At 62.0% G+C, this 56,368-nt stretch carries 55 protein-coding genes (2 of these 55 running past the window's edge); 25 read left to right on the top strand and 30 right to left on the bottom strand.

What is annotated here, in order from left to right; translation table 11 throughout:
* A protein-coding gene (locus tag H4I92_RS07985; RefSeq protein ID WP_077530105.1) for a DMT family transporter crosses the window boundary here: on the top strand, window positions 1-30 show its 3' end. It extends 894 nt beyond the left edge of the window; 30 of the gene's 924 nt are visible here — the last part of the coding sequence; its start codon lies off the left edge, out of view; its stop codon occupies window positions 28-30.
* 93 nt (window positions 31-123) lie between these two features.
* Window positions 124-759, top strand: a complete 636-nt coding sequence (locus H4I92_RS07980) for a uracil-DNA glycosylase family protein (protein WP_077530104.1) — start codon at window positions 124-126, stop codon at window positions 757-759.
* Here the strand turns inward: H4I92_RS07980 and H4I92_RS07975 are convergent.
* Window positions 748-1,410: a HEPN domain-containing protein gene (locus H4I92_RS07975; RefSeq protein ID WP_077530103.1), complete on the bottom strand. Its 663-nt coding sequence runs from the start codon at window positions 1,408-1,410 to the stop codon at window positions 748-750. The genes H4I92_RS07980 and H4I92_RS07975 overlap by 12 nt on opposite strands.
* A gap of 137 nt (window positions 1,411-1,547) precedes the next feature.
* Here H4I92_RS07975 and H4I92_RS07970 point away from each other — a divergent pair, with 137 nt between their 5' ends.
* The 3 genes from H4I92_RS07970 to proX all read left to right on the top strand — a co-directional run bounded on the left by H4I92_RS07970 (window position 1,548) and on the right by proX (window position 4,811).
* Window positions 1,548-2,774, top strand: a complete 1,227-nt coding sequence (locus H4I92_RS07970; RefSeq protein WP_218668177.1) for a quaternary amine ABC transporter ATP-binding protein — start codon at window positions 1,548-1,550, stop codon at window positions 2,772-2,774.
* A 10-nt stretch (window positions 2,775-2,784) separates the two neighbouring features.
* Window positions 2,785-3,687: an ABC transporter permease gene (locus tag H4I92_RS07965; protein WP_218668176.1), complete on the top strand. Its 903-nt coding sequence runs from the start codon at window positions 2,785-2,787 to the stop codon at window positions 3,685-3,687.
* A 95-nt stretch (window positions 3,688-3,782) separates the two neighbouring features.
* Window positions 3,783-4,811: a glycine betaine/L-proline ABC transporter substrate-binding protein ProX gene (gene proX, locus H4I92_RS07960; RefSeq protein ID WP_179105655.1), complete on the top strand. Its 1,029-nt coding sequence runs from the start codon at window positions 3,783-3,785 to the stop codon at window positions 4,809-4,811.
* Window positions 4,812-4,880: 69 nt separating this feature from the next.
* Here proX and H4I92_RS07955 read toward each other — a convergent pair whose 3' ends face one another.
* The 3 genes from H4I92_RS07955 to H4I92_RS07945 all read right to left on the bottom strand — a co-directional run bounded on the left by H4I92_RS07955 (window position 4,881) and on the right by H4I92_RS07945 (window position 11,056).
* On the bottom strand, window positions 4,881-7,913 hold the full coding sequence (locus H4I92_RS07955; protein ID WP_338072763.1) for an efflux RND transporter permease subunit: 3,033 nt from the start codon (window positions 7,911-7,913) through the stop codon (window positions 4,881-4,883).
* Window positions 7,906-9,030: an efflux RND transporter periplasmic adaptor subunit gene (locus H4I92_RS07950; RefSeq protein ID WP_077530100.1), complete on the bottom strand. Its 1,125-nt coding sequence runs from the start codon at window positions 9,028-9,030 to the stop codon at window positions 7,906-7,908. Before H4I92_RS07950 ends, H4I92_RS07955 begins: the two co-directional genes overlap by 8 nt.
* Before the next feature lie 64 nt (window positions 9,031-9,094).
* Entirely contained in the window at window positions 9,095-11,056 is a 1,962-nt protein-coding gene (locus tag H4I92_RS07945; protein WP_077530099.1) for a methyl-accepting chemotaxis protein, read from the bottom strand.
* Window positions 11,057-11,272: 216 nt separating this feature from the next.
* Between H4I92_RS07945 and H4I92_RS07940 the strand changes: the two genes are divergently transcribed.
* The 3 genes from H4I92_RS07940 to H4I92_RS17070 all read left to right on the top strand — a co-directional run bounded on the left by H4I92_RS07940 (window position 11,273) and on the right by H4I92_RS17070 (window position 13,824).
* On the top strand, window positions 11,273-12,109 hold the full coding sequence (locus H4I92_RS07940; RefSeq protein ID WP_077530098.1) for a DUF2846 domain-containing protein: 837 nt from the start codon (window positions 11,273-11,275) through the stop codon (window positions 12,107-12,109).
* 26 nt (window positions 12,110-12,135) lie between these two features.
* Complete coding sequence (locus H4I92_RS07935; RefSeq protein ID WP_077530097.1) at window positions 12,136-12,750, top strand: gamma-glutamylcyclotransferase; 615 nt, start codon at window positions 12,136-12,138, stop codon at window positions 12,748-12,750.
* Between the two features lie 72 nt (window positions 12,751-12,822).
* Entirely contained in the window at window positions 12,823-13,824 is a 1,002-nt protein-coding gene (locus H4I92_RS17070; RefSeq protein WP_077530096.1) for a GGDEF domain-containing protein, read from the top strand.
* 2 nt (window positions 13,825-13,826) lie between these two features.
* On the opposite strand, the gene H4I92_RS07925 is transcribed toward H4I92_RS17070, so the two are convergent.
* From H4I92_RS07925 to H4I92_RS07905, 5 genes are all read right to left on the bottom strand, one after another.
* A complete protein-coding gene (locus tag H4I92_RS07925) occupies window positions 13,827-15,386 on the bottom strand; it encodes an MBL fold metallo-hydrolase (protein WP_218668175.1) in 1,560 nt (519 codons plus the stop codon).
* Window positions 15,387-16,349 carry an NAD(P)-dependent alcohol dehydrogenase gene (locus tag H4I92_RS07920; RefSeq protein WP_077530095.1) on the bottom strand — a complete coding sequence of 321 codons (963 nt, stop codon included), beginning with the start codon at window positions 16,347-16,349 and terminating at the stop codon, window positions 15,387-15,389. It abuts the gene before it with no gap.
* Window positions 16,350-16,473: 124 nt separating this feature from the next.
* Window positions 16,474-18,078: an MFS transporter gene (locus H4I92_RS07915; protein ID WP_077530094.1), complete on the bottom strand. Its 1,605-nt coding sequence runs from the start codon at window positions 18,076-18,078 to the stop codon at window positions 16,474-16,476.
* A gap of 65 nt (window positions 18,079-18,143) precedes the next feature.
* Window positions 18,144-19,484 carry an MFS transporter gene (locus H4I92_RS07910; RefSeq protein ID WP_077531701.1) on the bottom strand — a complete coding sequence of 447 codons (1,341 nt, stop codon included), beginning with the start codon at window positions 19,482-19,484 and terminating at the stop codon, window positions 18,144-18,146.
* Window positions 19,485-19,633: 149 nt separating this feature from the next.
* On the bottom strand, window positions 19,634-20,005 hold the full coding sequence (locus tag H4I92_RS07905; protein ID WP_077530093.1) for a SirB2 family protein: 372 nt from the start codon (window positions 20,003-20,005) through the stop codon (window positions 19,634-19,636).
* A gap of 63 nt (window positions 20,006-20,068) precedes the next feature.
* Between H4I92_RS07905 and H4I92_RS07900 the strand changes: the two genes are divergently transcribed.
* Genes H4I92_RS07900 through H4I92_RS07890 form a run of 3 tightly spaced genes read left to right on the top strand, consistent with a single transcriptional unit; the run spans window position 20,069 to window position 22,114 of the window.
* Entirely contained in the window at window positions 20,069-20,464 is a 396-nt protein-coding gene (locus H4I92_RS07900; protein WP_245800864.1) for a YbaN family protein, read from the top strand.
* Window positions 20,457-21,635, top strand: a complete 1,179-nt coding sequence (locus tag H4I92_RS07895; protein WP_077530092.1) for an NnrS family protein — start codon at window positions 20,457-20,459, stop codon at window positions 21,633-21,635. The genes H4I92_RS07900 and H4I92_RS07895 overlap by 8 nt, the downstream gene beginning before the upstream one ends.
* Window positions 21,635-22,114, top strand: a complete 480-nt coding sequence (locus tag H4I92_RS07890; RefSeq protein WP_077530091.1) for an RrF2 family transcriptional regulator — start codon at window positions 21,635-21,637, stop codon at window positions 22,112-22,114. Before H4I92_RS07895 ends, H4I92_RS07890 begins: the two co-directional genes overlap by 1 nt.
* Before the next feature lie 12 nt (window positions 22,115-22,126).
* On the opposite strand, the gene H4I92_RS07885 is transcribed toward H4I92_RS07890, so the two are convergent.
* The gene (locus tag H4I92_RS07885) at window positions 22,127-22,861 is read right to left on the bottom strand and encodes a Crp/Fnr family transcriptional regulator (protein WP_077530090.1); all 735 of its coding nucleotides are present in this window, start codon (window positions 22,859-22,861) and stop codon (window positions 22,127-22,129) included.
* 38 nt (window positions 22,862-22,899) lie between these two features.
* Window positions 22,900-23,706, bottom strand: coding sequence for a Crp/Fnr family transcriptional regulator (locus tag H4I92_RS07880; protein ID WP_077530089.1), 807 nt, complete (start codon window positions 23,704-23,706; stop codon window positions 22,900-22,902).
* Window positions 23,707-23,979: 273 nt separating this feature from the next.
* On the opposite strand from H4I92_RS07880, the gene H4I92_RS07875 reads away from it, so the two are divergent.
* Genes H4I92_RS07875 through H4I92_RS07855 form a run of 5 tightly spaced genes read left to right on the top strand, consistent with a single transcriptional unit; the run spans window position 23,980 to window position 29,059 of the window.
* Window positions 23,980-24,432, top strand: coding sequence for a c-type cytochrome (locus H4I92_RS07875; RefSeq protein WP_077530088.1), 453 nt, complete (start codon window positions 23,980-23,982; stop codon window positions 24,430-24,432).
* A 45-nt stretch (window positions 24,433-24,477) separates the two neighbouring features.
* Window positions 24,478-25,833 (top strand): cbb3-type cytochrome c oxidase subunit I, encoded by a 1,356-nt coding sequence (locus H4I92_RS07870; protein WP_077530087.1) that lies wholly within the window; start codon window positions 24,478-24,480, stop codon window positions 25,831-25,833.
* Window positions 25,830-26,618, top strand: a complete 789-nt coding sequence (locus H4I92_RS07865; protein ID WP_077530086.1) for a CbbQ/NirQ/NorQ/GpvN family protein — start codon at window positions 25,830-25,832, stop codon at window positions 26,616-26,618. The genes H4I92_RS07870 and H4I92_RS07865 overlap by 4 nt, the downstream gene beginning before the upstream one ends.
* 12 nt (window positions 26,619-26,630) lie before the next feature.
* Window positions 26,631-28,568, top strand: a complete 1,938-nt coding sequence (locus H4I92_RS07860; RefSeq protein ID WP_077530085.1) for a nitric oxide reductase activation protein NorD — start codon at window positions 26,631-26,633, stop codon at window positions 28,566-28,568.
* 2 nt (window positions 28,569-28,570) lie between these two features.
* Window positions 28,571-29,059: a nitrous oxide reductase accessory protein NosL gene (locus H4I92_RS07855; protein WP_077530084.1), complete on the top strand. Its 489-nt coding sequence runs from the start codon at window positions 28,571-28,573 to the stop codon at window positions 29,057-29,059.
* Between the two features lie 2 nt (window positions 29,060-29,061).
* On the opposite strand, the gene metE is transcribed toward H4I92_RS07855, so the two are convergent.
* The 3 genes from metE to H4I92_RS07840 all read right to left on the bottom strand — a co-directional run bounded on the left by metE (window position 29,062) and on the right by H4I92_RS07840 (window position 31,983).
* Complete coding sequence (gene metE / locus H4I92_RS07850) at window positions 29,062-31,338, bottom strand: 5-methyltetrahydropteroyltriglutamate--homocysteine S-methyltransferase (protein ID WP_077530083.1); 2,277 nt, start codon at window positions 31,336-31,338, stop codon at window positions 29,062-29,064.
* 96 nt (window positions 31,339-31,434) lie between these two features.
* On the bottom strand, window positions 31,435-31,629 hold the full coding sequence (locus tag H4I92_RS07845; protein ID WP_077530082.1) for an SRPBCC family protein: 195 nt from the start codon (window positions 31,627-31,629) through the stop codon (window positions 31,435-31,437).
* A gap of 135 nt (window positions 31,630-31,764) precedes the next feature.
* Window positions 31,765-31,983, bottom strand: a complete 219-nt coding sequence (locus H4I92_RS07840) for a hypothetical protein (RefSeq protein WP_143512634.1) — start codon at window positions 31,981-31,983, stop codon at window positions 31,765-31,767.
* Between the two features lie 225 nt (window positions 31,984-32,208).
* Here H4I92_RS07840 and H4I92_RS07835 point away from each other — a divergent pair, with 225 nt between their 5' ends.
* Window positions 32,209-32,988, top strand: a complete 780-nt coding sequence (locus tag H4I92_RS07835) for a substrate-binding periplasmic protein (RefSeq protein ID WP_077530081.1) — start codon at window positions 32,209-32,211, stop codon at window positions 32,986-32,988.
* Here the strand turns inward: H4I92_RS07835 and trhP are convergent.
* Complete coding sequence (trhP, locus tag H4I92_RS07830) at window positions 32,977-34,323, bottom strand: prephenate-dependent tRNA uridine(34) hydroxylase TrhP (RefSeq protein ID WP_245800863.1); 1,347 nt, start codon at window positions 34,321-34,323, stop codon at window positions 32,977-32,979. The two genes, H4I92_RS07835 and trhP, sit on opposite strands and share 12 nt — an antisense overlap.
* Before the next feature lie 48 nt (window positions 34,324-34,371).
* Here trhP and H4I92_RS07825 point away from each other — a divergent pair, with 48 nt between their 5' ends.
* Entirely contained in the window at window positions 34,372-34,776 is a 405-nt protein-coding gene (locus H4I92_RS07825) for an HIT family protein (RefSeq protein WP_077530080.1), read from the top strand.
* Window positions 34,777-34,780: 4 nt separating this feature from the next.
* Here the strand turns inward: H4I92_RS07825 and H4I92_RS07820 are convergent, their stop codons facing one another.
* From H4I92_RS07820 to H4I92_RS07810, 3 genes are all read right to left on the bottom strand, one after another.
* Window positions 34,781-35,152 (bottom strand): gamma-glutamylcyclotransferase family protein, encoded by a 372-nt coding sequence (locus tag H4I92_RS07820; protein WP_077530079.1) that lies wholly within the window; start codon window positions 35,150-35,152, stop codon window positions 34,781-34,783.
* Window positions 35,149-36,738 carry a BCCT family transporter gene (locus tag H4I92_RS07815; RefSeq protein ID WP_077530078.1) on the bottom strand — a complete coding sequence of 530 codons (1,590 nt, stop codon included), beginning with the start codon at window positions 36,736-36,738 and terminating at the stop codon, window positions 35,149-35,151. The genes H4I92_RS07820 and H4I92_RS07815 overlap by 4 nt, the downstream gene beginning before the upstream one ends.
* Before the next feature lie 79 nt (window positions 36,739-36,817).
* Window positions 36,818-38,743: a sigma 54-interacting transcriptional regulator gene (locus H4I92_RS07810; RefSeq protein WP_077530077.1), complete on the bottom strand. Its 1,926-nt coding sequence runs from the start codon at window positions 38,741-38,743 to the stop codon at window positions 36,818-36,820.
* 302 nt (window positions 38,744-39,045) lie between these two features.
* Between H4I92_RS07810 and cynS the strand changes: the two genes are divergently transcribed.
* The 5 genes from cynS to H4I92_RS07785 all read left to right on the top strand — a co-directional run bounded on the left by cynS (window position 39,046) and on the right by H4I92_RS07785 (window position 43,242).
* Window positions 39,046-39,486 carry a cyanase gene (gene cynS, locus H4I92_RS07805; RefSeq protein ID WP_218668260.1) on the top strand — a complete coding sequence of 147 codons (441 nt, stop codon included), beginning with the start codon at window positions 39,046-39,048 and terminating at the stop codon, window positions 39,484-39,486.
* Between the two features lie 57 nt (window positions 39,487-39,543).
* Window positions 39,544-40,773 carry an alginate export family protein gene (locus tag H4I92_RS07800; protein ID WP_218668174.1) on the top strand — a complete coding sequence of 410 codons (1,230 nt, stop codon included), beginning with the start codon at window positions 39,544-39,546 and terminating at the stop codon, window positions 40,771-40,773.
* A gap of 34 nt (window positions 40,774-40,807) precedes the next feature.
* Window positions 40,808-41,620 carry a formate/nitrite transporter family protein gene (locus H4I92_RS07795; RefSeq protein ID WP_077530074.1) on the top strand — a complete coding sequence of 271 codons (813 nt, stop codon included), beginning with the start codon at window positions 40,808-40,810 and terminating at the stop codon, window positions 41,618-41,620.
* 123 nt (window positions 41,621-41,743) lie between these two features.
* Window positions 41,744-42,163, top strand: a complete 420-nt coding sequence (locus H4I92_RS07790; RefSeq protein WP_143512633.1) for a DUF4399 domain-containing protein — start codon at window positions 41,744-41,746, stop codon at window positions 42,161-42,163.
* A gap of 44 nt (window positions 42,164-42,207) precedes the next feature.
* A complete protein-coding gene (locus tag H4I92_RS07785) occupies window positions 42,208-43,242 on the top strand; it encodes a DUF5924 family protein (RefSeq protein WP_077530073.1) in 1,035 nt (344 codons plus the stop codon).
* A 20-nt stretch (window positions 43,243-43,262) separates the two neighbouring features.
* Here H4I92_RS07785 and H4I92_RS07780 read toward each other — a convergent pair whose 3' ends face one another.
* Window positions 43,263-43,406, bottom strand: a complete 144-nt coding sequence (locus tag H4I92_RS07780) for a DUF3096 domain-containing protein (protein ID WP_077530072.1) — start codon at window positions 43,404-43,406, stop codon at window positions 43,263-43,265.
* Window positions 43,407-43,504: 98 nt separating this feature from the next.
* On the opposite strand from H4I92_RS07780, the gene H4I92_RS07775 reads away from it, so the two are divergent.
* Both H4I92_RS07775 and H4I92_RS07770 read left to right on the top strand, forming a co-directional pair.
* Window positions 43,505-44,515, top strand: coding sequence for a lipid A deacylase LpxR family protein (locus H4I92_RS07775; protein ID WP_077530071.1), 1,011 nt, complete (start codon window positions 43,505-43,507; stop codon window positions 44,513-44,515).
* A 51-nt stretch (window positions 44,516-44,566) separates the two neighbouring features.
* Complete coding sequence (locus H4I92_RS07770) at window positions 44,567-46,210, top strand: FMN-binding glutamate synthase family protein (protein ID WP_077530070.1); 1,644 nt, start codon at window positions 44,567-44,569, stop codon at window positions 46,208-46,210.
* A gap of 304 nt (window positions 46,211-46,514) precedes the next feature.
* On the opposite strand, the gene H4I92_RS07765 is transcribed toward H4I92_RS07770, so the two are convergent.
* The 11 genes from H4I92_RS07765 to cpaB all read right to left on the bottom strand — a co-directional run.
* Window positions 46,515-46,928, bottom strand: a complete 414-nt coding sequence (locus H4I92_RS07765) for a hypothetical protein (RefSeq protein WP_077530069.1) — start codon at window positions 46,926-46,928, stop codon at window positions 46,515-46,517.
* A 117-nt stretch (window positions 46,929-47,045) separates the two neighbouring features.
* On the bottom strand, window positions 47,046-47,966 hold the full coding sequence (locus H4I92_RS07760; protein WP_179105654.1) for an OmpA family protein: 921 nt from the start codon (window positions 47,964-47,966) through the stop codon (window positions 47,046-47,048).
* Between the two features lie 172 nt (window positions 47,967-48,138).
* Window positions 48,139-49,089, bottom strand: coding sequence for an IS5 family transposase (locus H4I92_RS07755; RefSeq protein ID WP_077528626.1), 951 nt, complete (start codon window positions 49,087-49,089; stop codon window positions 48,139-48,141).
* A gap of 105 nt (window positions 49,090-49,194) precedes the next feature.
* Window positions 49,195-49,965 carry a TadE/TadG family type IV pilus assembly protein gene (locus tag H4I92_RS07750; protein ID WP_143512632.1) on the bottom strand — a complete coding sequence of 257 codons (771 nt, stop codon included), beginning with the start codon at window positions 49,963-49,965 and terminating at the stop codon, window positions 49,195-49,197.
* A gap of 5 nt (window positions 49,966-49,970) precedes the next feature.
* The gene (locus tag H4I92_RS07745) at window positions 49,971-50,399 is read right to left on the bottom strand and encodes a tetratricopeptide repeat protein (RefSeq protein ID WP_223073626.1); all 429 of its coding nucleotides are present in this window, start codon (window positions 50,397-50,399) and stop codon (window positions 49,971-49,973) included.
* The gene (locus H4I92_RS17130; RefSeq protein ID WP_422821985.1) at window positions 50,399-50,692 is read right to left on the bottom strand and encodes a DUF192 domain-containing protein; all 294 of its coding nucleotides are present in this window, start codon (window positions 50,690-50,692) and stop codon (window positions 50,399-50,401) included. Before H4I92_RS17130 ends, H4I92_RS07745 begins: the two co-directional genes overlap by 1 nt.
* A gap of 55 nt (window positions 50,693-50,747) precedes the next feature.
* Window positions 50,748-51,626: a type II secretion system F family protein gene (locus tag H4I92_RS07735; RefSeq protein ID WP_077530064.1), complete on the bottom strand. Its 879-nt coding sequence runs from the start codon at window positions 51,624-51,626 to the stop codon at window positions 50,748-50,750.
* A complete protein-coding gene (locus H4I92_RS17065) occupies window positions 51,619-52,464 on the bottom strand; it encodes a type II secretion system F family protein (RefSeq protein WP_077530063.1) in 846 nt (281 codons plus the stop codon). Before H4I92_RS17065 ends, H4I92_RS07735 begins: the two co-directional genes overlap by 8 nt.
* Before the next feature lies 1 nt (window position 52,465).
* Window positions 52,466-54,172, bottom strand: coding sequence for a TadA family conjugal transfer-associated ATPase (locus tag H4I92_RS07725; protein ID WP_077530062.1), 1,707 nt, complete (start codon window positions 54,170-54,172; stop codon window positions 52,466-52,468).
* A 53-nt stretch (window positions 54,173-54,225) separates the two neighbouring features.
* Entirely contained in the window at window positions 54,226-55,539 is a 1,314-nt protein-coding gene (locus H4I92_RS07720) for a type II and III secretion system protein family protein (protein WP_077530061.1), read from the bottom strand.
* A gap of 8 nt (window positions 55,540-55,547) precedes the next feature.
* Window positions 55,548-56,368 carry the 3' portion of a Flp pilus assembly protein CpaB gene (gene cpaB, locus H4I92_RS07715; RefSeq protein WP_179105653.1) on the bottom strand. The gene runs 232 nt beyond the window's last position, so the window shows 821 of its 1,053 coding nt (coding positions 233-1,053); its start codon lies off the right edge, out of view; its stop codon occupies window positions 55,548-55,550.

The raw sequence follows: 56,368 nt of genomic DNA, 5'->3' as shown, positions 1-56,368 counted from the left end.
GGCAAGCCCCCTCAGCACGGCACCCGGTAACCGCCGCGATTCAGGAGATGCTGTTTGTTGGCGGATGAAGGCAAGGAGGAGCTGGGCTGGTAACCTTTTTTTGAATTCCACGGGAAAAGCGCAATGAATGAACTCGACTCTCTTCTGCCCAGCATCCGCAACTGCCGCATCTGCCGCGACTGCCCCCGTCACGGCCCACCTCTGCCCCATGAGCCCCGCCCCGTGATGCAGGCTGGAAGCGGGGCACGGGTCTGCATCGCGAGCCAGGCACCGGGCAACAAGGCCCACCAGAAGGGTCTGCCGTTCTACGACCCCTCGGGCGTGCGGCTCAGGGAATGGCTGGCGGTCTCGGAGGAGCGCTTCTACGACCCGGAACAGTTCGCCATCGTGCCCATGGGGTTCTGCTTCCCCGGCTATGACAGCAAGGGCGGCGACCTCCCACCCCGGCGGGAATGCGCGGAGACCTGGCATGAGTCGGTGTTCGCGGCACTGCCCAATCTCTCGCTGATCCTGGTGATCGGCCAGTACTCGCAGCGTTACCACCTGCCCAAGCGTCACCGTGAGAAGACACTGACCGCAACCGTGGCCAACTGGCGCACCATCCTCGAGGAAGACAGCGAGCCGGCGGTGCTGCCCATGCCCCACCCCTCTTGGCGCAACAATGCCTGGATCCGGAACAACCCCTGGTTCGAGGCGGAGCTGCTGCCGGAGCTGCGCTGGCGCATCGAGGATCTGCTGGGGCCGGAATCAGGCGCCTGAGGCCACCACCGGGTAGCCCGGCTCGCCCCAGTCCGCCTCCGGGTGCGCCATCAGGATGTCGATGATCACCGGCACCAGCTGCTCGAGGATATCCGCCCCGTCCCGCACCTGCTCCCGGTTGACGGAACTGTTCCAGGTGGAGCCGCCGTGCATCATCTGGTTGCGCAGGGTATAGAGGCGCGAGAACACCAGGCCCAGTACCCGGGCGGTGTCATCCGAACCCAGGGCCCGGGAGGCGGCCACCTTGGCGCGTTCGAACAGCCCCTGCCACTCGCCCCGGGGGCGGCGGCCGTTCTGGCAGTCCCAGTAGGGCTGGAACACATACTGGTTGTTCAGCAGCATGCGGATGGCATTCGGGAAGGCCGTCCAGACGACGCCGGAGAGGCGTTTCTCCATGTCCAGCGCCACCAGACTTTCGAGGAACTCGCGCAGCACTTTCTGCTCCGGCATCGGTTCCTCCAGCCGCATCTCCTGGGCATAAGCGGCGTTGAAGGCGATCCAGAGGAAGATGAAGCGGCCGTCCTCGTCATCGCAGAGTTCGGCCCGCTGGAGCCAGCTCAGCGAGCGGTGAACCCGCAGGTCCAGAGCGTCTGGAAGCCTGTCGCGAAGCGCCCTGTGCTGCTCTTTGAGTGATTTGAAATCCCCCGACAATGATTGTCTCCCGTTTGACCTCTGATCCGAATACGTATAATTTCGTACACCATGACTGAGCGGTTACGCATCAGTAATCCTTCCGCGCACCGCTTTCTTAACGTCTCTATCTAATCAGATCACGAGGTATTATTGCAGTGATACGGGCTGAAGGCGTCACCAAAGTATTCGGACCCAACCCGGAATCCGTGAAGCCTTTGCTGGAACAAGGCAAATCGAAAGACGAGATCCAGGCTGAAACCGGGCATGTCGTCGGGGTCAACAACGCCAGCTTCGAGGTTGGCGCCGGCGAGGTCTTCTGCATCATGGGCCTTTCCGGCAGCGGCAAATCCACACTCATCCGCTGCATCAACCGCCTGATCGAACCCACTTTCGGCAAGATCATCCTCGACGACCCGGAACATGGCGAGCTGGATATCGCCACCATGGACGGCCCGACACTCAGGCGTGTGCGTTCACAGCACCTGAGCATGGTCTTCCAGCACTTCGCGCTTTTCCCGCATAAGACCGTTCTCTCGAACGTGGTCTACGGACTGGAAGTTCAGGGTCGCGATAAGGCCGAACGCGAGGAACTGGGAAAAAAGTATCTGGAGATGGTCGGCCTGGGTGGCTGGGAGAACCACTACCCGGATGAGCTCTCCGGCGGCATGCAGCAGCGCGTGGGCCTGGCCCGCGCCGTGGCTACCGAGGCCAACATCCTGCTGATGGACGAACCTTTCTCCGCTCTGGACCCTCTGATCAAGGTGCAGATGCAGGATGAGCTGATGCGCATCCAGCAGGAGCTGGGCCGCACCATCCTGTTCATCACCCACGACCTGGACGAGGCCATGCGCATCGGCGACCACATCGCCATCATGGATGCGGGCAAAATCGTGCAGGTCGGGAATCCGGAAGAAATTCTGGTCAACCCGAAAACCGAGTACGTGGCCAAGTTTGTCGAGCACGCCGACCCCACCGGCGTCATCACCGCGGAAACCGTCGCCCTACCGTTCACCGACCGCTACTTCAACCAGATACGCGAAGAGGGCGGCAACCAGGTCTGGACCCGTACCGGTTACACCGATGTGGAGTTCCACGTGGACACCAATGGCCATCTCGCGGCGATGCGCTGCGAGGGCAATGACGTGGCGCTCCATGAGCTCGAGGAGAAGGTCACCGAAACCGGCGGCGCTCCCGAACGCCATACGGACGCCGCCGTCCACTGCACCACGGACACCATACTCAAGCGGGTACTCCGCGGGCGTGCCTACTCGGAGCTTCCGGTCGTCGTCCAGGACACTGAAGGGCGCCTGAAGGGCGTCATCGACGAACCGGAGCTGATCCACGGCATTCTCGAGAAACAAGGTTACGCACAGGACGACTGAGGCTTACATCATGAATGATCTGATCCCGATGCTCGGCGGTTCCCTGGGCAACCCGTTTGAGCTGATCGACATGCCCATCGATGACTGGGTGACTTGGTTCGTCGACTGGCTGGTGGACACCTTCCGTGACTTTTTCCGGACCTGGGTAAGCCCGCCGGTCAAGACCGTTATGGAGGGGGTCCAGTGGCTGCTTACCTCCACGCCGCCACTGGCCGTACTGGCCGGGCTGTTCGTCCTCGCCTGGCGCGCCGCCTCCTGGAAAGTGGGTGTATTCGCCGTGGTCGCCTTCGCCTTCATCGGCTTCATGGGCGTCTGGGACGAGCTGATGACCACCCTCTCGCTGGTGATCACCTCGGTACTGTTCTGTCTTGTGATCGGGGTGCCCATAGGCATCCTGTGCTCGCGCAGGGACATGACCTACACCCTGGTGCGACCGATACTGGACATCATGCAGACCACCCCGCCCTTTGTTTACCTGGTGCCGGCGGTAATGCTGTTCAGTATCGGCAACGTGCCCGGGCTGATCGCCACCATCATCTTCGCCATGCCGCCGACCATCCGCCTGACCAACCTGGGCATCCGCCAGGTGCCCGGCCAGTATACGGAAGCGGCCACCGCCTTCGGCTCCACGCCGCGCCAGATCCTGTGGAAGGTGCAGGTGCCGCTGGCCATGCCGACCATCATGGCGGGGCTGAACCAGACCATCATGCTGGCGCTGTCGATGGTGGTGATCGCGGCCATCATCGGCGCCGGTGGGCTCGGCCTGCTGGTGTTCCAAGGGCTGAACCGGCTTGATATCGGCCAGGCCTTTGTTGGCGGGCTTGGAATTGTGCTGCTGGCCATGGTGCTCGACCGGATCACCCAGGGTCTGGGTGAGAAGGCCCCGGGCAGCCGGGCCAGCAGTGATGACTGACAACCATCTGTGAAGCGCGGATGCCGCCGGCATCCGTGGGACGACACAGCTCACAGCGATGTGAGTTCAATAAGAGCAATACGGAGGAACGTATTATGAAACGCCTGAAATCCATTTCGCTGAAAGCGCTGGCGCTGGCCCTGGTGGGCTCTCTGGCGCTCAGTGCCCAGGCCGACGACCACAAGTCCATGCCCGGTGAGGGCGTAAGCGTCCAGCCGGCTGTGGCTACATGGACCTCCGCCATTCCGGTGAGCTGGGTCTATGCGGAACTGCTGACCGAGCTGGGCTACGACATTCAGGATCCGATTTCTCTCCAGAACCCGGTGGCCTACCTGGCCATGAGCGAGGGCGACGTGGACTACTGGCCCAACGGCTGGTTCCCGCTGCACAACCCGCAGCTGCCCGACAACTGGGATGACAAGGGCACCATCTTTGATCCGCTGTGCAAGGGCTGTGGCATCCAGGGCTACCTGGTGAACAAGGAAGCCGTCGAGAAGTACGACATCGAAGGCATCATGGACATCGTGGAAAACAAAGAGACCCGCAACGCCTTTGACCACGACAACGACGGCAAGGTCGAGCTCTACGGTTGCCCGCCCGGCTGGGGCTGCCACGAAGGCATCAACGCCATGATCGACAAGTTCGAGCTTGGCGACCGCATCGACCATGTGGATGCCGGCTATTCCGCGAACTTCACGGAAGCCATGTCCCAGATCGAACAGGGCAACCCGACCCTGTACATGACCTGGGGCCCCAGCGCCTGGATCCTCAAGCTGGTACCGGGTGAGGACGTGATGTGGGTCAACGCGCCCGGCATCGTCGAAAGCGAGAACGAAAAAGCTTCCGGCATCAGCGGCGCTGTGACCGATCCGATCGAGATGGGCTTTGTTGCGGCTGACATCCAGGTTGCCGCCAACAACAACTTCCTCAAGGAGAACCCGGCCGCTGAGGAACTGTTCCGTCAGGCGGAAGTACCGCTGAAGTGGATCAGTCAGGTTGACGGCAAGATGAGCGAGCAGGACCTGGACGACGACGAAGTCCGGCCCCTGGCCGCTGAGTGGATCGATCAGAACCGCGACATGGTCGACAAGTGGCTGAAGGCAGCTCGCGAAGCAGCCAAGTAAGCCAGTACGATCCAACCGGATCGGAAAAGAAAGAAGGGGGCTCTGCGGAGCCCCCTTTTTTGTGCCCGGTCAGCGGGCCGGCGTGCAGGCCAGCCGGTAGGCGGCCGGCGTCACCACCAGCGCGATCACCGTCGCCAGCAGCAGGCCCACGCCAAAGGTCTGGGCAAACGGCGGCCAGAGGGTGCCGCCCGCGACCATCAGTGGCACCAGGCCACCAAAGGTGGTCATGGTGGTGGAGCCGATATGGCGGAACGTGGACCCGGTGATCACATCAACCATGGCGGCGGCATCACCTTCCCGCGCGTGCTCGTCGTCATCCAGGGCGGCAATCATGATGATGGTGGCGTTGATGGCCACGCCCACCAGCCCCATGATCCCCACGATGATGATGAAACCGAAGGCATGCCCGGTCAGCGCGAGGGCCAGCAGGCCCAGACCGAAGGCCTGGGCACCGCTGAAGAAGACGATCCCCGCGCGCCGGAAGGAATTGAACGTCAGGGCCACGGCCGCAACCATCATCAGCACCAGAATGGCCACTGAACTCAGAAGCCGGGTGACGGCCTCGTTGCGCTCCTCGGCCTCGCCGCCGGTCTCCAGCCGGTACCCCGGCGGCAGGTCCAGCTCCGTCTCCAGCCTGTCCTCAAGGCGCCGCATCACCGTGGGTGCCAGCTCCCCCACCTCGAGATAACCGCGCACCAGCTGTACCCGTTCACCCTGGCGCCGCTGGATGCGCCGCCATGACGGCGTCAGCTCCTGCTCCGCCAGGGTAGCCACCGGGATACCGCCCCGGCCCTCGCCGCCGCGGATCAGCGCGCTGCCAAGCATACTGCTCTGGCCACGCCAGGGCTCCGGGTAGCGCACCTGAACCGGCATCTGTTCCGTTTCCTCCAGCATGAAGCCGCCCTCGCGCCCACTGAGCAGCGCATTGAGCTGGCCGGCAACGTTTTCCGCATCCAGCCCCAGTGCCGCGATCTCCTCCTGGTCCGGCGTCAGCTCGATCCGGGGCTGGTCCCGGTTGACCAGGGTATGCACATGGGTGACTTCCGGCAGGTCATGCATGAAGCCGGCAATGCGCTCGCCCAGGTCCGCCAGCACCGGCAGTTCCGGGCCATAGAGACGCAGCTCCAGGGGCGCGGCTACCGGCGGGCCCTGTTCGTAACGCCGCACCAGCGTCTGGGCTTCGGGGAAGGCCTCATCAAGCCGTTTCTGCAGCGCCCGGATTGCCGGAATCGTCCGGTCTGAACCGGCGGTATCCACAATGGCCTGGATGAAGGCGGGATTGCTGTCCTCGCGCCCCACCAGGTTGTAATAGACCTTGGGCGCATTGCCGCCCGCAACCATCCAGACGTCCTGAACCCCCTCGACGTCACGGATAACGGGGGTCATGCGCTGGGCCACGTTGCGCGCGCGATCCACGGAGGCCCCGGGTTCCAGGCGGACCTGGATATGGAACTGGTCCCGATCCGCTGCCGGAAAGAAGCTGATCGGGAGCATGGGCAGGATCACGGCGCCGCTGATGGGCAACAGCAGTGTCAGGCCAATGGCAATGACCGGGCGCCGCAGCGTGATCCCGATGAAGGAACGCAGCCACCGCATGGCCGGCCCTGGGCCCGAGGCGGAGACGGCGGTCGGCCCGGTCAGAAGCAGTGGGCTCATAGCGGGAATCACCAGCAGTGCCACCAGGTAGGAGCTGATCAACGCCAGGATCACCGCAATGGCCAGCGGCCCCACGAACTCGCCCGCGCCGCCGGGCATGAGCACAATGGGCATGAAGGCGAGGATGGTGGTGAGGGTGCTGGCCAACAGCGGGCCGGCGAAGTGGCGCAGCGTCCAGCGCACGGCCTGGGTGTGGGATTCCCCCTGGCCCAGACGCTCACGCAGGGCATTGGTGACCACGATGGCGTTGTCCACGATCAGCCCAATCGCCACGATGATGCCCGTGATGCTGATCTGGTGGATGTTGACCCCAAAGACCCGGAACAGGCTCAGCACCAGCAGCATGGTTGCGGGAATGGCCAGTCCCACGGCGAGCGCACCGCGCCAGCCCAGGGTCAGGAACAGCAGCGCCACCACGATGACCAGCCCCATCAGGAGATTGCCGACCACGCCTTCCAGCCGCTCCTGTGTATACAGGCTCTGGTCGAACAGCACCCGGGCTTCGACGCCGTCCGGCAGGTCCGCCCGCATCCCATCCAGAACGTTCCGGGCCCGCTGCGACCAGCTGTCGATACGGCCGCCCCCGGCCATGCGGGCGCCCACCAGGATGGTTTCCTCGCCGTTGAGCAGGGCATGCTGTTCCGGCGGATCGGCCACGCCCCGCTCCACGTCCGCCAGGTCGCCCACTTTCAGGCGTTGGCCCTCGCCGATGCTGATGGTCACATCTCGGACCCGCTCCAGGGTGGCGAAATCGCCCCGCAGCGTGACCGCCCGGCGCGAGTCGCCGTTGTCCAGAACACCCGCCGGGCGTCGGGCATCGGAACCGGCCACGCGCCGGGCCATGTCCTCGGCGGACAGCCCGAGCTGCGCCAGTTCGGCCGGATCCGCGTGCAGGCGGATCACCTCGGCGGCGCGACCGAAGAGATTGGTATAGTCCGTACCCGGCATGGCGCGGAACCGCTCTTCCAGGCGATCCGCGTGACGACCCAGGGCGTTGTGGCTGATGCCCGGGTCCTCACGGGTCAGCGCGATCACCATGGAAAAGGCGTAGAAGCGGTCATCGATCAACCGGGGGCGGGATGCCTGGTCCGGTAGGTCCGGGCGGGCGTCCGCGAGCTTGTCCCGAACCCGGCTCCAGACGGGCTCGACCTCTGTCACCTCCTCGAGGAGCTCAATGGCGATGCTGGAGACCCCCTGGCGGGAGGCGGAGGAGAGCACCTTGACCTCCTTGAGGGTACGGATCTCGTCCTCAAGCGTCTGTGTGACCAGTGCCTCGACCTGTTTCGGGTCCGCGCCCGGGAAGGTGGTCAGGACGCGGGCGTTGCGCGCCGTGATGCGCGGGTCCTCAAGGCGCGGCAGGGTCTGGATGGCCGCCAGGCCGGAGACGATCAGCAGCCCCACGGCCATCACCAGCAGGCGGCGGTTGAACAGCAGCCGCTCAATCACCGTCGCCGCCCTCGTCCGCAATGCGCACGCGCTGGCCCGGCACCACCCGGTGGGTGCCGCCATCGATCACATCCATATCCGCCTTGAGCGGGCCCCGGACCAGAACGCGCCCATCGTGGCTGTAGAGCCACTCCACATTCACGCGCCGGATCCGGTGGGCCTCCTCGCCGTCCGGTTCTACAACCAGCACGGCCCAGAGGCCGGAGCGGGCGCGGGTCAACGCGGATTCAGGCAGGACATGGCCGCTCTGCGACACCTCGGTGGCATGGCGCAGATGGGCGATCTGCCCCGGCACCACCGGGGCGCCGGCATCCAGGGCGACGCGCAGGGTGCGTGTGCGCCGCGCTGGATCCAGTTCCGGAAGCCGCTCGACCACAGTGCCTTCAAGCGACTGGCCGCCCACTCTCAGCGGCACCCGGTCACCGCTGCTGTAGGCATCTGCCGTGCCTGCCGGCATGCCGATGCGCGCCTCCAGGCTGCCGGGGTCCAGTACCCGGAAGGCCGACGTTCCGGGTGAGACCAGATCGCCCTGGTCCACCATCCGGCGGGCCACAACGCCATCGAAAGGCGCCCTGAGGCGGGCGTCATCCAGGTTGGCCTGAACCCGGTCCCGGCGCCCCTCAAGCCCCTGGAGCTGGCCTTCCAGGCGCCGCCGTTCCGCCTCGGCCCGGTCCACGTCACGCTGGGTGCTGGCGCCATCCCGGCGCAGGTTGCGCTGGCGTTCCTCTTCCTGGCGCGCCAGGTCCAGGCTGGCACGGGTGGCGGCCATCTCGCCCTCTACTTCCTTGAGAGCGGCCCTGAGGCGGCGATCGTCCAGAACCGCGAGCACCTGGCCTTCCTCCACGGTGTCGCCTTCCCGGACCTCGATGCGGGCCACCCGCCCTTCCGGCTCAAAAGCCAGAGTACTGGCCTGTCGCGGCTCCACCAGCCCGGTATGGCGGGTCACCTGCGGGAAGCTTTCCACCGCCTCGGGGGTGCTGACGCTGACGGGCAGCAATCGCCCATCATCAGCTTCCCCAGTGGCCTGTGTGCTGGCCCAGGCACGCAGGATGATCAGGGCCAGGGCAAGGACCGCGAGTGCCACCAGCACACGCGATCGTTTCCATTGGTCTTTCATGATCGGGGTTCCGGGTTATTCGGCTGTGAACAGAAGGTAACCCGTCGCACCCTATCGATCCAGTTCAGATCCGGAAACGGCCGACCACATCACGCAACCGTTCCGCCATCGAAGCCACTTCATCACTGGCGGCACTGGTCTGGTTGGTGCCTTCGCTGCTTTCCTGCGCCGATTCCACAATGCCGTTAACGTTGCGGTTGATCTCCTCGGCTGCCTGGCTCTGTTCCTCAGCTGCCGTGGCGATCTGGGTGACCTGCTCATGGATCCGGCCAACCGAGACCTCTATTGAAGACAGCGCCTGCTGGGCCTCACCGGCGCGCTCACGGTTATGGTTGGAGCGTTCCCGCGCGCCCTTCATGCGTTCCACGGCCTGGTCGGTCTCGGTCACCAGGCCGTCAATGATGGTACGGATCTCCTCGGCGGAGGCGCTGCTGCGCTGGGCAAGGGAGCGGACCTCATCCGCCACCACGGCAAAGCCCCGCCCGGCCTCACCCGCCCGGGCGGCCTCAATCGCGGCGTTCAGCGCAAGCAGGTTGGTCTGGTCGGTCACCGAGTGGATCACGTCCAGCACCTTGCGGATCTCCTGGCTGCGCTCGGAAAGCTGGGATACCACATCCGCGAGCCCATCCAGCTCGGTGCCCAGTTCATCCATGGTTTCCGCATTCTCGCTGACCACCCGGCCGCCCTCACGGGCACGCTCATCCGCCTCCGAGGCAGCGTCCGCCACCTCACTGCCATTGCGGGAGACCTCCTGGACCGTAGCGGTCATTTCGTTGATAGCCGTGGCGATCTGGTCTGTATCGTGGCTCTGGCGCTCCACCGTCTGGCGGGTCTGGTCCGCAACCCGGTTGAGTTCCTCCGCGGAAGAGGCGAGCCCCTGGGTGGTACCGTCCACCTCCCGGATGGTGTCCTGCATGATGCGCACAAAGGCATTGAACTGGTGGGAGAGCTCGCCGATCTCATCGCCGGTCTCTTCCGGCAGGCGCTGCGTCAGGTCCCCCTCACCGGCGGCGATACCCGCCATGCGCCGCGAGACCTCGCGGATGGGTCGGGTCAGAACCCGTGCCATCACCACGGCACCACCCCCCCCCAGCAAAAGGATGACAAAACCGATACCCGCCACCTGCCATGCCAGGGCATCGGCGCCGGCCATCATCTCGGAACGGGGGATCAGGCCGATGAAGGTCCAGCCCAGCTCCGGCGATGTGAACACATTGGCCTGCATGGTCTGACCATCCAGTTCAACACTGCGGCTGCCCCGCTCCATCGACTGGAGACGGGCGAACACATCGGATTCCAGTTCATCCACATTGCGGAAGTTCTGCTCGGGGTCATCCGGGTTCACCAGCACGGTGCCACTGTCCTCGATCAGCACCAGGTAGCCGGTCTCTCCAAACTGGATCTCGCTGATGCGCTCGGTCAGCCCGGCCAGGGACACATCCATACCCTGAACGCCGATCACCTCGCCGCTGTTGTCTTCCACAGTGCGTACGGAGCTGACAATGGAGGCATCGTCGGTCTCGAAGTAATAGGCATCCGTGCGCACCACCTCGCCAGGGTCCTCCATGGCAGCCTGATAGAACGGCCGCTGGCGGGGGTCGTACTCCGGCCCGATCTCACCCTTGGGCCACTGCAGGTACCCGCCATCCTTCGTGGCCATGTAGATGTAGGCGAGCCCGGAGTGGCTGCTGGCGAACCGGTCATAGGTCTGGAAGATCGAGGCCTCGAAGCCGCCATTGTCCTCCGGCGTCATGGCGACGGTGCTCGGCACGTCGAGATAGCGGCTGAGCGACCCCCTGGCCTGCTGCACCTCAGGCTGGCTGGCCAGGAAGCGGACATTGGCCGCAACCTGGTCAAGATAGTCCGTCAGCCCTGCGTCAACCTGCTCAATCTGTTTGAGACTGGCCTCATTGAAAGCGGATTCCGCCGCATCGCGCGACTGGTAAACCGCCAGGCCGGCCAAGGTCACAATGACCAACGCAAGCATCAGGGTGAACGCCGCAACAAGTTTCTGGGCAATACTCAAAGTCAACCTCGGGATGTTTGTTGGTACTCGGCAATATTATAGCGTGTGCCGCTCCGCCAGTCCTCTGCGATCATATGGCAACCCCTTGCCTCCCAGGAGCTGGAAGCAAACACCATGCCCAAGGGATTGCTCCAAGCCATCGATCACCTCTCAGAACCATCCACCCGTGCAGTGATAACCTGATCCGCTATAATAGCGTCACTGTGAGTCAACGCCATGGGAATGAACACCCGCGCCTGCATCCTTTGTCTGCTGACCGTCCTGCTCAACCTCGGCGGCTGCGCGGTCCACCAGTCCATCGGCCATGATGCCGGCGCCTTCCTGCGGGATGTGGACGGACAGCGCTTCCGCCCCGTGCCCAAGCATGAGTGGGACAGCAGCAACCATGCCCTGCTCTATGTGTACCGCCCGCAGTCCGACTGGGGTGATGCCGAACTCATGGCGCCAAGCTTCTACCTGGATGGCCACCACTACGTAAACCTGCGCAGCGGCGGCTATACCTGGCTGGAGATCCTGCCGGGTACCCGGGAGCTGGACATGCACCGTCCCTTCTTCGGCATTGAAGGGGTCGGCTCACCATTTTCCCATATCCTGGATGCGGAACTGGAAATGGAGGCCGGGGAAATCTATTTCCTGCGCTACTCGGAAGTGAGTGAAACCAGCGCCACCGACTCCCGCCTACCCGATGATCATCCCCTGAGCCGCGGTACCGTACGCCTTGTGGCCCAGGAGGCCGCCATGGACGAACTGCGCGAGACACGCTTCATGGAAAGCGTTCTGATGGCCACCAACCATGCCGGAACCTCCATCGTTGCGGACAACCGCGAGGCGGATTACCGGCGCCGGCGCGAAGCGCTTATGGAGGAGCGAAAGAAGGAAATCGAACGCATGAAGGAGCAGGGCCATTACGAGCCCGCTCCCTGGTACTGGCCATGGGGGGGCGGCCCCACCGAACCGCTGGAAACGGACCGCCAGCTGCGGGAACTTGAACGGGAGCGTGCGCAGCGGCTGGCCGCGGCGGAGGGTGACGGCCACTGGTGGTGGCCGTTCTGAGCGCCGTACCGTAGTATGGCGGGGTTATGAGCGCCAATACGATCTCCCTCAACCGCAACACGGATCAGCTTCCGGACGACGGGCGCCCCGTATGGCTGTTCGGTTACGGATCACTGATCTACAAGGCGGGGTTTGACTACCTCGAAACCCGGCCGGCCACCATCCAGGGCTGGAAGCGCCGCTTCTGGCAGGGCTCCCACGACCACCGGGGCACTCCCGGTAACCCCGGCCGCGTGGCAACCCTGGTTGCAGACGCCCAGGCCTGCTGCACCGGTCTGGCGTACAGGGTGTCACCGGATGTGTTCGAACAGCTGGACGTGCGCGAGAAAAACGGCTATCTGCGCCTGATCCGCCCTCTCAGGCTGGACGATGGCAGCAACGTGGAAGGCCTTGTCTACATCGCGACCGAAGACAATGCCGCCTGGCTGGGGCCTGCTTCAGAGGCCGCCATTGCACGACATGTGGCCGCCTCCGAGGGGCCAAGCGGGCCCAACAGCGACTACGTGCTTGAACTCGCAAACGCCCTTCGGGCCATGGGGGTGGATGATCCGCATGTTTATGGAATTGAACTGCATCTCAGGGCTGTTCTTGATGAGGATCATAACCCCACCTATAGTAGGTTCCAGTCCCCTGAGACCTGATGAGTCAATAATGTGTCTTATAATGACAAAAAAAGACCCGTCAGGGGCCCGAACATAACCGAGCCCGCTCTCGTGGTTGCTGCAAGACGGCTGCGCACCGACTTCCAGCTCTCGATCATTACGCTGCTGGGCGCTGCCGCTCTGTTCGGCATTGTCCCCTTTGGCGTCTACCGCTTCCTGGAAACCAACTACATTGCCGGCTTTGCCGACTCTCTGATCTCCTTCGGCATCATCAGCAGCGTGATCTACGCATGGCTGTCCGGCGATACCGAGCGAACCGGTTTCGCCCTGGCGGTTTTCTGCTGTGTGGCGGGAGCGATCATCGGTTCCATCCTGCCGCATGTGGGGCATCTGTGGAGCTACCCCGTACTGGTTGCCAGCTTCTTCCTGACGCGGCCGGTCATCGCCGTCGCCCTCAACACCGCCATGGTCCTGGCCGTCATCTTCCACGGCATGTCCCTGCCCTCGGGGGAAAGCCTGTGGGCCTACTTTGCCACGGCCACGGTGGTCAGCGCCTGCGCCTTCATTTTTGCGATCCGGAACCAGCAGCAGCGCAAGGAAATGGCAGTACTGGCCCGCCGTGACCCCCTGACCGGCGTGCGCAACCGCCGCTCCATGGACGACGCCCTGCAGCTGGCCGCCTCCACCGCCAGCCGCACCGACACACCCTATGCCCTGGTCATGCTGGACCTGGACCATTTCAAGGCCATCAACGACAAGCACGGTCACGGCCTCGGTGACGAGATCCTGGTCAACCTGGCCCGGATGGTGGAGCGCAACACCCGCCAGAGCGACCAGCTGTTCCGCTTTGGTGGCGAGGAATTCGTACTGCTCATGCCGGGCGTTGACCCGGACGGCATGAAGGCGGTGGTCCAGGGGCTGCGCCAGAAGATCCGGTCGACCCTGCGAAGTCCCGACGGTCCCGTCACCGCCTCCTTCGGGGCAGCGCACCTGGGGGCGGAGGAAAACTGGGAGACGTGGCTGAAGCGCGCGGATGACGCGCTCTATCGGGCCAAGGAGAGCGGGCGGGACTGTGTCGTGATCGCCGAGGACAGTAAACAGCCCACCGACTGATCTCAGCCCAGGAGCCGGACTATCCGCCCTGAGCGTTGTACCCGCCCCTCATCCACCAGTTTCTCCAGGTGGGCCTCCAGCGACCGGGCGGCTACCGGATGGATCGCGGCCGGCACGTCATCATAGACCCGGGGCAGCAGTGCTTCCGTTGCAATGCCTTCCGTCGCCCCGGCCAGGCAGCTCAGCACCTTGTGCTCGCGGCGATGGCGGTGGGTGATCAGATAGTCGAAAACCGCCCATGGATCTGCCATCAGCTGGCCATGCCCTGGCAGAAGATGCTGCACCGGCTCATCCAGCAGACGCCGCAGCGTGGCCAGGTAGTCCCCCAGGTGCCCGTCGGGCGGATCAATGACCACCGTGGAGGACTGCATGACCAGGTCTCCTGCCAGCAGCAGCCCCTCCGGCTCCCACAGGAAGGCCAGGTGGTTGCCGGCATGCCCGGGTGTGTAGAGCACCCTCAGCCCCGGCACCAGGTAGTCACCCTCCACAGGTTCATGGTCCGGCTCAAGAGCGTAATCGTGATGCCCCAGGCCCCCGGCAGGACGCCGGAACACCAGGGAGGCGCCGGTGCGCTCACGCAGCCGATGGCTTGCCGGCGTGTGGTCCAGATGGGTGTGGGTGAGCAGGATGCGGTCGATACGGCCCCGGGTGGCGGCAAGAATGGCTTCCACGTGAGCCTCCTCATCCGGCCCCGGGTCCACTACCAAAACCTCCCCCGCCATGCGCAGGATGTAGGTGTTGGTGCCCGGCCCCGTCATGACCCCGGGATTGGGGGCCGTCAGGCGGGTGATGGCAGGCGTGATCGCCACCGCCTCGCCCGGCTCGATGCGGCCGGTCGTGTGACCGCCGGCGCCGGGGTCCATGAAACGGGCTTCGTCATAACCGGGCGCCCCTGCCACAAGGCTGCCACTACGGATCGGCCAGTCCTCTGACGGTGCCTCATAGGGGCTCAGATCCGCCAGTGAGGCAACCAGGTCGGCAACGTCCCGGAATCCCCGGAGCTGCCTCAAAGTGCCCAGGGTTGGCGGCACCAGCAGGCGTTCACCGCGGACATGCTCCTCCAGGGCCTGCTCCGGCGTCAGCCAGAAGGCCTCGATGGTTTCCGTACCATCCGGCCAGGCGGCCTGCCCCGCCGGTACCGGTGCCAGGAAGAAACGGGTATCAAAACGCCGCGGTGGTCCCGGCGGGGTGATCCAGCGCCCCAGATAGAAGAGATCGTCAGTGGCGGGCGTCAGCCCGGCGCGCCGGCAGTAATCCGCCAGCGCCTGCTCGCCGGCATCCAGCCGCCGCCGTTCATCGAGTTCCGGTACTGTATGCGTGGTGAGCTTTCCGGCCCTGTCCCGGACCACCAGCACACCGGCTTCCTCAAAACACTCCCTGAGCGCGGTGGTGCGATCCACCGGCGTCTCATCCAGCTCGCTGACCGCCCCGCCCGGGAAGACATCGAATCCGGGGAGGAAGACCACGTCGCTGGTGCGCCGCAGCAGCAGTACTTCCGGGCCATCGGCACCGTCGCGCGCCAGCACCAGCGTCGCCGCCTCACGGATCTCGGCCATGGCCATTCAGCAGGTCGCCTCCATCGCTACCTTGCCCCGGGTATGCCGGGTTTCAATGTGACGGTGGGCGTCCTCGGCATGATAGAAGGGGTAAACGCTGTCGACATGAACCCTGAGCCGGCCCTCATTCACCCACTGGCGCAGCACGTCCAGATCCGCCCGGTTCGAACGCACGATCACCAGCCTGTTGCGCTTCTGGAGACCCAGCCTGGCCAGCCCCTCTGCGGGCAGGCTGTGACCGCTGGGAATGGTATTCACATAGCGCCCACGGCGAGCCAGGGTGTCACTGAAATCACCGGCGCGGTAATTGCCAAAGACATCGAATACCACATCGAAAGGACCGGGAATGGCGGGAGCCGGTGTCTGCTGATAGTCCACGGCCTCGTTCGCGCCGAGATCACTCACGAACTTCAGGTTGCGCTCACTGCACACGGCAGTGACATGGCAGCCGAGATTGCGGGCAATCTGCACCGCGAAGTGGCCCACCCCACCGCTGGCGCCATTGATCAGAACCCGCTGCCCCGGCTGGACACCGGCGCAGTCGCGCAGTGCCTGAAGGGCGGTCAGCCCGGCCAGAGGAATGGCCGCGGCCTCGGTGAACGACAATCCCTCCGGACAGGGCGCGACCTCATCCGCCTCCAGCACCGCATACTCGGCGTGGACGCCACCGTGGAAACGGTTGCTCATACCGAATACCGGCTGCCCCACTTCCAGGCCCCGGACCCGATCCCCGATAAGGGTGATCTCACCGGCCATGTCCAGACCGCTGACGCGCGGCAGGGGTTCACGGTCAAGAAAACGCAGGAAGGAACGGAACACCCCTTTGCGCAGCAGCACATCCTTGGGGTTCAGTGCCCCGGCCTGGACATGCACCTGGACCTGGCCGGGGCCAACGCTTGGCTTCGGCCAGTCATCCACCCATTCCAGCACATTGGGTTGTCCATAGGCCCTGTAGATGATGGCTTTCATGGCGACGCTCCCTGACCAGCGGCACGGACTTTACGCCATTGTAGCCTTCAACCGGGAGGATTTCCTGTGTCATTACAGGCCCGTATCATTTCAACGGGCCTGTACGCCGGATGGCACTGCGTTGTCACGGATTGCGGTACTCTGCTTTCGGTCCCAGGTAGTACCACCAGTTCACGACCAGGCAGACCGCGTAGAAGATGGCAAAGGCATAAAGCGCGTTCTCCGGCGTTGTCGCCTTGATCTGCTCTCCGAAGACCTTCGGAATGATGAAGGCCCCGTAGGCGGCTACCGCCGAAGTCCATCCCAGAACCGGCCCAGCCTGTTCGCTGTTGAATACCTGGGCAATGGTGCGGAAGGTGGAACCGTTGCCGATGCCAGTGGCGGCGAAGAGCACCAGGAACAGTACCAGGAAGGGCACGAAGAACTCCTGGGGCGTTTCCGAGGCATAGGCCAGCTGCATGAAGTAGGCCACGCCCAGCGAGCTGGCGATCATAACCACCGCCACAATGCCGGTGACCAGTGCACCCCCCACCTTGTCCGCGATCCAGCCGCCAACCGGCCGGATCAACGCGCCGATGAAGGGGCCCATCCAGGCGTACATCAATGCGGACGGCCCGGCGGGATTGGGCGTGTCATGCGTCATCACGCCATCCACCATGATGTGCTGATAGCCGAAGATAACCTTGATGGCCAGCGCGAAGCCCGCTGAAAAACCAATAAAGCTGCCAAAGGTCATGGTGTAGATCAGGCTCATGACCCAGGTGTGCTTGTTCGAGAAGATCTTGAACTGCCGCTGGAGATTGGGCTTGATCTCACCCGGAATCAGTTTCAGAAGCATCACTGTGGTGAACAGGATGCCTGCAATGACAGGCCACTTCACCCAGTCCGGCGTCCCCAGCCCAACCGGGGCGGGAAGAATGATGTAGAGACCGACGGCGGCTGTGAAGAAGCCGATCAGCAGCATCCCCGTGATCTTGCCAAACGCGCTGAGCGGACTGCCGATGTTCGGCGATACGCCCTCGGTCCGGATATTGTCCATGCCAAACCAGCCCGCAAAGGCCAGGGGAATCAGGAACAGCAACCAGACATAACCGGCGTTGTGGATATAGGTCTCACTGCCGGCGGGAATCTTGCCGATCAGGGTGCCGGAACCGTTTTCCAGGATCATGGGAGCGCCACCGAAAACACCGATGGTCATGAACAGCGGCACCAGGATCTGCATGGTCGTAACACCGGCGTTACCCAGCCCGGCATTGAGCCCCAGTGCCAGCCCCTGCTTTTTCTTGGGGAAGAAAAAGCTGATGTTCGACATGGAGGAGGCGAAGTTGCCGCCGCCGATACCAGAGAGGAAAGCCAGGATCTGGAAGATCCAGAGCGGGGTTTCCTTGCTCTGAAGGGCCAGCCCCGTTCCGATGGCCGGAATCATGAGCAGGGCCGTGGTGAAAAAGATGGTGTTACGACCACCCGCAATGCGGATGAAAAAGCTGCTGGGAATCCGCAGCGTGGCACCGGTCAGGCCGGCGATGGCAGTCAGTGTGAAGAGCTCTTCCTTGGGGATCGGGAAGCCCAGATTGTCCATCTGGACCGTAATGATCCCCCAGTAGAGCCACACCGCAAAACCGCACAGCAGACTCGGGATGGAAATCCACAGGTTGCGGTTGGCGATCTTCTTACCCTTCGACTCCCAGAAGTCTGGGTCTTCTACATCCCACTTATTGAGTTCACCCATAACAAGGCTCCGGATCAATCTGAATGGATCGGGTTTCGCGGGAGGCCCGGCCTCCCGCGTCTTTCTCAGCTTTTGGTGGCATTGCCCTCGCGCCCGTAATCAAGCTGGATTTCCGGGAGGTAGCGGGCGCTTTCCTCTTCACCGCGCTCCGGATAGCGACGCCGCTCCATGCGTACGATGGCGCCGTGCATCCACAGCAGGGAGACCAGCACCAGGAGGAAGAGCAGCATGAAGCAGCTTGTCCACACACCCAGAAGGTCATTCAGGGCGCCAAAGATGATCGGCAGGAAGAAACCACCGAGGCCACCGATCATGCCAACCAGGCCGCCCACCGAACCCACATGGTCCGGATAGTAGACGGGGATGTGCTTGTAGACCGCGGCCTTGCCAAGCGACATGACAAAGCCAAGCGCAACGGTAATCAGCGCGAAGAGCGCAAGCGGCACACCAAAGGAGAATTCAATGGGGCCATCAATGCCCTGAATGATGTAGCGGGTCTGCGGGTAGCTCAGGACAAAGAGGCAGAGCAGGGAAACACCATAGGTCCAGTACATCACGGCACGGGCGCCAATCCTGTCGGACATCCAGCCTCCGAGGGCCCTGAATACCGAAGCCGGAAGGGCGTAGAGAGCGGCGAGCATGCCTGCCTGCTCCAGGCTCAGGTCATAGACGCTGACGTAGTAGTTGGGCAGCCATGAAGCGAGAGCCACGAAGGCGCCAAAGACAAAGAAGTAGTACAGCGAAAAGCGCCAGACCTGAAGCTTCTTGAGGGGCGCCAGCTGCTCCTTCACCGGCATGGGCTGGCTGCCCTCTTCGGTACGGCGCTTGAGGCGCGGGTCATTCTCGGTCATGAACCAGAAAACCACCGCCATGCCGGCAAGAATGGCGGCATAGACCTGGGCCGTCATCTCCCAGCCAAGCGCCACAACCAGGAAGGGCGCGCCGAAGTTGGTGACAGCGGCACCCACGTTACCGGCCCCGAAAATGCCAAGGGCCGTCCCCTGGTGCTTTTTGTCGTACCACTCCGAGGTGTAGGCAATCCCGACAATGAAGGAGCCGCCGGCCAGACCGATGCCCAGAGCGGCAACCAGGAAAAGGCCATAGGTTGTAACCGTTGAAAGGAGGAATACCGCCACGGACGTGGCCAGCATCAGGATCGTGAAGACCAGCCGCCCACCAAAGCGTTCCGTCCACATGCCAAGGAAAATCCGGCTGACGGAACCGGTCAGAACCGGTGTCGCTACAAGAAGCCCGAACTGCGTATCCGACAGTCCAAGATCCTGTTTGATCTTCACCCCGATCACGGAAAAGATTGTCCAGACCGCAAAACAGACGGTGAAGGCCAGAGTGGAGAAAGCGAGCGCCTTGTGGGCTCGCGGTGGGTCGTAATCGTGTTCACTCAGCATCGTCAGCTCCTGTTCAATCAGCGGCCACACAGCACTTGTGACCTTTCCGGCACAGAGTAACCAGAAAAGGAGCCTTTTACATACAGGTTTATTTCCAAATAATCAGGGCGTTACCCATATAGGGGTAGGTCGGGATACGTTGAGGTAGGTCAAAACGGCCTGAGGGTAGCGAGAGCGAAGATCACTGCCAGCTGAACCAGTGCCACAAGTGCCGCCACAGTCCTTACCCCAGGCGTCCGCGCCTGGTCCAGCGCCCACTTGCCGGCCAGAATGTAGCCCACCAGCAGGATCACCTTGCCGGTCAGCCAGTGGTGAACGAAGGGCATCCAGCCGGTTAGTGCCAGCAGCCCCAGGGCGGCGGCCAGCAGGACCGTATCATTCAGGTGGGGAAGCCAGCGCAGCGGGGTGCCACGCCACCCCGGTCGGCCCGCCGCATCCAGCCCAAGGCGCAGCAGCATCAGGACGGCGGTGGTATAGGCGGCCAGCATGTGCACGCCCTTGATGATGTGATAGAACTCCATGGTCGACTCCGGATACTAAGATTTATTTAAAATATATCTTAACTGGGTTACACTGACGCTGTCATGCGAACTGGCAGCAGCACAATGGCGGACTGGCTGATGCTCTTCAAAGCGTTCTGGCGCCTGCTCGCGTCTCTGGCGGTGCTACTGGGCGCCCTGGGGGTAGCCCTTCCCGGCCTGCCCACGGTGCCCTTCCTGCTGGTGGCCGCCTGGGCGGGGAGTCATGGCTGGCCGGAACTGGAACAGCGCCTGCTGGACCATCCGCGCTACGGCCCCTCCATCCGGGCCTGGCGTGAACAGCGGGCCGTGCCCAGAAGAGCGAAATGGGCCGCCTCCGTGCTGATCGCCATCAGCGTGACCATGCTGGTGGTCTCGCCGGCGCCGGAGCTGCTGCGCTGGGTGCTGCCACCGTTCCTGCTGTGCGTCACGATCTGGCTCTGGAGTCGACCCGATGGCTGAACCGCTCAACTCGCCACCCCGCCTGTCCCCTGTCACGCTGTTCAGCTACCCCTTCCGTATCTTCTTTCTGTCTCTGGCCATACAGGCCGTGGAGATTGTCCCACTCTGGGTGGGCGCCGTCACCGGGCGGCTGGACCTGCCGCTGGCCATCCCGGCACTGGCCTGGCACCAGCATGAGATGGTCTTTGCCTGGCTGCAGGCCGCCATTGCCGGCTTCCTGCTGACCGCAGTCTGTGTCTGGACGGGCACCACACGCACCCACGGCTGGCCGCTGGCGGGGCTCTGGGGCGTCTGGCTCATGGGGCGGCTGGTGATCACGCTCGGGGAGTCGCTGCCCGAGTGGCTGGTCATCGGCGTGAACCTGCTGTTCCTGCCGCTGCTGATGCTGGACGCGGGCCTGCGCGTGTGGCGGGCACGCCAGCCGCGCCAAATCCCGATACTGCTGGCTCTTCTCGGGCTCTGGCTGATGCAGGCAACCTTCCTTATCGGTGGCAGCGGCACCGCCCTCGACGGCGCCCTGCTCATGGCCATGACGCTGATGCTGATCATCGGTGGCCGCATCACCCCCAACTTCTCCATGGGCTGGCTGCGCACACGGGGGCTGTCCACCGAGGGCATCACTATCATTCCCTGGCTCGAGAAACTGGTGCTGGGCGTGATGGCACTGACCTTCCTGAGCGTGCTCGTGCTGCCTGATCCGGTTACGGGCACACTGGCATTGGTGGCGGGAGCCGTGGTGCTGGTGCGCATCCTGCTCTGGCGCGGATGGCGGGTGGCCCGTGAACCACTGCTGTGGATCCTGCACCTGTCGCTGCTGTGGATTCCAGTGGCGCTCTGGCTTCTGGCAGCCAGCCGCTTCGACACCATACCGGAGACGGTCTGGGTCCATGCCACTGGCCTGGGCGCCATGGGCGGGCTCATTCTGGGGGTAATCAGCCGGGTGGTGCTGGGCCATACAGGGCGCACACTGATTCTGCCGGGCGGCATGGTCACCGCCTTTGTCATGATCCACCTGGGCGCCCTGATCCGGGTCGCCACCGGCGCCGGCGGTATGAGCTGGCAGGCCGGCATCAGCGCCAGCGCCCTGCTGTGGATGCTCGCCTTCGGGCTCTTCCTGTTCCGCTACACGGGCATCCTGATGCGGCCACGCGTTGACGGGAGTCCGGGCTGATGCGACTGACGCGCCACACCGACTACGCCGTGCGCATGCTCATGTTCCTGACACTGCGCGATGGCCAGCTGGGCACCATCCGGGAGATTGCCAACGCCTACAACATCTCCCGCAACCACCTGATGAAGGTGGCCCATGAACTGCAGCGCAACGGCTATCTGGAAACCGTCCGCGGCAAGGGCGGCGGGCTGCGCCTGGCGCTGCCGCCGGAACGGATCATGCTGGGGAATCTGGTCCGGACCATGGAGCCCGACCTGAAGATGGCGGAATGCTTTGGGTGCGACAACCAGTGCGTGATCACCCCCAGCTGCCAGCTGAAGTTCGTCCTGGATGAGGCGCTTGGGGCGTTTCTGAAGGTTCTGGACGGTTACAGCCTGGAGGATGTCACCTCGCCACGGGCCCAGAAACTGCGTCAGCACCTGGCACTGACGCTAGAGGGCGAACCGACGCCGGCTCTCAACAGCACACCAGAAACCTGAAAACCGGCCTGTTCAGAGCGCCCCGAATCTCAGCCCGCCGTGCTGCTCGCCCACCAGCTGCTCCAGAAAATCCAGATCCCTGAGCCCAATGGGGCTGCGCTCCGGCGCCAGGATCCCCTCGCGCCGGAAGTCATTGAGCACCCGGGAAACCGTCTCCTCACGGACACCGAGCATCAGCGCAACCTGCTTCTGGCGGCACGGCAGACGGATTTCACAGCTACCCTGTTCCTCATGCAGCTGCAGCAGGAAGGCGGCCACCCGCTGTTCGGCGGAACTGGCGGTGAAGAAATCCACCTGGTTGAAGGAGCTCTGGAGGCGTTCGCTGGTCTGTTCCAGCAGGCGTGCGGCGAAAGCCCCGTTGGCCTCGGCCAGGGCACGCAGCTGGCGTACCGGGAGCCCGAAAACCCGGCTGCGCAGGGTCGCCCGGTAACTCATGATATAGCCGCTGCCGTTGAGAAAGGCGGCCGTCAGCGCCACCAGCCGCCCGGGGCCGTGGGCGCAAAAGAACTTTTCGTCCCCGTTCTCGGTGTAGCGCACCCCGGCAATCTGGCCACTGTCGACCACGCCGCAGTAACGGGCGGGCTCTCCCTCGCCGAACAGCAGTTCCCCGGCGCGGGTTTCCAGCCGGACCGTTGTTCCGATCAGGTTATCGAGTTCACGCCGGGACAGGCTCCGGAACGGGCTGTAAGCAAGCAGCCAGTCACGCAGGCGTTGCGCGTCCTCATTCTGGATCCGTGTCTCCTGCATACATCCGACTCACTCTGTTCCCGGTGAAGGCCCTCGGCCTATCCCACGAATTCCTGCAGTCCCGCCCTGTCCAGGATGGTGACCTGGCGCTGGGCAACCTGGACCAACCCCCGGTTACGCAGCTCCTTGAGCACCCGGGAAAGGGTCTCCGGCTGCATGGCCAGCTGGGAGGCCAGAAGCCCCTTGGGCAGCGGCAGCTCCACCTTAACCCCGGCGTTACGCCGGTCCGCGCCCGGCACCAGGCTCAGCAGATACTGGACCAGCCGTTCCCGGGCGTTCTGAGCCGTGAGAATGGTGCGGTCCTCCACAGTCCGGGACATGGCCGCCGCCACGTAGCGCATCACGTTCATCATGTAATCCGAACGACCGGAGACCATCTCCCGCAGCAGGGCGCCACTGAACGAACGCACACGGGTTGGCTCCAGACTCTGGGCGTACCAGGGATAGCGTCCGTCCGGCGAACAGGAGGACACCTCGGCAAGCACCTCCTCGGCGCCGACACTGCCAAGAACCCGCTCACTGCCCTGATCCGTAACCCGGAACAGCTTCACGGAGCCGGACAGCACAATAAAAAAGCGCTCGGCCCTGTCCCCTTCGCGGCACAGCATCTCCCCTGTCTCCAGGGTATGCAGGCGGCTCCGCTGGCACAGACTGGCCAGATCCTGATCGCTCAGATCCTGGAAGAATGGGTGCCGGTGAATGGCACAGTGCTCCAGGCGTGGGCACAGCAGGGGCTCCGCAAGCCTTGCATGGGTTACATCGGCCAGTTTGATCGCGTCGCAGGATGTCACGGCAGCCTCCTCGGGTTGACGGTTGTTCGCGGTGGGGGTGTTCTGCCTTGACATATTACAAACTCCTGGCCGTTGAGGCTGCGCCTCTTAGGTGGTATTCCATGCCTATCCCCTACCGCACGAGTACCACCCCAATAAAGATTTATTTATTATGAATCTTATAGCACAGAGCGATTGGCCGCAAGCCATTTGGGTACTTGGGTACGAGGGGCCTGACTTTCCATTTATTGATTTATTTCATTTACATCTTTAAAGCCGCCACGGATAATGCAGTCAGTCACGGAATCGCCGTGCAGACCCCAAAGCCATGACCGGGAGGACACGCCCATGTCCGAGGGACTGACCCGAAACGCCGCGCGCAACATCTTCTATGGGGGCTCGACGATCTTTTTCCTGATCTTCGCGGGCCTGACCATCCATACCCATATCTACATGAGCACCACCTCGACCAACAGCGAAGAGCTGGATGAGGCCGTCATCGCCGGCAAGGAGGTCTGGGAGGAGCACTCCTGCATCAACTGCCACACCATCATGGGCGAAGGGGCCTATTTCGGACCCGAGCTGTCCAACGTCTGGCACCGCTACGGTGGGCGGGAGAACCCGGAGGCTGCCAGAGCGGGCATCAAAGGCTGGATGAAGGCACAGCCCATCGAAGCGCCCGGGCGCCGCCAGATGCCGCAGTTCAACCTCAATGAACAGGAGCTGGACCACCTGGTGGATTTCTTCAAGTGGGTGGACGGTATCGACACCCACGACTGGCCACCGCACAAGTCCGGTTAACCATGCCCGCAATCCACTCCGTCCGTTCATCCAGGGAGAGAACCGATGAAGTATGAAACCCAGAAAGTGGCCCTGCCGTTCTTCGCTGTGGCCATGGCGCTGTTCGCGCTGCAGATCTGTTTCGGGCTGATGGCGGCCACCGTCTACGTCATGCCCGAATTCCTCTCGGAGGCCATGCCCTTCCATATCATGCGCATGAGCCACACCAACCTGCTGCTGGTCTGGCTGCTGATCGGCTTCTTCGGCGCCACCTATTACCTGCTGCCGGAAGAGGCCGAGACTGATCTCCACTCACCGACCATGGCCTATATCCAGCTGGCCATCTTTGCCGGTGCCGGTGCGGCGGCGCTGATCGGCTACCAGTTCGGGATCCACGGCGGCCGCCACTACCTGGAGCAGCCGGTCTACGTGAAGATCCTGCTGACCATCTCGTTCCTGATGTTCCTGTACAACAACACCCGCACGGTTATGAAGGGCCGGCGCACGTCGGTCTCCATCGTGCTCCTGCTGGGGCTCTGGCTGGCCGCCATCTTCTGGATGTTCGCCTTCTACGAGCCGGACAACCTGGCCCAGGACAAGCTCTGGTGGTGGTGGATCGTGCACGTCTGGGTTGAGGGCGTCTGGGAGCTGATCATGGCCTCCATCCTCGCCTACCTGCTGATCAAGATGACTGGCGTGGACCGCGAGATCATCGAGAAATGGCTGTACGTGATCGTGGGCCTGGTACTGTTCTCCGGGCTGCTGGGTACCGGCCACCACTACTACTGGCTGGGCACGCCGGGCTACTGGCAGCCCATCGGGAACATCTTCTCCTCCATGGAGGTCATTCCCTTCTTCGCCATGGTGATGTTCGCCTTCTACATGTTCTGGAAAGGCTCGCGGGAACACCCGAACAAGGCGGCCATGCTCTGGACCCTGGGCTGCGCCGTGGTCTCCTTCTTCGGTGCCGGCGTCTGGGGCTTCATGCACACCCTGTCCTGGATCAACTACTACACCCACGGCACCCAGATCACCGCGGCACACGGGCACCTGGCCTTCTTCGGGGCCTACGCCATGCTCAACATGGCCATCATCACCTACGCCATGCCGCAGATCCGCCGGATCCAGCCCTACAACCAGATCATGAACATGTGGTCGTTCTGGATCATGGTGGGCGGCATGTGCTTCATGACCTTCACCCTCACCTTCGCGGGCGTGGTCCAGACCCATATGCAACGGGTACTGGGTGAGGACTTCATGACCGTCCAGGGCCAGCTTGATCTGTTCTTCATCATGCGGCTTGGTTCGGGTTCTGTCGTGGCGCTGGGTGTCATCCTGTTCCTGATCGCCGTCTTCGGGCCGGCCCGTGAGCAGCTGCCTGCCCATGTGAAAGGCAGCGGCGGTAACGGGAGCAGCCAATGAGCGCGGCCGAAGCGCCCTACTACGAGCCGGTCGGCCACGAGCGGGAGCTCTTCGAGTATGCGTTCCACCGTAAGCTCCCGCTCCTGCTCAAGGGCCCGACCGGGTGTGGCAAGACGCGTTTTGTCAGCCACATGGCGGCACGCCTGGGCCTGCCCCTGCAGACGGTCGCCTGCCATGACGACCTCACGGCCTCCGACCTGACCGGGCGCTACCTGCTGCAGGGCGGTGAGACGGTCTGGACGGACGGGCCCCTGACCCGGGCCGTGCGCCACGGCGGCCTGTGCTACCTGGACGAGGTGGTGGAGGCCCGCAAGGACGTGACCGTGGTCATGCACCCGCTGACCGACGACCGGCGGGTGCTGCCACTGGACCGCACCGGCGAGACCCTGGAGGCGCCGGACGACTTCATGCTGGTGGCCTCCTACAACCCCGGTTACCAGCATGTGCTCAAGTCGCTCAAGCCCAGCACCCGCCAGCGCTTCGTGGCGCTGGAGCTGGACTTCCCGCCCCCGGAGCAGGAGCTGGCCATCGTGGTCCACGAGAGCGGTCTGCCCCGGGAGCGGGCCAGGGCCCTGGTGAACCTTGCCGTGCGCCTGCGGGAGCTCAAGGGGCAGGATCTGGAGGAGGCCGTCTCCACGCGCCTGCTGGTCTACTGCGCCCGGATGATGCAGGCCGGCATGCCGGTACTTCAGGCCTGCCGCGCAACGCTGGTAGAGCCACTGAGTGACGACGCCGATGTGCGCGAGGGGCTGATGGAAACCATAAGGGCCACTTTCGGGGGCTGAGGAGACGCCGGGTTGGCATCCTTTTTCGAGGTTGAGGAAATCGCCGGAGAACTCTGGCACCGCTGGGCATCCCGCGCGGTCAGTTACCCGCGCTACCCGGACGGCGGCGTTGCCCTGGCGGAACTCGAGGGCAGCCTGGGCGTATTCTTCCGGGCCATGGGCGGGCCCGGCGCCATCCCGGTCAGTGCCGTGGAACCCCGTGTCTCCGGCCACCGCCTGACCTTCCGCCAGAAGCTCGGCTTCGACCGGGAAAGCCTGGACATGGCATTCCTGGACGATGACCAGCTGCTGCTCCCACCGCGCATGGACTACTTTCCCAGCCGTGCACTCAACCGGGGCGCCTACCACTGGCTGACCGCCCTGCTCACCCTCCTGCCCGAACCGGCCCCGGACCAGCCCGCGCTGGCGGCGGACGTTGCCTGGCTGCGGGCGGTGCATCAGGCCGAAGGCATCCTGGAGCGGGACTTCCCCGGCCTGGCGGCCACCGGCAGGGCCTGCCGCGAGCACCTGCTCTCGGTCCGTCCACACCAGCGGTTGCCGGCCTGGGAGGACGCGGTGGACCATGGCATACGGGTGCTTCTGGGCGAGCAGCAGGATCCCGCCACCCGGGAACGGGAACAGGTTCTGGCGTGGGTTCTCGATGGTGCGGAAACCGCCCTGCCGGAGACCACGCCAACAGGCTACCGGCCACCGCTGCCGGTGCCGTTCTGGGGCCAGCGCCGCCCGGGCCTTCACGCGGGCACCCCCAAGGAGCCCGAGGATAGCGAGGATCCACGCCAGGGCGCCACGCCCGAGGCCGAAGGCGGCAAGCGCCAGGCCACGCGCCGCCGCCAGGACCAGAGCGAGCGCGACGACCCGCTGGCGCTGAACATCTTCGAGAAGATGCTGTCCTGGACGGAGATGGTCAACGTGAACCGCCCGGTCGAGGACGAGAATGAGGAGGATGCCCGCAAGGCGGCGGAACAGATCGAGGAGATCACCCTGAGTCCCCACCGGGAAAAGACCGCCTCGCGCCTGAAGGTGGAGCTGGACCTGACCCCGGAAGCACCGGAGCTCGGCGCTCTCAGCGGGCCGGTCACCTACCCGGAATGGCACTACCGCAAGAACCGCTATCTCGGTGACCAGTGTCGCGTGCACCCGGCCATCCAGTCCCAGGAAGGCGAGGACTGGGCGCCGGATGAGGGCACACGCCGGCGCATCCGCCGTGTCCAGCGCCAGTTCGAGGCCCTCCAGCCCCAGCGCCAGTGGCTGCGCGAACAGCCGGACGGCGACGAGTTCGACATGGATGCGCTCATCCGCAACCGCTGCGACATCCGGGCCACCGGCAACGGCTCGGAACGCATCCACCAGGCCCTGCTCACCCAGACCCGGGACCTGGCCGTAACCCTGCTGGTGGACACCTCGCTTTCCACCGAATCCTGGTTGGCGGACCGCCGGGTACTGGATGTGGAGAAAGAGGCACTGCTGGTGCTCTGCCATGGGCTGGCCGCCTGCGGCGATGATTTCAGCATCCATGGCTTCACCTCCCGGCGCCGCAACAACGTCGAAGTGAACACCATCAAAGGCTTCCACGAACGCGCGGACGAAACCGTGCGCCGGCGTATCCAGGCGCTCAAACCCGGCCATTACACCCGCATGGGCGCGGCCATACGCCACGTGAGCCAGGAACTGGCCGAGCGCGGCAACCGCAACCGCCTGCTGCTGGTGCTCACGGACGGCAAACCCAATGACACGGACTACTACGAAGGGCGCTACGCCCTGGAGGACACCCGCAAGGCGGTCCTGGAAGCCCGCCAGCAGGACGTGCGCACCTTCGGCATCACCATCGACCAGCAGGCGCGCCAGTACTTCCCCTGGGTCTTCGGGCGCGGGGCTTACCACATCGTACAGCGCCCGGAACAGCTGAGCGCGGCGCTGCCCGGCATCTACCAGCAGATTGCAGGAGTCTGACCATGCACCGAGTCCACCGCCCCCTCGCCCTGCTGATCCTGGGCGCCGCACTCGCCGGCTGCGGCGAAGCGCCGGTTCCCGAAGGCTGCGGTCCCGAGGCCAGTGCCGCGGAAGAAACCGCCATGAACGGCACGCCCATGCGCGAATGCGCAGGCCCCCAGGCCCAGGCCTGCCTGGCGGAGACCGGTGAGAAGCACTACTTCTGCAGCACGGCGGAACTGCTTGAATGGCAGCAGGCGCAGGACGCAAGCAAAGGCGAGATCGTCGCCTTCACCCGTGACCTGTCGGATGTGGACTGGGACCCCAGGGACACCGGCGACTGGGTCACCATGGATACCGCCTGGTTCGTGGTCGGCCATGAACGCGACAACGGGCAGGGCCAGACCCCGCCCGTGGGCTTCTCCGACCTCGGGGATGCGGAGATCTTCGCCAGCAAGCATGGCGGCCGGATCACCGGCCCCGACGGGCTCACCCCGGGCGGGCAGGACTAGGGTCAGGCCGCCTGGCGCAGGCGCCGGGCGGCATTCACCATCGCCTCCAGCGCCGGCGTCACCTCTTCCCAGTTGCGGGTCTTGAGCCCGCAGTCCGGGTTCACCCAGAGCCGGCCCGGCGGAATGCGCTTGGCGGCCTCCTCCAGGAGAGCCACCATGCGATCCTCGGACGGGATGTTGGGCGAATGGATGTCGTAGACGCCCGGCCCGATTTCATTCGGGTACTCAAAAGCGTCAAAGGCATCCAGCAGTTCCATGTCCGAGCGCGAGGTCTCGATGGTGATCACGTCCACGTCCATGCGGGCGATCGCCGGCATGATGTCGTTGAACTCCGAATAGCACATGTGGGTGTGGATCTGGGTCTCATCCGCCACCCCGTTGGCCGCGACCCGGAAGGCGCTGATCGCCCAGTCCAGGTACTGCTCCCACTCGGAGCGCCGCAGGGGCAGCCCCTCGCGCAGCGCTGCTTCGTCGATCTGGATGATGCGGATACCGGCCGCCTCCAGGTCCTGAACCTCCTTGCGCACGGCCAGCGCGAGCTGATTCGCGGTGTCCGCGCCGGACTGGTCATCGCGCACGAAGGACCAGTTGAGCAGCGTCACCGGCCCGGTAAGCATGCCCTTCACCGGTTTAGCGGTGAGCGACTGGGCGTAGCGGATCCAGTCCACGGTCATGGGCGAGGGCCTGTCCACATCCCCGTAGATGATCGGCGGCTTCACGCAGCGTGAGCCGTAGGACTGCACCCAGCCGTGGCGCGTGAAGGCGAAGCCATCCATCAGCTCGCCGAAGTACTCCACCATGTCGTTGCGCTCGGCCTCGCCGTGGACCAGTACATCCAGCCCCAGTTCCTCCTGTTCACGGATGCAGTCCCGGATGGCCTCCTTCATGGCCTCCTGGTAGGCCTGTTCCGAAAGCCGGCCCTGGCGGTAGTCCAGCCGCGCACGACGGATAGCCCGCGTCTGGGGGAAGGAGCCGATGGTGGTGGTCGGGAAGGGTGGCAGCTGCAGATGACGCTGCTGCGCTTCAGCCCGCTCCGCATAAGGCGACTGGCGGTCTCCCATACGGGTATCAATGCCAGCCACCGCCTCGCGCACCGCCGGATTGCGCACCCGTTGGGAGCGCTGGCGGCTTTCCAGGCACTCGCAGTTGGCGGCCAGCTCCGCCGTGATGGAGTTGCGCCCCTCGTTGAGGCCCTTCGCCAGAACCCGGAGCTCATCCAGTTTCTGCACCGCGAAGGCCAGCCAGCCGCGCAGCTCGTCATCCAGATCCGTTTCCAGGTCCAGATCCATGGGCACGTGCAGCAGCGAGCAGGCGGGCGCGATCCACAGGCGATCGCTCAGGGCCGCGTGTATCGGTTCCAGCCAGTCCATCAGGGCCTGCAGATCCGCCTTCCAGACGTTGCGGCCATCCACCACGCCCAGTGACAGCACACGGTCCTCAGGCAGTTTGGCCATTACGGGCTCCACATCATCCGAACCCCGCACGGCATCCAGATGCAGCCCGGCCACGGGCAGAGCACACGCCAGCTCACGGTTGTCACCAAGGTGCCCGAAATAGGTGGTCAGAAGCAGCCGTACCGGGGCTTTGGCCAGTCCGTGGTAGGCGGTTTCCAGGGCATTGCGCCATTCCGGGGGCAGGTCCATGACCAGTATGGGTTCGTCGATCTGCACCCAGTCGGCGCCCGCCTCGGCCAGCTCTGAGAGGATGGTCCGGTATGCCTCGCCCAGTGCCGGCAGATGGTCCAGCCGCTCGCTACCGTCCTTGCTCTTGCCCAGCCAGAGATAGGTGACCGGTCCCACCAGCACGGGTTTGGGGTTATGACCCTGATCGCGGGCCTCGCGCAGCTGCGCAACCAGGGCACTCGCATCCGGGCTGAAACGGCTTTCCCGGGTGAATTCCGGCACAATGTAGTGGTAGTTGGTGTCGAACCACTTGGTCATCTCGCCGGCATCCACCACGCTTTCGCCCTGGTCCACCGCTGAACGGCCGCGGGCAAGGCGGAAGTACTGGTCGGTGGCGCTGCCGCCGAGCTCGCTGACCCGGGGCGGAATGTGGCCAAGCATGACACTGGTGTCCAGAACATGGTCGTACCAGGAGAAGTCCCCCACCGGCACCTGGTGCAGTCCGGCCTGGAACTGCCAGTGGCGGTGGCGCAGGTCAGCGCTGCGCCGGCTCAGCTCGGATTCACTGATATCGCCGGCCCAGAACCCCTCCAGTGCTGCCTTGAGATCCCGCTTTGTGCCAATCCTTGGAAAGCCGAGATTGTGGGTTGTCACCATGGTCCTGTTCTCCTGTGCTTCAGCGTATTGGCCTTAGGGTGACAGCCGAAAACCATCTAAAAAATTGATCTTTTATATATTATCGGTGAACTATTCTCATAGTTTGGCGTCACTGAATGCCTCTTCAAACTGGCCCCGGGATTCCTTGAAACGGGCTACCGGGAAACTGAGAGGGACGCCGGCCACTGCCGCTTCAAGCATCTGGAGATGGGCATCCCAGCCCGCCGCGCTAATGGCGATCTGGTCTTCGGGCAGAAGCCCGATCGTGAGTGTGAGCCGGGCGCCAGCCACTGCTGGAGATGGTCCGGGTCCGTCAGCCAGGCCCAGGCCTGTTCCGGAACTGCTTCCAGCTCCCTTTCCAGCATCACCTTCCAGCCATCGGTCTGCTGTTCAAACGCCGCCCTTTCAGTACGGATTACCGCTGCATCACTCATGAACCTGCTTCCTTCTGTTACCTGTTACTGACCGCACAACGCCATGCCAGCGTACGCGGGTCACACCTCCCGGCCTTTGATCCCGATCAAACGGGTTCAGGCGGGCGGCTTTGAGATTCAAAGTCCGGCCAGAACCTGGATCCGGATAGAACATGGTCTTGGACAGCACCGCGACGTGAGCGAAGACGCTGTCGTGGATGATGTAGCTCACTGCATACACCTTGTGCCCTCCGCCTCCAACGCTCGGAGGCCGCCGGATTGAGACAGGCGGAGGCCCGACGATCCTGTGGGCCTCCGCCAACCGGGATGAGGCTGTCTTCGATGCTGGCATCCATGTCTGCCCCTGGCCTTCGGTTAGATCCCTTTCCGCATTGCATGCGTAAATCTCCGGGAGTACATTCTTCTTAAAGCCCCTCGGGGCGGTGATGGTAGCCCCATGCGCCCGATTGCCCTTCTCACCGCTGTGCTTCTGTTGCTGGCGCCCCCGGCCTGGGGCGAAACAGACGGGGAGGATCTGCCCGCCATCACCCTGGTGGCAGACGTATGGTGCCCCTTCAACTGTGCCCCGGACGCTGAATCCCCCGGTATTCTGGTGGAAATAGCCCGCCAGGCCCTTCTCCTCGAAGGCTATCGCGTGGATTACCAGAGTATGCCCTGGCGCCGCGCCATCCGCGGCGTCCGCAATGGCAACTTTCACGGCATCATCGGGGCGGGCCCCGCGGAGACTCCGGATTTTCACTTCCCGGATCAGCCGCTGGCCATGGCCCACCACAGCCTGTTCACCCTGCCGGGCAGCAATTGGACTTACATGGCCCTGGACTCACTCGCAAGCATCCGCCTCGGCGTAATCCAGGAATATTCCTATGGCGGTCTGTACGATGACTACATCCAGCCCAACGAGACCAACGACGAACGCCTTATGGTTCTCAGCGGCAACGAGGTGCTGCCACGCCTGATCCAGCTTCTGGAAATGGGCCGCATTGACGCCCTTGCCGCCGAGGAGAAGGTGCTGGAGTATCACTACAGACAGCAAGGGCGCATCAACCCGTTGCGCAATGCAGGGCTGGCCTATCAGGAAGAACTCTATATCGCCTTTTCACCGGCGAAACCGGATGGCGGGGAACTGGCTGATGCCCTGAGCCGGGGCATGGCAAAGCTGCGCGAGCAGGGAATGGTCGCGGATATACTGAACGACTACAGCACCCTACAGCACTGAACGGACGAGCAGGGCCGCCTCCGGGGCCATGCCGGTTATCGGTGAACGGATCCAGACCCGATGGCCACTGCCCGGGGCCGCATCAACAGGTTGGTGGTCCCGTACCGAAAGCAGTGTCTCCGGTTGGAACCAGTGATTGCCGGAAGGCGTCATCAGCTCCAGCCAGTCCCCCGGCTCAAACCGGTTCTTGACCTCAATGCACAACCAGCCCTGCTCCCCGGAAAGCACCTCGCCCACCCACTGGCGGCTTCCCAGGAGCGAGGTGCCAGCCTCATAGCGCTGGTACTCCGCCGGCGGGTGGCGGCGCAGGAAACCCTCCGTGTAACCCCGGTTGGAGAGCGCTTCCAGTTCGTCCATCAGCGTCCGGTCAAAGGTCCTCCCGGCCATGGCGTCATCAATGGCACGGCGATAGACCTGCACGGTACGGGCAACGTAATAGGGGCTCTTGGTACGCCCCTCGATCTTGAGCGAATCCACGCCCATCCGGCACAGCCGCTCCACGTGCTGCACCGCCCGCAGATCCTTGGAGTTCATGATGTAGGTGCCGTGCTCGTCCTCGTGCATGGGCACGCTCTCGCCAGGGCGGCCAGCTTCCTCCACCAGCATACTGTGCTCACCGTCCTCCTGGTGCACGGGAATCAGGTCGCCGCTGCTGTCATGAGTGGAGGCCTGCGGGGTATAGGACCAGCGGCAGGCATTGGTGCAGGCGCCCTGGTTGGCATCACGGTGGTTCATGTAGCCGGAAAGCAGGCAGCGACCGGAATACGCCATGCACAGCGCCCCGTGCACGAACACCTCCAGTTCCATACCGGGCACCTGCTCGCGCATCGCCTCGATCTCATCCAGTGACAGTTCCCGGGAGAGGATGACCCGCTCCAGCCCCTGCCGGCGCCAGAACGCCAGGGTGGCCCAGTTCACCGCATTGGCCTGCACGGACAGGTGGATGGGCATATCCGGCCAGTGCTCCCGTACCAGCATGATCAGCCCGGGATCAGACATGATGAGCGCATCCGGCCCAGTGGCGATCAGCGGTTCCAGATCCCGCAGGGCGGAGCGGATCTTGTCGTTGTGCGGGGCAATGTTCAGCACCAGATAGAAGCGCCGGCCGTGCGCATGGGTATAACGGATGGCCTCCGCCAGCGCTTCGGCATCGCGGAAGCTGTTGTTGCGCACACGCAGCGAATAGCGGGGCGGGCCGGCGTAGACAGCGTCCGCGCCATAGGCGATTGCCATTTCAAGGTGTCGCTGGTTCCCGACCGGGGCCAGCAGTTCAGGGGCCTGTTCCATCATGGGCGCAGGGTAGGACAACGCGCGCAAAGGCTCCTTGATTTCCATCAGCCGTCAGGCCTTCCCCTGCACCGCTCTCCCGTTTAGGGTAATGCCATGACTGATTTCAGCCTGCACCCACAGCTTGAGGCCGACTGCCACTGGGTCGGCCGCCTGGAGAACTGCCAGATCCTGCTCCATCACAATGCCGGTGTTCCCTGGTACGTCGTGGTCCCGGAAACCGAGGCGGGCGAACTGCACGAGCTGGGCATGGCCGAGCGTGCCGACGTGGACTGGGTTACGGACGCGATGGCCCGTTTCATCAAGCACCATCACGGCAGTGAACGCATCAACCTGGGCGCCATCGGCAACCGCGTGCCCCAGCTGCATATCCACGTGATTGGCCGCAGTGAAGGCGACCCCTGCTGGCCGGACGCGGTCTGGGGCCACCTGCCCGCAGGCCCGGCCTGGAGTGAGGCGGCGATTGAGGCCATCCGCCAGCAGGCCCCGGTCGAGCCCTGACCCCTTACCAGGCCCCGCGCGTAATGCGGCGGCAACCCCGCACGCTGCCGTTGTAGAAATAGACCCAGGCGGGGCCGAAGCGGGTCTCCCGCTGCTGGCGGGTGTACTCACCGTGCTCCGGCGCCTGGGCGTTGTAGCCCTCCAGGGCATCCACCCGGGCGAAGGTCCGCTCATCCACTTCGTACACCTCCACCAGAACCCCCTGTGAAGGCTGCTCAACGGCACCCGGGTACGGGCCCAGGTCGTGAAGGACAATGCTGCTCAGGTGATCCGTGCCCAGAAAACGGGCGCGCATCAGAAAGCGGTGATTGCTGTAGCCGCGCTTGAGGGTGCCATAGACCGCGATGCGGAACCCTGTGCTCTCATCGTCGCTCATTCCCGACTTTTTTCCTCCTCGAGTACAGCGTCATCCTGCGCATACCAGTTATCCAGCATGCGCTGCAGCCGTTCCCGCTGGATGGCCTCGTGTAGTTCGATCTGGCGCTTCTCATCACGCAGCGAACGCAGCAGCGCGGCCGCCATGAAAAGCATCAGGATCATGAACGGGAAGGCCGCCAGGATCGAAACGGTCTGCAACGCGCCCAGCCCCCCGCTGAGCAGCAGCACGCCAGCCACCAGCACCTGGACCGCGCCCCAGGTCACACGCGACCAGCGCGGTGGGGTGAGCACTCCCTTACTGGTGAACATCCCGAGCACGAAGGTGGCGGAGTTCGCCGACGTGATCACGAAGAGCGTAATCAGAACCAGCACCAGGATTCCGAGCCACTCCGAGCCGGGCAGCAGCGAGAGCATGGCGAAGAGCCCGGCGCTGACCTCATCGGCCACAGCCTGCCCCACAGCCGCCCCCTCAAACAGCTCGAAGTACAGGGCGGAGCCGCCGAAAGTGGCAAACCAGAGCGTACTCAGCAGTACCGGGGTACCGATCACGCCCACCACAAACTCCCGAATGGTTCGCCCGCGGGAGATGCGCGCGATGAAGCTGCCCACGAACGGCGCCCAGGACAGCCCCCAGGCCCAGTAGAAGATGGTCCAGCGCTCCACCCAGTCGTCCCCGGTGTAGGGTGTCATGACCAGACTCATGCCCATGACATTGGCGAAGTAGTCGCCGATGGCGGTGGTCATGGCGGCGGTGATGAAATCCGTGGGTCCGGCGAAGAAAACGAACACCAGGAGCAGCCCCGCCAGGATCATGTTGGCGTCGCTCACATAGCGTACGCCGCTTTCCAGAGGGGCCAGCGAACAGAGCAGGAAAACCACGGAAACCCCGCCCAGGATCATGAGCTGCTGGTCGGTACCAAAGGCGGTATCCGACACGGCAACCAGGCCACTGTTGATCTGTATGACCCCCAGCCCCAGCGTGGTGGCCACACCGAAAACCGTGGAGACCACAGCCAGGACGTTGATGCCGTGACCAGCGAAGCCATCAACACGATCACCGATGCTGTTGCGGAAGGCTTCGCTGATCAGCCCCGCGCGCTGGTGGCGGAAGCGCACATAGGCAATGGCAAGCCCCACCACCGCAAAGTTGGCCCACTGGTGGAAGCCCCAGTGGAACAGGGAATACTGCATCGCCAGCCGCGCCGCCGCCGGTGTTCCACCTTCAGCGCTGCCCAGGGGTGGCTGCAGGTAATGGCTCATGGGCTCGGCCACACCCCAGAAAACCAGTCCCACCCCCATGCCGGCGGAGAAGATCATCCCCAGCCAGGTGAGAAAGGAGAACTCCGGACTCTCACCGTCCGCCCCCAGGCGGATATGGCCGTAATCGCTGAAGGCCACCCCCAGACAGAACAGCAGAAAACCGGAGGTGACGAACAGATAGAGCCAGCCGAAATGCAGGGTGGTGAACTCCAGCGCCTGCGCGCTGTAGGCCGCGAACGGTTCCGGCCAGGCCACACCAGCCCCAACGAAGGCAAGCAGCAGAAGCAGGGAGGTATAGAAGACCCAACCGGGGCGTTGACTCATAGGTGAATTCCCACAGGATAAAGTGTCTCCACTCTAGCGCTGGCGGAAGCCTGGATAAAGATACTGAGTCACCCTTCTGTCATGCAGCCGTCTCGCCCTGGTTTCTGTACTGGCGGGGGTCAATGCCATAACGCTTGAGTCTGGAGGCAAGGGTCGTGGGTTTGACCTCCAACAGTTCGGCCGCGCCACCCTGCCCGAACACCTTGCCGCGACACTGACGCAGGGCACTGATCATGTTTTCACGCTCCTGATCCCGCTTCTCACCCTCGGTCAGTGGCCGCTGTGCCGATCCGGTGGTTTCAGGCCCGGCGGCAACCGGTTCCGCCCACGCGGCGCCCCGATCCGCTGGCAGGTCAAAGCTCAGCTTACGACCCCGTGTGACGATCACCTGCCGTTCGATCACATTCTCCAGCTCCCGGACGTTCCCCGGCCAGCTGTAACGCTGGAGGGCTTCCACATTGGCATGGCTGAGCTCCAGCGGCTCCCGGTGGAACCTGCGGCAGGCATTACGCAGGAAAAGCTGCGCCAGCGGCGGGATGTCCTCCGGACGCTCGCGCAGCGGCACGGACTCGATCGGGAACACATTCAGCCGGAAATAGAGATCCTCGCGGAATCGGCCCGCCTCAACCTCGTTTTTCAGGTCCCGGTTCGTCGCCGCAATGACCCGCACATCCACGCTGCGTGTGCGGGTTTCACCAATACGCTCAAACGTCTGCTCCTGCAGAACCCGCAGCAGCTTGCCCTGCAGTGACAGCGGAATCTCGCCCACCTCATCCAGGAACAGGGTACCGCCGTCGGCCAGCTCGAAGCGCCCGACCCGGTCGTTCACAGCCCCCGTGAAAGCCCCCTTAACATGGCCGAAGAATTCGCTCTCGAACAGCTCCGCCGGAATGGCGGCGCAGTTGACCCGGATCATGGGTCGTTCCGAACGATCACTGACATTGTGAATAGCCCGGGCAATCAGCTCCTTGCCGGTACCGGACTCGCCGGTGACCAGCACATTGGCGCCGGTGGGCGCGACCAGGTCGATGCGCTGGATCATGGCCGCCACCGCCTCACTGCGCCCAACGATCTCGTGGGTGTTGTGCTCGGCGCTGATCTCCTCCTGGAGGTAGGCGTTTTCCATCTCCAGCCGGTGCTTGAGGGTCTCCACCTCTTCCAGCGCCTCCTTGAGGCTGTCCTCGGTGCGGCGGCGTTCGGTGATGTCACGGAATACCACCACGGCCCCCACGAGCTGGCCATTGTCCACGATCGGCGTGCTGGTGTACTCCACGGGGAAGCCGGAGCCGTCCTGTCGCCAGAAGAAATCGTCATTGACCCGGTGGACCGCCCCGTCGCTGAAGGCCCGGTAGATGGGGCAGCACTCGCGCTGGTGGGGCGTGCCGTCTGAATGGCTGTGATGGATGGCCGTGTGCATAACCCGCCCGAGCAGTTCATCCCGGTGCCAGCCCAGCATGCGCTCGGCGGCGGAGTTGATGAAGGTGGTGCGGCCCTCGGCATCCACGCCGTAGATGCCCTCGCCCACTGCCTCCAGGATCAGCTGGTTCTCGCGCTCGATCTCCCGGAACAGGGTCTCTACCCGTTTCCAGTGCAGAAGACCGCCCCGGTGATAGCTGTTGATTTCGTGGCGCTCACGGCGCTCGCGCAGCAGTGTCAGATCCCGCAGCAGCATCAGAACGCGGGGCTCCCCGGCTTGCGTCAAGACGGACAGGGACATTTCGAGCTCGATGACCCGTTCATCACTGGCCACCAGATTCAGATCCCGGCTCCAGGCCTCGCCATGGGTCATGGCCTCGTCGGTGAGACTGACCAGCTGTGGAATCTGCCCCCCGAAAAGCGTAGTGACACGCCGAGACATCAGTGTCTCCACCGAATGTCCCAGCATCCGGGCGAGGTGGCTGTTGGCAGCCTCAATGGTATCGCGCACCGGATCCACCAACAGGCCGGGTTCAGGCAGCGCCTCGATCCAGTCCAGATTCGCCTGTGGTTTGATGACAGCGTTCATGGGGGCCTCCGTCGTTGCTCTCCCTTCCTCCCAATCAAACGCCGTGCCGGATTACGAATTCCCGTAGCGAAGCACTACGAATTCCCGTGTATTACGAAATCACGTAGCCCCTTTCAATCACCCCTGACGTCAATAAAGCGCTGACTGGAAAGGACATTCTGGGTTTCGGACAGATTGGCACGATCACTGCGACAGCCATTGCGAGCAGCCCGATAACGGCATTGCCGGGCAATTCCGGCAATGCCCCTTTTCAGGGCACGTCAAACCAATATGCACAACGCTGGAACAGGAGCAGCACCATGATGAACCACGAAACCATGACCGCGACCATCCTCAATGCCAAGAACGAGCAGGGCTACACCTGGGAACAGCTGGCCGAATCCATCGGCATGTCGCCCGTGTGGACCGCTTCCTGCTGCTACGGCATGAACACCATGCTGGAGGATCAGGCCAAGGGGCTGTGCAAGGCGCTCAATCTCGGTGACGAAGTGGCACAGACCCTGCAGACCTGCCCTCACAAGCACTGGGACAACGCCGTCCCGACCGACCCCCTCATCTATCGCATCTACGAAGCCTGCATGATCTACGGCGACAGCGTGAAAGACATCATTCACGAAAAGTTCGGCGACGGGATCATGAGCGCGATCGATTACAAGATGCACGTGGATCGGGTCGAGGATCCGAAGGGAGACCGGGTCGTGATCACCATGGATGGCAAGTTCCTCCCCTTTAAGCGCTGGTAACGGGCGGGGCTCCGGCCCCTCCCGGCGTAAACCGGACCAGTAACAGACGGAGCAACCATGACAGACACTGACTCCAGACCAGCAACACGCAGAGCATCGCTGATGCTGATGTGCCTGTCGGTGACCGCAACGGCGCAGGCCGCGGACCCGATAACAGAGGCCCTCAGCAACGGCGAAACCAACCTGGATGCGCGCTACCGCTATGAGCTCGTTGACCAGGAGGGTGTTCCCAAGGATGCCGGTGCCTCCACACTGAGAACCCGACTGGGCTATCGCACCGGCGAGGTCAGCGGCTTCACGGGTTTCCTTGAAGCCGAGCACGTCACCCAGCTCGGAGGGGACACCTACAACAGCACAATCAATGGCGTTGACAACCGCCCCGTTGTTGCCGACCCAGCGGAAACCGAGATCAACCAGGCCTGGGTGCGCTACGAGGGGCTGGCGGATACGCAGATGACCTATGGTCGCCAGCGCTTCTTCCTGGACAACCACCGGTTCATCGGCACGGTGGGCTGGCGCCAGAACGAGCAGACCTTTGACGGCTTCACCATTGTCAATGAGTCCCTGCCCGATACCACCCTGACCGGGGGCTACCTCTACAACGCCAACCGCATCTTTTCCGATGCCAGCCCCAACGGCAACGCGCCCATGGATACGGGCGTACTCAATGCGCGCTATGACGGGCTCGCCGCAGGATCACTCACCGCTTACACCTACCTGCTGTCCTACGAGAATGCACCAGAAGACTCAACCCGCAGCCATGGCCTGCGGTTCAGTGGCGAGAGCGGACTCACCAACGACGTGACGGCCCTCTACACGCTGGAAGTCGCCCGCCAGTCGGATTACGACAACAACCCGGACAGCTTTGATACGGACTACTACCGAGTGGAAGCCGGAGCACGCTCGGGCGGTGTGACGGCGAAGCTGGGGCAGGAGTTGCTGGGATCGGACGATGGCACGCACGCCTTCCAGACTCCACTGGCCACGCTCCACGCCATGAATGGCTGGGCCGACAAATTCCTGAGCACCCCGGATGCCGGCCTGCGGGACACCTATGCCTCGGTAGCAACCGCCATCAGCGGGGTTTCTCTCAAGGCGGTCCACCACCGCTTCGAGAGTGACGAAGGCAGTAACGACTACGGCTCTGAAACTGGGCTCGTCGCCACCTGGTCCCCGAACAGCACCTACACGGTCGGCGCCAAGGCTGCGCTCTATCAGAGCGAGGATGGCAACACGCAGACCTCCGACACCGACAAAGCCTGGCTCTGGGTCGATGCCAGTTTCTGACCATCGAACCTCAACTTCCTGAAGGAGAAAAACCATGTCCTATCTTCAACCCAACGAATTCGTCACCAAGCTGGTGGACGCGGGCGAAGCCAAGATCCACATGGGCACCCGGGACACGCTCATCCGTGCCTTCATGGCGGGGGCAACGCTCGCGCTGGCGGTGATCTTCACCATCACCATTGCGGTGCAGACCGGCTCCTTCCTGGTCGGCGCCCTGCTCTTCCCCGTGGGCTTCTGCATGCTCTACCTCATGGGGTACGACCTGCTCACGGGCGTGTTCACGCTGGTGCCCATGGCCCTGCTGGATAAGCGCCCCGGCGTCACCTTCCCGCGCATGCTGAAGAACTGGGGCCTGGTCGGGCTCGGGAACCTCGGCGGCGCGCTCTTCATCGCCATTTTCGGCTACCTCAACTTCTCCATGGGGGGCTCCGAAGCCATCAATGAAGTCGGCCAGAAGATCATGGCCGTTGGCGAAAGCCGGACCGTGGGTTACCAGGAAGCCGGTATTGCCGGCTGGATCGTTCTCTTCATGCGCGGCATGTTCTGTAACTGGATGGTTTCCATGGGCGTTGTCGGCGCGAGCATTTCCACTCACGTGTCCGGCAAGATCATGGCCATGTGGATGCCGATCATCATCTTCTTCTATCTCGGTTTCGAGCACTCAGTCGTGAACATGTTCCTGTTCCCGATCGGCCTGATGATGGGCGCGGACTTCACCCTTTACCAATACATCATGTGGAACGAGATCCCGACCGTGCTGGGCAACCTGGTGGGTGGCCTGACGCTGGTTGGTCTGGTTCTGTACACAACCCACGTCCGCACCCAGCCGAAGAAGACCTTTTCCTGATCGGGGCGACGCCCTTTACCGGATGACCATCCGGTAATAACCCTCCCAACCGGGGCGTGGTGGCTTGTCGCCGCCCGCCCCGGCTTTTTATGCTGGTATCCCATCCACACAGGGAGTTACAGCATGAACGCACTGACCCGAACACTGACCGGCATCACCCTGGCACTGGGCACAACCGCCGCCCTCGCCAGCGATGCGCCCGAAAACGCCTCCGCGTATTTCATTACCCCACAGGATGGCGAAACCGTCAGCTCTCCCGTAACGGTGCGCTTCGGCCTTGAAGGCATGGGTGTGGCGCCCGCCGGGGTCGACCGGGAGAACACCGGCCACCACCACCTGCTGGTGGATGTGGATGAGATGCCCGCGATGGATGAACCCATTCCCTCCGACGACCAGCACCGGCACTTCGGCGGTGGGCAGACCCAGACCACACTGGATCTTGAGCCCGGCGAACACGAGCTGACGCTGCTTCTCGGGGACGAGACCCACACGCCCCACGAGCCGCCGGTCAAATCCGAGACCATTACCATCACCGTTGAATAACAGCCTTTGACCAGCCGGGCCGGTCAGCCTATGTTCCTTCCGCTATGAGTACCCCACTGCCCGGCCCGGTTAACTGGAAATGGAAAGCCCTGCGTGCCGCCGTGCACGCACGTCGCCATCCCTGGCTGTTTGCAGCGCTGGGTTTCTTCTCGGGCATTGCCAGCTTCCTCCTTGTTGAACGTCAGCAGGATACGGCGGGACTGATCGCGGTGCTGATGCTGGCAGGCTGGCTCTGGCTTCTGCTGGAGGATCCGATCCGCCGCCTGATCAGCCTGATTCCAGGCGTGGACCTGCCACCCCCACTGGTCCGCTTCACGACCCAGCTCATCCACCAGGAAAGCTTCTTCTTCGCGCTGCCGTTCTTTGCCATCACCACCACCTGGACAAGCACACAGTCTCTGTTCACGGTGATGATCGGGGCCGCCGGCCTCATCTCGATCATTGATCCGCTGTACCACGGCTGCCTCACCCGCCACCGCTGGCTCTATCTCGCCTATCACTGCCTGGCGCTGTCGACCATCCTGCTGACGGCACTGCCCATCATCCTGCATCTGAGCACCTGGGAGAGCTACATCATCACGACAGGGCTCACCCTCACTCTGGCGTTGCCGAGTCTGGCCCAGGCTGTGCCGCTCGGGGGTGCCCTGCGCCTGGTCGGTATGGCTGGGGTTCTCACGGTCCTCACGGCCACCGCCTGGTTCGGACGCTTGGCCGTTCCACCCGCCACCCTGTGGCTGACCGAAAGCAGCATATCCCATCTGGTGGACCAGGATGAGATGGAACCGGGACGCTCTCTGGAGGGAGCCACTGCCAGTGAGGTACTGGAGCGCGGACTCTACGCCTACACCGCAATCCGGGCGCCACGCGGGCTGCATGAGACGGTCTATCACGAGTGGGTTCACAACGGCCGGGTCTATGACCGTATCCCGCTGGAGGTTACCGGTGGCCGTGAAGCGGGGTACCGTGCCTGGACCCACAAGCTCCGTTTTCCGCCCAAACCGGAGGGGGTCTGGCATGTGCGGGTTAAGACCGGGTCGGACCAGATGATCGGGCAGATCAGTTTCCGGGTCCGGGAATGATCCGGACCCCGGAAGGCGTTTCAGAGGCCATGCCCCATGAGGCCGAGAACCCCCATTGCGATCAGGTAGCCCGCCACGATGTAGTTGAGAAGCTTCGGGAAGATGAGGATGCCGATCCCGGCGCCCAGCGAAATCAGCGGGGCGAGATCAATGTGAAACGTCATATTACCTCCTTTGACTGGCTATTCGGGAATCCCCGAATCCAATCCTAGCAGTTCGGGCGTAGAATGAGCCCACTTTTAAGGAAACGTATAGACTCAGCATGCTGACGTTAAAGATCCGAATCTGCGCGGGACAGGCCCTGCGTCTTCTGGCAGTACTGCTGCTGGCCGGTCCGGCCTCAGCAGGCACCCTGAGCCTTTCCTGGGACAACGACCTGCTGACCGGTGAGGACAAGGGCTACACAAACGGTCTGCGGATTTCCTACCTGGGTGAAGCGGCAGAGAAAAGTTCCGACTGCAGCCCGTGCCTGAGCGGCCAAGCACGGGATGCCCTTGACCCACTGCCCGGCGTGGGCGCGTCGGGCAACAATCACGCCCTGGCGTGGTCCCTGCGCCAGCTGATGATCACGCCCCAGGATATCGAACGCCGCGAGCCGCAGTACGACGATATCCCCTACACAGGGCATCTTTCCGGCAGCGTTACCCTCTGGAGCTGGGATGACCGCAGCATTACGGGCTATGGCGTATCGGCCGGGGTTATTGGGCCGGACTCCCTGGCAGAGGAAGCTCAGGAATGGGTGCATGGCATTACCGGCAGCACCGACCCGAGAGGCTGGGAGAACCAACTGGGCACCGACTGGGTTGGTGGCATCCAGGCCCAGCATGCACGCCGCGCTTTCAAAACCGGTAAGTCGGATGGCCTGCAACAGGACCTGAACTGGCTGGTGAGCGCCGAGGCCGGCAACTTCATCTCCAACGCCCAGATTGGTGCGGGCTGGCGTTTTGGCACCAATCTTCCGGATAATTTCATTACTGATTACGCCGGGCTCTCATCCTCAGTGGGCATGCCGGGCCTTCTGGATGCGCCCGGCCCGGGATGGTCCGTCTTCATCGGCGTTCTGGGGGAATGGATCCCCTACTCCTACCTGGACGAACGTTCCGGCCGCTACCAGTACGATCAGGAACCCCTGGTCGGCCATGCGGGCATCGGCGCAAGCCTCCACACCCGGGACGTTCATTTCTCGGTCTCACTTCGGACCACCACCTCACAGGACGCGACCAACAAAGAGCCACTGTCTTTTGGTACTGTTTCACTGGTCTGGCGGCTCTGACGCTGTCGTACTCTCAGGAACCATCCGCGTACCGACAAGGGGCGATCCCGAATGACAGAACGGACACTGATCCCCTTACGCTACAGTGCCTTCGTGGCCTGCATCCTGGTCAGCCTGATCACGCTGGCACTCAGCACCCTGTCCCTATGGTGGCTGGCCATTGCGTTGCCTGCCTTTGCATTCAGCCTGCTGGGCACCTGGGATCTTCTGCAGCCCCGGCGCACCGTCAGCCGCAACTACCCGGTACTGGCGCACTTCCGCTACTTTTTTGAGTCCATTGGCCCGGAGATCCGCCAGTACTTCATCTTCTCGGATACCGAGGGCCGCCCGTTCAGCCGCGAGCAGCGACGCATTGTCTACCAGCGCGCCAAGAACACCCTCGACAAGCGCCCCTTCGGCAGCCTCCTGGACATGGACAACCCCGGCTACGAATGGATCAACCACTCGCTGACGCCGGTGGACCATGCCGACACGGACTTCCGCATCACCATCGGCAGCCGCTGCGCCCAGCCCTACAGCGCCAGCATCTTCAACATCTCCGCCATGAGCTTTGGTTCGCTCTCCGCCAATGCCATCCGTGCCCTGAACCATGGCGCCGCCCGCGGCGGTTTCTATCATGATACGGGGGAGGGATCGATCTCCCGCTATCACCTGGAAGGCGGTGGCGACCTGGTCTGGGAAATCGGCTCCGGTTACTTTGGCTGCCGGGACGAACAGGGGTATTTCGATGAGGACCTGTTCGTGGAGAACGCCACGCGGGACGCGGTGAAGATGATCGAGGTGAAACTCTCCCAGGGCGCCAAGCCGGGCCATGGTGGCATCCTGCCCGGTGCCAAGGTCACAGGGGAAATCGCCGAGGCACGGGGCGTGCCCCCTGGCGAGGACGTGGTCTCGCCACCCAGCCACTCGGCCTTCAGCACGCCCATCGAGCTGCTTGAGTTCCTGGACCGGCTGCGGGAACTGTCCGGCGGCAAGCCGGTGGGCTTCAAGCTGGCCATCGGTCACCCCTGGGAATGGTTCTCCATCGTTAAGGCCATGCTGGAGACCGGACGGCACCCGGATTTCATCGTGGTCGACGGTGGCGAGGGCGGTACCGGCGCCGCGCCCCTGGAGTTCATCAACCGGCTTGGCATGCCGCTTCTGGATGCCCTGCTGCTGGTCCACAACACCCTGGTGGGTACCAACCTGCGGGACGTCATTGCCGTGGGGTCCGCCGGCAAGATCACCTCCGGCTTCCATCTGGCCAAGACCCTCGCCCTAGGCGCGGATTGGTGCAACGCCGGGCGTGGCTACATGTTCGCCCTGGGCTGCATCCAGGCTCTGAGCTGCCACACCGGGCGATGCCCCAGCGGTGTGGCCACACAGGATCCACGGCGGGGCGACAAGCTGGACGTGCCGCTTAAAAGCGAGCGCGTGTACCACTACCACCGGAATACGGTGCAGGCCCTCGGCAACCTGATTGGCGCCGCCGGCCTGCGTGACACCTCGGAACTGGGCCCGGACCACATCATCCAGCAGACCTCCCAGACCGAGTTCCGGACCTACCGGGACCTCTATCCGTTCCTCGAACCCGGCGCCCTGCTCAATGGCGACACCGGGTACGAGCTCTTTGATCACTACTGGGAAGAGGCGAGCGCACGGGAATTCGGTGTCCCAAGCTCCGTGATCCGGTTCAGCCGGAATCCGGTGCGCTGAGTCAGCCGCTCAGGCCCTCCACAAGATTCAGTCGTGCAGCAGTAACATCATCCAGCAAATCGAACACCAGCTCGAAGTCTCCGCGTTGGAGCTTGGCCTGGGCGTGGAGAGCCTTTATCCAACCTGGCGCCTGCTTCAATGCCTTGAAGCCTTTACAGGGTCGTTCCCGGAAGCCCCTTGACGTAGCATCGGGCTTTGTTGCTCCTTTATAAGTATGTGGCCGAGGACACAGTAAACCGTCAGGCTTGGTAGAGAGCGAACTGAAAAGGGATCAGGGCCACTTACTGGAAGATCCGATTGTGGTCTAGGATCCGAATTCCCGCTTGCAAAGTTCCATGGTTTTGTCATTGACCGTTTCGCGGCCCTCCCCCTCCAGAATTAACTTGATGATACCGCTAAACAGTGTGTGTTCCGCACTACCTTCAGGAGTGCTATCCAACTCCAGATTATCACGAAGATAATCGCGTATAGGTTCATGATCGACACGTAACCCCTGGTTCTTCTGCATCTCTTCCATACCCCGTGCAGTTTTCCGCAATACTTCTGCTAAGCGTAAAGCCTCGCCACATCCATCGTGATAAATGGTTTTACCGAAACCGGTGTGGAGTTCCCGCTCCGCACTTATGGCGGGCCCTCCAACACTCAAGCCGGCAGTCAGAACCAGCGCCATCATCGAGCTCTTGCCGACTCTTTGAGTTTGAAGATAACCATTCAGCATTGCTCTTCCTCCCTGTGGATAACTCTAATTGTATATATCCTGGGTATACTCGCCGCTACGCCAGTAGACTCAATACACAGAACTCAGGCCTGTTTCAACCTCAACAAAGCCTAGTGTTTAATTCGCCATCAACACATCAACCCTTCGGTTTTCCCGTCTGCCGTTCGGGGAGCCATTATTCTCCCTCGGCAGAAGTGAGCTGAACGGTTTAACGATGAGATTGTCAGCGGAAAGGCCATCCCTTGTTGCCAGATAATCGCGAACATTCCGGGCACGAAGGCCAGAAAGCCAGATGTTCATGAATAGTGACCCTTCAGCATCAGTATTCCCCAGAATCACCAGCTTGCCATCCTCCAGAGAACCAACCTGCTCGACGGCACGGCCAAGATTGGCCAAAGCCGACTCATCCGCTTCGGCCACACCCGGTGAGAAGCGGATCGTACCCCTGGATAAAAAGTGCTTATCAGACCAGGTGGTCTGAGATGGCACCACATGATCCAGAATCAGCCGTGTCTGCCCATCAAACTCGTTAACGTAAGCAGCTACCCAGACACTCCAGCCAGACTCGTTACTTGTTCGTGCCAGGACGTAATGCTGCCCCTTTTGCGGGCCAGCCACCAGATCGCTGAGGTAGAGCCTCCAGGCCGCAACATCCCCACAGGCACTCTCCTCGCACTGAAAAACAGGCTCAAACCCCGCATCTTTCAGACGTGCCAGCGTCCAGGAAAATACACCGGCTGCGCCCCAGACTCGTGGCAAATCATAAACCTCACGCCGTTTACGAGCGCCGGCCAGTTCCCGGGAAGACTCCGGTCGATAGCCTTCCGTGAAATGCTCGTCCTCTTCTTCCTGGTAAACCATCGGACCGGTCACCAATTCTACATCCGTACCAACCACACGGCTGCGGTCAAAGATGCTGTTGTTGAAGGTTTCCCAGTTCAGTTCATTCGTGGCCAATGCGCCGGGCGCGGCCACCAAAAAAAGCCAGTAAGTAATCAAAGCTTTACGAACGATCGACCATCCATTGGCAAAGTCCATTGCATCCTCCATTTCATCGGATATTCATTAGGGAACCTCTGAATAACCAGTTTTGAACGCCAATTCCCGATTTCGATCCGGAGATGAACCGATTTCGGCGATAAATGCCCGGTCTATTTGTTCATCTTTTGTCCGGTTAACGCCTTTTTGGCGGCCACCGGACACACTTCCCCTACGCGGGGAGGTATCGTTCACCGACAAGCATGTTGCTGAACGCTGCCAACAGGTAAAGCCGATTGGCGTTCTTCGCCAGGCCGCGGTAGCGGACCTTAGCGTAACCAAACTGACGCTTGATGGTACGAAACGGATGCTCGACCTTCGCCCGAACACTGGCCTTGATCTTTTCCGCCCTGGCAAGGTTGCTGCCTTCCGCCAGCTGTCGGGTAACACCAGGGCGCCGGGCGATGAACCAGTCGACGTTCCGGTGCCGGTGCTCTTTGCGCTTCTCAATGCCCCGGTAACCGGAATCGCCAAAAACCCGTGTTTCATCGCCGTGGAGCAACGCGCCAGCCGCATTGAGATCGTGCTCATTGGCAGCAGTCACTTCCAGCGAATGGATCATCCCAAAACCGTCATCCACACCAGTGTGCATCTTCATTCCGAAATACCACTGGTTGCCCTTGCGGGTCTGGTGCATTTCCGGATCCCTCTCGCCGCTTTTGTTCTTGGTCGAGCTGGGCGCGGAGATGATGCTGGCATCCACGATGCTGCCTTCGCGCAGCATCAGGCCCTGGCGCTCCAGGTGCTTGTTCACTTCCTTGAACATCGCCTTGCCCAGGTTGTGCTGCTCCAGAAAATGGCGGAAGTTGAGAATGGTGGTTTCGTCCGGAATCGAATCGGCCAGGGTCAGGCCGGCAAAGCGGCGCATGGACTCGATCTCGTAGAGTTCGTCTTCCATCGCTGGATCGGAAAGGTTGTAGAACAGCTGCATGCAGTGGATGCGAAGCATCACCTGCAATGGATACGGCCGGCGGCCGTTCTCGCCCTTGGGATAGTAGCGGGCAACCTTGTTCTCCAGCTTCTTCCAGGGGATCAGCTGATCCATGCGCTCCAGGAACTTCTCGCGGCGGGTCTTGCGCTTTTTGTTCTGGTATTCGGCTTCGGCAAAGCTGATCTGGCTCATGGCGTGAAGACCTTCCCGATTGGTGGCTCTGGCGCTATTGTCGCAAATCCGGGGGCTTTTTCAGAGGTTCCTTAGCGAAAAACTCATAAAGACTGCCACTGCCTACTAGTTCGCAGGAAGATCATGTCCAACCACATCACTTTGCATTCGCACCGTTGCTTGTGAAGTGATCGGGATATGGTGCCCTCCTACCGACTGACTCAGTGCCGCGCAAGCCGCCGTTTCAGCAGTCGCATTCAGAAGGTTGGTTGCGGCCTCCTCAATAAGTGGTCCTACTACCGGCACAATCAACGGATGACACCAGTAGGTCTGAATTTTTAAAATGTTCGCATCCTGAACATTCACTTTTCTACTCTCACCATCAATTCGGACGCTGACCTCACTACTGGGTCGGTAACTGAGATTGTCATTGGGGATAACCTGGAACTCTTGCTCATAAGGATGGCCTGGCAACCTCAGGGACCTCTCCACACCCAGTTCATCCAGCATGGATTGTGTTGGACTCACAACCTTTACGGGATTCAAACCAAAACTGTTCGCGGCAGTCATTCTTGCCTGAGACTTCGAATAGGCTTGCGTGTACTGACCAACGTCTTTATCAGCATCCATATACAACGGCATCATTCCCCGCACCAGCCGTTCATTCATGGGCTCGACGAGAGCATGATTCATCGCTCCATGGCGCGCCGCATCAAAGGTGGCAGTGTTGAGGGTTGAACGGGTCCTGAAGATAAACGCAGTCTCAATGATTCCAAACAGAATGACGAAAAAGATGGGCATGATGATCACAAACTCCGTGGTTGTAGCCCCGGAAACCCCTGACCTTAAACGCCCCCCTTTATAGCCGGGCACCCATTGTGCCAAGTCGCTCAGCAATGCATTCACTCCCGGACGTCATTGAGCATGAGTTCCCGCCGGAGTTTGAGCAGCTTTTTAACCCCGTTTTTTTCCGCAGGCAGGGCCTTGATGCCGGATTCCGCTATATCCCCGGCCTGGCGCATCCGCGTCAACGCCAGATTATGCCAGGCGTCGGCGTGGTCCGAATCGTACTGCAGGGTCTTCTCATAGGCGGTCACCGCCGCTGGATAACGACCATGGCGGTAATGAATGTTGCCCAGCAGGAACCAGGCCCCCTTGATGGTCTGATCCTTTTCCACCGCCCGATTCAGGTACTGCTCCGCTTCACCCAGTCGGCCTTCCTCATAGGCCGTATTGCCCTTTTTCAGAAGATGATCGATCTCCGGGGTGACTGCACAACCGGACAGAACAAGTATCATCCCTACCAAGAACGCAACTGTTCTGCTGTACATCATTTCCTCCTCAACGAAAGACATTGCCCCGTCTGTAACCGCAACCCATCAATCATACCGGCCGCAAGTTCCACTGTGTGTTCCGCTCTCCGGCACCCGGTGATTCGCCATGGGCGAAGTGCCGGCACTGTCCGTACAACCACGCCATCCTCATCAAGGAAAAGAACGTCGACAGGAAAACGCATACCGAACATATGAACGGAACGGCAGCGTTCGAAATACAAGCCCTGTTGCGGTGAAAGACGCCGGCATCCCAGCAAACCGATCGCACGCTCTCGAAAACTCCTAGCCATCCCCAGGTCGTTTACCAGGACCACACCCTGATCATCCAGCAATGCGACACGAGCCTTACATGTCATACATAAACCTCATCAGGATCGGGAAAAAGAGGATCACGAACGTGGTTGGGAAAATAAAGGCAACCAATGGGAAAACCAGCTTGACCGGCGCTTCAAGTGCCTGCTTTTCCGCACGCTGGAAACGTTCGACACGGCGCTGTTCGCCCTGAATTCGCAGGGCATTGGAAACGCTGCCACCGGTATGCTCAGCCTGGACCAAGGCAGAGACAAGCGTTGTTATTTCACGAATATCCAGACGATCCGCCATGGCGCGCAAAGCATCGATTCTGGCCATGCCCGCGTTTATGTCACGCAAAACGCTCTGGAGTTCCACCTTCAGCGGGCCGTCGGGCCCCTTTTCCACAGCCTGCATAAAGGCGCCATTAATGTTCATACCCGCTTCCACCGCCATGGTAATAAAGTCCAGATACACCGGAAGCGCTCGAATAATTTCCTTCTCCCGCTTCTGACGACGATCCTTTATCTTCAGGAACGGCAGCACCGCCCCGACGGACACACCCAGGAGTGTGAAAATCAGCGTGCTCAACAAAGTGCCGTTGTAAATCACCACCGCGACCAGGCCACCGAACGCTGAGGCTACGCACTGCAACCCGACAAACTGTTCCGGTGTCATCATGTAGTTCAGACCGGAACGTCTCAGGTGGGTACGGAGCCATTCCAGATATTCAATGCCTGCCCGCTCGCCCACGTAGTGCGAGAAAAATACGATTAATGGCCATATCAGCCGAAGGAACTTCGGCAAGGGGTCCATATACTTGCGGTTGTCGATCGGAACCGATTGACGAGCCATCTCGACACCGGATGCAACAAGCATCGCGAATACCGCAAACGCCCCCAACACTGAATAAAAAAGCAGTTCGTTAGACATCGATATTCACAATCTTCCGGATAAAAAAGAAACCAATGCTGACCAGTACAATAATTACGGCGAGTGCACCCCAGCCCATGGGTTCCGTGAACAATCGATGCATGTGCTCGCCCTCGATATGCCACAATGCTGCCGCAAGCAGAAAAGGGAGCGCCGTCATAACAACGCCTTGCATCTTGCCCTGAGACGTCAGGGCATCGATCTTTCCTTCCATTTCACGCTTGCGGCGTACAGTGCTCGCCAGTCGATCCAGTACTTCCGCCAGATTGCCCCCGACCTCCCGGGAAATCTTCATGCCCGCGATCACCAGATCCATATCCTGGGTGTTCACCCGTTTGCCCATGTTGTCCATGGCTTCGGCGAACCCAACGCCCACACGGATTTCCTTGAGCAGAAGGTTCAGCTCCTGCGAAATAGGCGGAGCCTCCTCCTTAACGGTTACCTCCAGGGCCTGAACCAGGCTGGAACCCGCCTTGAGCGAGGCCGATAGGCTCACAAGACTGTCCGGAAGCTGCTCCATGATCTTGTCGATTCGCTTATTCCGGAGATACCGAAAAATAAACGGGGGCGTAAAACCGAGCGCCACGCCAACCATGCCCGCCACGATAAAGCTGCCCGAAAGCAGGAGCGCAATGAGGGCCGCAAGTATCAAGGCAGCAACATTGAGAACGAAGACCTTTTCGGGCTCGATGAATACGTATAGTTCAGTCAGATTGACCCGGGCCTGGGTCTTGAAGGTCTCCCTGTATCGCGCAGCAGCCGACGTCAGGATACGAGCGCCGACCGCCATCAGGCTTGCAACAGTGATCCCGAAAAGGAGGATGATGAGATAAATCACGTTAGACAGCCTCACCAGCTGTGAACATGCTCAGATCAACGGATATGCCACGGTCCCGGAGGTTTTCGTAAAGTTCAGGAATATGGCCGGTGGAAACCAGCTTGCCCTGAACTTTTCCATTCTCGTCATACCCCTGCTGTTCAAACCGGAACAACTCGCCGCTCTGAACGCGCCCACCTTCAACACCCGAAACCTCCGTGATGCTTGTCACCTTTCGAGTACCACAGCTAAACCGGGTTTGCTGAATAATAATGTCAGTAGCCGACGCAATTTGTTCTCGTATCGCCTGAACCGGCAGGTCCATGCCCGACATCATCACCATGACTTCCAGCCGTGACAGACAATCCCGGGGCGAGTTCGAGTGAATAGTGGTAAGCGATCCATCGTGACCGGTATTCATCGCCTGCAACATGTCCAAAGCCTCACCGCCACGACACTCGCCGACGACGATCCGGTCCGGCCGCATGCGCAGGCAGTTGCGAATCAGGTCACGGATGACAATGGCGCCCTTGCCTTCCTGGTTCGGTGGTCGCGCCTCGAGCGAGATAAGGTTCGGCTGGTGCAGCTTCAACTCGGCCGCATCCTCCACCGTAATGATGCGCTCATCATCCGGAATAAAGCCCGAAAGAACGTTCAGCAATGTCGTCTTACCCGACCCCGTACCCCCGGAAATGATCACGTTACAGCGGTTATTAACAGCAGTCTGAAGGAACTCCATCATAGGCGCGCTGATGGAGCCAAACTCGATAAGGTTCTGGGGCGTAAGGCGTTCTTCGGGGAACTTACGAATTGTGATGCAGGGTCCCTTGAGCGCCAGCGGCGGTATCACCGCATTCACACGAGAACCGTCCTTCAACCTCGCGTCCACCATCGGCGAACTTTCATCGATACGGCGACCAATCGGCGCCACGATCCGTTCAATCGCCGCGTGAACCGCCTGGTCATTTGTAAAGGTGATTGGCGACTTATAAAGCCTGCCCGCTTTTTCGTAGAAAATCTCCTCAGCGGAATTCACCATAACCTCGGTTACTTCCTTGTCGTCCAGAAGCCCCTCCAGCGGCCCGAGGCCCACCGCTTCATCAAGCACCTGGCGGGCGAGTTCATCCCGATCCAGTTCCGCGGGAAACTCTTCAAGTTCCTGAACCAGCTCAGTGACGATCTCACTGCTGACGTCGCGCAGTTGGGTGTCATTCATCTCATGCGTATTCAGACGCCGGAGATCCAGTTGCTCAATAAGCTGCCTGTGAAGGTATTCACGCCAACGGTGACCGAGTTCCTGGTCCTGTTCGGAAGGTTGCGCCAACTCCGCAACCTGCTTGCTCTCGGTATTCACCTGTTGTGGCAGCGTCGACGATGTGGTTCCCGCACCTCCTTCGGCATCCGGTCCGGGCGCCGAACTGCTCGCCTTGCGATTTCCGTGGGACTGTATCGTGATCCGGTATGAATGGATTTCAATTCTATCGTCCCTGTTTAACGGGCCGTACTGCTCGACTTTTTTCCCATTGACGGTTACTGGCGCCCCCTGGCCGTTCCATTCCAGGTGGACCCCGTCCGAATCGTTATAAAACCGGATATGGCGCCTAGCGACTTTCCAGCCATGAAGGGGGATAAGACATTCATCCCCTTTTCCGAGAAAGCACTCCGAATCGGAACAAATAAGGCTGCTTACCTTCGTTCCCTTTTTTGTGGCAACTGATACTTCGAACATAATTCATCCATCCCTTTGCCATTTCCCTGCATGCACTCAAGTCAGGGAAAACCTCAATCCTGAAGATGATTGTCGATATCGTCGTTCTTCTGGATTTCCTGAAGCTCCTTCATATGCGGCTTGAGACGGTTCCAGACACCGACGTCCTCACCCCTGTTGGTGATTTCAGGTGTTACAAGAATAATCAATTCCTTACGTGACTCGGAGCGATCCGTGAAACTGAAAAGGCTGCCCAGATAGGGAATCTCGCTGAGATACGGGATCCCTTCATGACTGACATTATCCTCAGTACTCACCAATCCCGAGATAAGGATGGTTTCACCACTCTGGACGTTGACAACAGAGTTCGCCCGCCGCGTATCAAGCCCTGGCACCCCCTCAACGCCGGTGGCGAAGTCGGCGCTACTCACTTCAGCATCGATCATAGCCAGGATGTTGCCGTCACCATCGGAGCGAGGCTCAATTTCAAGCTGGATCCCGAACTCACGAAACTGAACGATACTGTTGCCGACCTCGTCCTGGGTTTCGAAGGGAATTTCCCCACCAGAAAGGAATTCCGCCGTTTCCCCACTGCGCGTTATCAATACCGGCTCCGCAAGCGTTCGCGCGGCCCCCTGGTGTTTCATCAGATTAATGCTGGACGTTAATCCGGTGGCGATACCAACAAATGGATAAAAGCTACGTTCGCTCAGAGCAGTGCTGGACGAAAGATTCTCAAAATTGACATTGCCTTCTTCAGGTAAAACCTGGAATTCATCATTGGAGACCCCCGTTCCGACCGCAGCCACCGTGGGCCCATTCAAGGTATCATCCCAGTCGACGCCAAGATTGCGCCGATAATCCTGGTCCACTTCCAGAATCTGCGCCTTGAGCTTGATCATGTCGCGCATGGGAACTTCTTTCGGTTTCACTTGAGAAACAACGCCTGTCAATTCGCCAACCAGCGTCTCGTAGCGCTTCATATCCTCCGGATCCAACTCACCACTGATGATGATCAGGCCATTAACCTCGCGGGTGGTTAAACCGGGAAACTCAGAAAGAGCAGAACGCACCATTCGATGACGCCGACTTACATTGTCAGTCGTGACGGTTATCCCATAGCGCGACTCGCGCTGGCCCTCCTGCCAGATAACGAGATCCGTTTCCCCTGGTGCGTTTGCCACGATCAGGAGCTTACCATCGTCCATGACGCTGACCTTCGCTACCTCCTCATCACCAACTGCAACCCGATCCACGGTGCCAACGTTAACCGTGTCGACCTCGCCGGGGTACATTTCAATGTCCTGGGCACTCACAGAAGCAGCCATTAAAAGCAGGCACCAAAAACCCAGTAAACGCTCCGCTATTTGTCGGGTCCTACTGCTCATACAACCAATCACTTCTCACCTTCCTTTGCACTACTCGCAACGCGTTTTCTGTTGCCATTAACGGGCTCACTTTTGATAAATCGGCGGTCCGTTCCAGAGCGTGACCGCCTCTTCCGAAGATGCCCCGGACGGATCATGAAACCTTCGGCCTGGCTTGGCGCATAGAAGGTCACCCTGGAACCGGCCTCCTGCCGACCGGATACGGCTTCCCAGATGGATTGCTCATCCACCATCTGTTGAATGCCCTTGCCTTCATCGTTGGTATTACGCAACATAAACACCAGATCACCCGCCTCCCGGGCGAGAGCCACGCGGGCCGCTTCCTCCTCTTTCAGGGCGACGGTCACCGTGGCGTACCGATCACGCCTGGAAGAGGCCGAGGAGTCACCACCCAGAACGCCGGATCGTTGACCATTACGACCACCCCGGGAACGAGATACAAAATCCTGATCCCGAGTCCGCAATGGTTGACGCCCCACGGAAAGAACGCGGACCCGATCCCTTAATGGAACGAGCTTTTCTCCATCATCTCCCCCGGACTGAGCCCCCGTGGTAGCCGGCTGAACCTCGGAGCCTTCCGTTCGAACGTAAAGATCGACGTAGTCTCCCATCTCCAACATCCCGGCGTTGCTTGCAATTTGATCCACCTCCAGGGTTACCGCCCGTTCACCTGGCTTGAGGAGATCGGAAAATCTGTCAATGGCACCACCGGCCAGGAAACTGCTCAACAGGGGCTCACCCGGGCGCATGGGCTGATTGATGACCCGGCCCTCAACGTCTCCCTGTTTGAACTGTTCTACCGTAACGGCGGTTGCGGGAAGGTGTTTAC

Origin of the sequence: Vreelandella halophila (assembly GCF_019903425.1) — a bacterium.
In the GTDB taxonomy this organism is placed as follows: domain Bacteria; phylum Pseudomonadota; class Gammaproteobacteria; order Pseudomonadales; family Oleiphilaceae; genus Halospina; species Halospina halophila.
The sequence above is the reverse complement of the archived record's forward strand: the minus strand, read 5'-3'. Positions and strand labels throughout refer to the sequence as shown.

Excerpts from the sequence above, each read along its gene's own strand:
- H4I92_RS07980 (WP_077530104.1), top strand. The coding sequence starts at position 124 with ATGAATGAACTCGACTCTCTTCTGCCCAGCATCCGCAACTGCCGCATC.
- H4I92_RS07965 (WP_218668176.1), top strand. The coding sequence starts at position 2,785 with ATGAATGATCTGATCCCGATGCTCGGCGGTTCCCTGGGCAACCCGTTT.
- proX (WP_179105655.1), top strand. The coding sequence starts at position 3,783 with ATGAAACGCCTGAAATCCATTTCGCTGAAAGCGCTGGCGCTGGCCCTG.
- H4I92_RS07950 (WP_077530100.1), bottom strand. The coding sequence starts at position 9,030 with ATGAAAGACCAATGGAAACGATCGCGTGTGCTGGTGGCACTCGCGGTC.
- H4I92_RS07940 (WP_077530098.1), top strand. The coding sequence starts at position 11,273 with ATGGGAATGAACACCCGCGCCTGCATCCTTTGTCTGCTGACCGTCCTG.
- H4I92_RS07935 (WP_077530097.1), top strand. The coding sequence starts at position 12,136 with ATGAGCGCCAATACGATCTCCCTCAACCGCAACACGGATCAGCTTCCG.
- H4I92_RS07925 (WP_218668175.1), bottom strand. The coding sequence starts at position 15,386 with ATGGCCATGGCCGAGATCCGTGAGGCGGCGACGCTGGTGCTGGCGCGC.
- H4I92_RS07920 (WP_077530095.1), bottom strand. The coding sequence starts at position 16,349 with ATGAAAGCCATCATCTACAGGGCCTATGGACAACCCAATGTGCTGGAA.
- H4I92_RS07915 (WP_077530094.1), bottom strand. The coding sequence starts at position 18,078 with ATGGGTGAACTCAATAAGTGGGATGTAGAAGACCCAGACTTCTGGGAG.
- H4I92_RS07910 (WP_077531701.1), bottom strand. The coding sequence starts at position 19,484 with ATGCTGAGTGAACACGATTACGACCCACCGCGAGCCCACAAGGCGCTC.
- H4I92_RS07905 (WP_077530093.1), bottom strand. The coding sequence starts at position 20,005 with ATGGAGTTCTATCACATCATCAAGGGCGTGCACATGCTGGCCGCCTAT.
- H4I92_RS07900 (WP_245800864.1), top strand. The coding sequence starts at position 20,069 with ATGCGAACTGGCAGCAGCACAATGGCGGACTGGCTGATGCTCTTCAAA.
- H4I92_RS07895 (WP_077530092.1), top strand. The coding sequence starts at position 20,457 with ATGGCTGAACCGCTCAACTCGCCACCCCGCCTGTCCCCTGTCACGCTG.
- H4I92_RS07890 (WP_077530091.1), top strand. The coding sequence starts at position 21,635 with ATGCGACTGACGCGCCACACCGACTACGCCGTGCGCATGCTCATGTTC.
- H4I92_RS07885 (WP_077530090.1), bottom strand. The coding sequence starts at position 22,861 with ATGCAGGAGACACGGATCCAGAATGAGGACGCGCAACGCCTGCGTGAC.
- H4I92_RS07880 (WP_077530089.1), bottom strand. The coding sequence starts at position 23,706 with ATGTCAAGGCAGAACACCCCCACCGCGAACAACCGTCAACCCGAGGAG.
- H4I92_RS07875 (WP_077530088.1), top strand. The coding sequence starts at position 23,980 with ATGTCCGAGGGACTGACCCGAAACGCCGCGCGCAACATCTTCTATGGG.
- H4I92_RS07870 (WP_077530087.1), top strand. The coding sequence starts at position 24,478 with ATGAAGTATGAAACCCAGAAAGTGGCCCTGCCGTTCTTCGCTGTGGCC.
- H4I92_RS07865 (WP_077530086.1), top strand. The coding sequence starts at position 25,830 with ATGAGCGCGGCCGAAGCGCCCTACTACGAGCCGGTCGGCCACGAGCGG.
- H4I92_RS07855 (WP_077530084.1), top strand. The coding sequence starts at position 28,571 with ATGCACCGAGTCCACCGCCCCCTCGCCCTGCTGATCCTGGGCGCCGCA.
- metE (WP_077530083.1), bottom strand. The coding sequence starts at position 31,338 with ATGGTGACAACCCACAATCTCGGCTTTCCAAGGATTGGCACAAAGCGG.
- H4I92_RS07835 (WP_077530081.1), top strand. The coding sequence starts at position 32,209 with ATGCGCCCGATTGCCCTTCTCACCGCTGTGCTTCTGTTGCTGGCGCCC.
- trhP (WP_245800863.1), bottom strand. The coding sequence starts at position 34,323 with ATGGAAATCAAGGAGCCTTTGCGCGCGTTGTCCTACCCTGCGCCCATG.
- H4I92_RS07825 (WP_077530080.1), top strand. The coding sequence starts at position 34,372 with ATGACTGATTTCAGCCTGCACCCACAGCTTGAGGCCGACTGCCACTGG.
- H4I92_RS07820 (WP_077530079.1), bottom strand. The coding sequence starts at position 35,152 with ATGAGCGACGATGAGAGCACAGGGTTCCGCATCGCGGTCTATGGCACC.
- H4I92_RS07815 (WP_077530078.1), bottom strand. The coding sequence starts at position 36,738 with ATGAGTCAACGCCCCGGTTGGGTCTTCTATACCTCCCTGCTTCTGCTG.
- H4I92_RS07810 (WP_077530077.1), bottom strand. The coding sequence starts at position 38,743 with ATGAACGCTGTCATCAAACCACAGGCGAATCTGGACTGGATCGAGGCG.
- cynS (WP_218668260.1), top strand. The coding sequence starts at position 39,046 with ATGAACCACGAAACCATGACCGCGACCATCCTCAATGCCAAGAACGAG.
- H4I92_RS07800 (WP_218668174.1), top strand. The coding sequence starts at position 39,544 with ATGACAGACACTGACTCCAGACCAGCAACACGCAGAGCATCGCTGATG.
- H4I92_RS07795 (WP_077530074.1), top strand. The coding sequence starts at position 40,808 with ATGTCCTATCTTCAACCCAACGAATTCGTCACCAAGCTGGTGGACGCG.
- H4I92_RS07790 (WP_143512633.1), top strand. The coding sequence starts at position 41,744 with ATGAACGCACTGACCCGAACACTGACCGGCATCACCCTGGCACTGGGC.
- H4I92_RS07785 (WP_077530073.1), top strand. The coding sequence starts at position 42,208 with ATGAGTACCCCACTGCCCGGCCCGGTTAACTGGAAATGGAAAGCCCTG.
- H4I92_RS07780 (WP_077530072.1), bottom strand. The coding sequence starts at position 43,406 with ATGACGTTTCACATTGATCTCGCCCCGCTGATTTCGCTGGGCGCCGGG.
- H4I92_RS07775 (WP_077530071.1), top strand. The coding sequence starts at position 43,505 with ATGCTGACGTTAAAGATCCGAATCTGCGCGGGACAGGCCCTGCGTCTT.
- H4I92_RS07770 (WP_077530070.1), top strand. The coding sequence starts at position 44,567 with ATGACAGAACGGACACTGATCCCCTTACGCTACAGTGCCTTCGTGGCC.
- H4I92_RS07765 (WP_077530069.1), bottom strand. The coding sequence starts at position 46,928 with ATGCTGAATGGTTATCTTCAAACTCAAAGAGTCGGCAAGAGCTCGATG.
- H4I92_RS07760 (WP_179105654.1), bottom strand. The coding sequence starts at position 47,966 with ATGGACTTTGCCAATGGATGGTCGATCGTTCGTAAAGCTTTGATTACT.
- H4I92_RS07755 (WP_077528626.1), bottom strand. The coding sequence starts at position 49,089 with ATGAGCCAGATCAGCTTTGCCGAAGCCGAATACCAGAACAAAAAGCGC.
- H4I92_RS07745 (WP_223073626.1), bottom strand. The coding sequence starts at position 50,399 with ATGTACAGCAGAACAGTTGCGTTCTTGGTAGGGATGATACTTGTTCTG.
- H4I92_RS17130 (WP_422821985.1), bottom strand. The coding sequence starts at position 50,692 with ATGGCTAGGAGTTTTCGAGAGCGTGCGATCGGTTTGCTGGGATGCCGG.
- H4I92_RS07735 (WP_077530064.1), bottom strand. The coding sequence starts at position 51,626 with ATGTCTAACGAACTGCTTTTTTATTCAGTGTTGGGGGCGTTTGCGGTA.
- H4I92_RS07725 (WP_077530062.1), bottom strand. The coding sequence starts at position 54,172 with ATGTTCGAAGTATCAGTTGCCACAAAAAAGGGAACGAAGGTAAGCAGC.
- H4I92_RS07720 (WP_077530061.1), bottom strand. The coding sequence starts at position 55,539 with ATGAGCAGTAGGACCCGACAAATAGCGGAGCGTTTACTGGGTTTTTGG.